General features: G+C 57.6%; 54 protein-coding genes (1 of these 54 running past the window's edge). 19 read left to right on the forward strand and 35 right to left on the reverse strand.

All coding sequences use genetic code 11. The features are described 5' to 3' along the window. Positions 1-240 precede the first annotated feature (240 nt). Positions 241-1461: a CaiB/BaiF CoA transferase family protein gene (locus tag ACP7B0_RS16000; RefSeq protein ID WP_426142392.1), complete on the reverse strand. Its 1221-nt coding sequence runs from the start codon at positions 1459-1461 to the stop codon at positions 241-243. A 14-nt stretch (positions 1462-1475) separates the two neighbouring features. After that, positions 1476-2657 carry an acyl-CoA dehydrogenase gene (locus ACP7B0_RS16005; protein WP_426142393.1) on the reverse strand — a complete coding sequence of 394 codons (1182 nt, stop codon included), beginning with the start codon at positions 2655-2657 and terminating at the stop codon, positions 1476-1478. Positions 2658-2813: 156 nt separating this feature from the next. On the opposite strand from ACP7B0_RS16005, the gene ACP7B0_RS16010 reads away from it, so the two are divergent. The 10 genes from ACP7B0_RS16010 to ACP7B0_RS16055 all read left to right on the forward strand — a co-directional run bounded on the left by ACP7B0_RS16010 (position 2814) and on the right by ACP7B0_RS16055 (position 12665). Continuing rightward, positions 2814-3734 (forward strand): LysR family transcriptional regulator, encoded by a 921-nt coding sequence (locus ACP7B0_RS16010; RefSeq protein ID WP_426142394.1) that lies wholly within the window; start codon positions 2814-2816, stop codon positions 3732-3734. Between the two features lie 418 nt (positions 3735-4152). Next, complete coding sequence (locus tag ACP7B0_RS16015) at positions 4153-5274, forward strand: Re/Si-specific NAD(P)(+) transhydrogenase subunit alpha (protein WP_426142395.1); 1122 nt, start codon at positions 4153-4155, stop codon at positions 5272-5274. A gap of 11 nt (positions 5275-5285) precedes the next feature. After that, the gene (locus tag ACP7B0_RS16020) at positions 5286-5609 is read left to right on the forward strand and encodes an NAD(P) transhydrogenase subunit alpha (RefSeq protein ID WP_003438157.1); all 324 of its coding nucleotides are present in this window, start codon (positions 5286-5288) and stop codon (positions 5607-5609) included. Then, positions 5606-7051: an NAD(P)(+) transhydrogenase (Re/Si-specific) subunit beta gene (locus tag ACP7B0_RS16025; protein ID WP_426142396.1), complete on the forward strand. Its 1446-nt coding sequence runs from the start codon at positions 5606-5608 to the stop codon at positions 7049-7051. The genes ACP7B0_RS16020 and ACP7B0_RS16025 overlap by 4 nt, the downstream gene beginning before the upstream one ends. A 183-nt stretch (positions 7052-7234) precedes the next feature. Then, positions 7235-8728: an acetyl-CoA hydrolase/transferase family protein gene (locus ACP7B0_RS16030; RefSeq protein WP_426142397.1), complete on the forward strand. Its 1494-nt coding sequence runs from the start codon at positions 7235-7237 to the stop codon at positions 8726-8728. Positions 8729-9047: 319 nt separating this feature from the next. Beyond that, a complete protein-coding gene (locus ACP7B0_RS16035; RefSeq protein ID WP_426142398.1) occupies positions 9048-9263 on the forward strand; it encodes a DUF1127 domain-containing protein in 216 nt (71 codons plus the stop codon). A 368-nt stretch (positions 9264-9631) separates the two neighbouring features. Then, positions 9632-9949: a DUF2388 domain-containing protein gene (locus ACP7B0_RS16040; protein WP_426142399.1), complete on the forward strand. Its 318-nt coding sequence runs from the start codon at positions 9632-9634 to the stop codon at positions 9947-9949. Between the two features lie 95 nt (positions 9950-10044). Continuing rightward, entirely contained in the window at positions 10045-10350 is a 306-nt protein-coding gene (locus ACP7B0_RS16045) for a DUF2388 domain-containing protein (protein ID WP_426142400.1), read from the forward strand. Between the two features lie 36 nt (positions 10351-10386). Beyond that, entirely contained in the window at positions 10387-10707 is a 321-nt protein-coding gene (locus ACP7B0_RS16050) for a DUF2388 domain-containing protein (protein WP_426142401.1), read from the forward strand. Next, the gene (locus ACP7B0_RS16055) at positions 10704-12665 is read left to right on the forward strand and encodes a DUF4105 domain-containing protein (protein ID WP_426142402.1); all 1962 of its coding nucleotides are present in this window, start codon (positions 10704-10706) and stop codon (positions 12663-12665) included. The genes ACP7B0_RS16050 and ACP7B0_RS16055 overlap by 4 nt, the downstream gene beginning before the upstream one ends. A 41-nt stretch (positions 12666-12706) precedes the next feature. On the opposite strand, the gene ACP7B0_RS16060 is transcribed toward ACP7B0_RS16055, so the two are convergent. The 17 genes from ACP7B0_RS16060 to tssA form a co-directional block, all read right to left on the reverse strand. Further along, positions 12707-13084, reverse strand: coding sequence for an SCP2 sterol-binding domain-containing protein (locus ACP7B0_RS16060; RefSeq protein WP_426142403.1), 378 nt, complete (start codon positions 13082-13084; stop codon positions 12707-12709). 209 nt (positions 13085-13293) lie between these two features. Beyond that, positions 13294-13749 carry a hypothetical protein gene (locus tag ACP7B0_RS16065; RefSeq protein ID WP_426142404.1) on the reverse strand — a complete coding sequence of 152 codons (456 nt, stop codon included), beginning with the start codon at positions 13747-13749 and terminating at the stop codon, positions 13294-13296. Between the two features lie 231 nt (positions 13750-13980). Continuing rightward, positions 13981-14961 (reverse strand): serine/threonine-protein kinase, encoded by a 981-nt coding sequence (locus ACP7B0_RS16070; protein WP_426142405.1) that lies wholly within the window; start codon positions 14959-14961, stop codon positions 13981-13983. Then, the gene (locus tag ACP7B0_RS16075; protein WP_426142406.1) at positions 14958-15683 is read right to left on the reverse strand and encodes a PP2C family protein-serine/threonine phosphatase; all 726 of its coding nucleotides are present in this window, start codon (positions 15681-15683) and stop codon (positions 14958-14960) included. Before ACP7B0_RS16075 ends, ACP7B0_RS16070 begins: the two co-directional genes overlap by 4 nt. Beyond that, positions 15683-19195, reverse strand: coding sequence for a type VI secretion system membrane subunit TssM (gene tssM / locus ACP7B0_RS16080; RefSeq protein WP_426142407.1), 3513 nt, complete (start codon positions 19193-19195; stop codon positions 15683-15685). The genes ACP7B0_RS16075 and tssM overlap by 1 nt, the downstream gene beginning before the upstream one ends. Further along, positions 19192-20079, reverse strand: a complete 888-nt coding sequence (icmH, locus tag ACP7B0_RS16085; RefSeq protein WP_426142408.1) for a type IVB secretion system protein IcmH/DotU — start codon at positions 20077-20079, stop codon at positions 19192-19194. The genes tssM and icmH overlap by 4 nt, the downstream gene beginning before the upstream one ends. 5 nt (positions 20080-20084) lie before the next feature. Continuing rightward, positions 20085-21416 carry a type VI secretion system baseplate subunit TssK gene (tssK, locus tag ACP7B0_RS16090; RefSeq protein WP_426142409.1) on the reverse strand — a complete coding sequence of 444 codons (1332 nt, stop codon included), beginning with the start codon at positions 21414-21416 and terminating at the stop codon, positions 20085-20087. Further along, positions 21416-21901, reverse strand: a complete 486-nt coding sequence (gene tssJ / locus ACP7B0_RS16095) for a type VI secretion system lipoprotein TssJ (RefSeq protein WP_426142410.1) — start codon at positions 21899-21901, stop codon at positions 21416-21418. The genes tssK and tssJ overlap by 1 nt, the downstream gene beginning before the upstream one ends. A gap of 10 nt (positions 21902-21911) precedes the next feature. Continuing rightward, the gene (tagH, locus tag ACP7B0_RS16100) at positions 21912-23102 is read right to left on the reverse strand and encodes a type VI secretion system-associated FHA domain protein TagH (protein ID WP_426142411.1); all 1191 of its coding nucleotides are present in this window, start codon (positions 23100-23102) and stop codon (positions 21912-21914) included. Between the two features lie 19 nt (positions 23103-23121). Beyond that, the gene (locus ACP7B0_RS16105) at positions 23122-23265 is read right to left on the reverse strand and encodes a type VI secretion protein (RefSeq protein ID WP_426142412.1); all 144 of its coding nucleotides are present in this window, start codon (positions 23263-23265) and stop codon (positions 23122-23124) included. 80 nt (positions 23266-23345) lie between these two features. Beyond that, positions 23346-25958 (reverse strand): type VI secretion system ATPase TssH, encoded by a 2613-nt coding sequence (tssH, locus tag ACP7B0_RS16110; RefSeq protein WP_426142413.1) that lies wholly within the window; start codon positions 25956-25958, stop codon positions 23346-23348. Then, positions 25949-26971, reverse strand: coding sequence for a type VI secretion system baseplate subunit TssG (tssG, locus tag ACP7B0_RS16115; protein ID WP_426142414.1), 1023 nt, complete (start codon positions 26969-26971; stop codon positions 25949-25951). Before tssG ends, tssH begins: the two co-directional genes overlap by 10 nt. After that, entirely contained in the window at positions 26935-28722 is a 1788-nt protein-coding gene (tssF, locus tag ACP7B0_RS16120; RefSeq protein WP_426142415.1) for a type VI secretion system baseplate subunit TssF, read from the reverse strand. Before tssF ends, tssG begins: the two co-directional genes overlap by 37 nt. Positions 28723-28859: 137 nt before the next feature. Beyond that, the gene (gene tssE / locus ACP7B0_RS16125) at positions 28860-29267 is read right to left on the reverse strand and encodes a type VI secretion system baseplate subunit TssE (protein ID WP_426142416.1); all 408 of its coding nucleotides are present in this window, start codon (positions 29265-29267) and stop codon (positions 28860-28862) included. Positions 29268-29280: 13 nt separating this feature from the next. Then, complete coding sequence (tssC, locus tag ACP7B0_RS16130) at positions 29281-30756, reverse strand: type VI secretion system contractile sheath large subunit (protein WP_426142417.1); 1476 nt, start codon at positions 30754-30756, stop codon at positions 29281-29283. A 27-nt stretch (positions 30757-30783) separates the two neighbouring features. Then, positions 30784-31290 (reverse strand): type VI secretion system contractile sheath small subunit, encoded by a 507-nt coding sequence (tssB, locus tag ACP7B0_RS16135; RefSeq protein ID WP_426142418.1) that lies wholly within the window; start codon positions 31288-31290, stop codon positions 30784-30786. Between the two features lie 33 nt (positions 31291-31323). Further along, entirely contained in the window at positions 31324-32874 is a 1551-nt protein-coding gene (gene tssA, locus ACP7B0_RS16140) for a type VI secretion system protein TssA (protein WP_426142419.1), read from the reverse strand. A gap of 434 nt (positions 32875-33308) precedes the next feature. Between tssA and ACP7B0_RS16145 the strand changes: the two genes are divergently transcribed. Together ACP7B0_RS16145 and ACP7B0_RS16150 are read left to right on the forward strand one after the other, a co-directional pair. Beyond that, positions 33309-33827 carry an Hcp family type VI secretion system effector gene (locus ACP7B0_RS16145; protein WP_426142421.1) on the forward strand — a complete coding sequence of 173 codons (519 nt, stop codon included), beginning with the start codon at positions 33309-33311 and terminating at the stop codon, positions 33825-33827. A gap of 422 nt (positions 33828-34249) precedes the next feature. Further along, entirely contained in the window at positions 34250-34495 is a 246-nt protein-coding gene (locus ACP7B0_RS16150) for a hypothetical protein (RefSeq protein WP_426142423.1), read from the forward strand. A 129-nt stretch (positions 34496-34624) separates the two neighbouring features. Here ACP7B0_RS16150 and ACP7B0_RS16155 read toward each other — a convergent pair whose 3' ends face one another. From ACP7B0_RS16155 to ACP7B0_RS16165, 3 genes are all read right to left on the reverse strand, one after another. Continuing rightward, entirely contained in the window at positions 34625-34900 is a 276-nt protein-coding gene (locus tag ACP7B0_RS16155) for an HU family DNA-binding protein (protein WP_003177201.1), read from the reverse strand. Between the two features lie 188 nt (positions 34901-35088). Continuing rightward, positions 35089-36237, reverse strand: a complete 1149-nt coding sequence (locus ACP7B0_RS16160) for an NAD(P)/FAD-dependent oxidoreductase (protein ID WP_426142424.1) — start codon at positions 36235-36237, stop codon at positions 35089-35091. A 37-nt stretch (positions 36238-36274) separates the two neighbouring features. Next, positions 36275-36442 (reverse strand): rubredoxin, encoded by a 168-nt coding sequence (locus ACP7B0_RS16165; RefSeq protein ID WP_426142425.1) that lies wholly within the window; start codon positions 36440-36442, stop codon positions 36275-36277. Between the two features lie 202 nt (positions 36443-36644). Between ACP7B0_RS16165 and ACP7B0_RS16170 the strand changes: the two genes are divergently transcribed. Next, positions 36645-37205: a chorismate--pyruvate lyase family protein gene (locus ACP7B0_RS16170; RefSeq protein WP_426142427.1), complete on the forward strand. Its 561-nt coding sequence runs from the start codon at positions 36645-36647 to the stop codon at positions 37203-37205. Next, positions 37205-38095, forward strand: a complete 891-nt coding sequence (gene ubiA / locus ACP7B0_RS16175; RefSeq protein ID WP_426142428.1) for a 4-hydroxybenzoate octaprenyltransferase — start codon at positions 37205-37207, stop codon at positions 38093-38095. The genes ACP7B0_RS16170 and ubiA overlap by 1 nt, the downstream gene beginning before the upstream one ends. 39 nt (positions 38096-38134) lie before the next feature. On the opposite strand, the gene ACP7B0_RS16180 is transcribed toward ubiA, so the two are convergent. Continuing rightward, positions 38135-38515 carry a COG4315 family predicted lipoprotein gene (locus ACP7B0_RS16180; RefSeq protein WP_426142429.1) on the reverse strand — a complete coding sequence of 127 codons (381 nt, stop codon included), beginning with the start codon at positions 38513-38515 and terminating at the stop codon, positions 38135-38137. Between the two features lie 161 nt (positions 38516-38676). Here ACP7B0_RS16180 and phoB point away from each other — a divergent pair, with 161 nt between their 5' ends. The 3 genes from phoB (at position 38677) to ACP7B0_RS16195 (ending at position 42181) form a co-directional block, all read left to right on the forward strand. Next, positions 38677-39366, forward strand: a complete 690-nt coding sequence (gene phoB / locus ACP7B0_RS16185; RefSeq protein WP_426142431.1) for a phosphate regulon transcriptional regulator PhoB — start codon at positions 38677-38679, stop codon at positions 39364-39366. A 51-nt stretch (positions 39367-39417) separates the two neighbouring features. Next, a complete protein-coding gene (phoR, locus tag ACP7B0_RS16190; protein WP_426142433.1) occupies positions 39418-40731 on the forward strand; it encodes a phosphate regulon sensor histidine kinase PhoR in 1314 nt (437 codons plus the stop codon). 109 nt (positions 40732-40840) lie between these two features. Beyond that, the gene (locus ACP7B0_RS16195; RefSeq protein ID WP_426142435.1) at positions 40841-42181 is read left to right on the forward strand and encodes a hemolysin family protein; all 1341 of its coding nucleotides are present in this window, start codon (positions 40841-40843) and stop codon (positions 42179-42181) included. Between the two features lie 168 nt (positions 42182-42349). Here the strand turns inward: ACP7B0_RS16195 and ACP7B0_RS16200 are convergent, their stop codons facing one another. The 8 genes from ACP7B0_RS16200 to ACP7B0_RS16235 form a co-directional block, all read right to left on the reverse strand. Next, positions 42350-43246, reverse strand: coding sequence for a peptidoglycan DD-metalloendopeptidase family protein (locus ACP7B0_RS16200; RefSeq protein ID WP_426142436.1), 897 nt, complete (start codon positions 43244-43246; stop codon positions 42350-42352). 233 nt (positions 43247-43479) lie between these two features. Further along, entirely contained in the window at positions 43480-44373 is an 894-nt protein-coding gene (locus ACP7B0_RS16205; RefSeq protein ID WP_426142437.1) for a response regulator, read from the reverse strand. 208 nt (positions 44374-44581) lie between these two features. Then, the gene (phoU, locus tag ACP7B0_RS16210) at positions 44582-45343 is read right to left on the reverse strand and encodes a phosphate signaling complex protein PhoU (protein ID WP_426142439.1); all 762 of its coding nucleotides are present in this window, start codon (positions 45341-45343) and stop codon (positions 44582-44584) included. A 74-nt stretch (positions 45344-45417) separates the two neighbouring features. Beyond that, positions 45418-46251, reverse strand: coding sequence for a phosphate ABC transporter ATP-binding protein PstB (gene pstB / locus ACP7B0_RS16215; RefSeq protein ID WP_426142441.1), 834 nt, complete (start codon positions 46249-46251; stop codon positions 45418-45420). Positions 46252-46323: 72 nt separating this feature from the next. Beyond that, complete coding sequence (gene pstA / locus ACP7B0_RS16220) at positions 46324-47940, reverse strand: phosphate ABC transporter permease PstA (RefSeq protein WP_426142610.1); 1617 nt, start codon at positions 47938-47940, stop codon at positions 46324-46326. 69 nt (positions 47941-48009) lie between these two features. After that, on the reverse strand, positions 48010-50295 hold the full coding sequence (locus ACP7B0_RS16225) for an ABC transporter permease subunit (RefSeq protein ID WP_426142442.1): 2286 nt from the start codon (positions 50293-50295) through the stop codon (positions 48010-48012). Positions 50296-50432: 137 nt separating this feature from the next. Next, positions 50433-51428 carry a phosphate ABC transporter substrate-binding protein PstS family protein gene (locus ACP7B0_RS16230; protein WP_426142443.1) on the reverse strand — a complete coding sequence of 332 codons (996 nt, stop codon included), beginning with the start codon at positions 51426-51428 and terminating at the stop codon, positions 50433-50435. A 129-nt stretch (positions 51429-51557) separates the two neighbouring features. Next, a complete protein-coding gene (locus tag ACP7B0_RS16235; protein WP_426142444.1) occupies positions 51558-52856 on the reverse strand; it encodes an MFS transporter in 1299 nt (432 codons plus the stop codon). A gap of 441 nt (positions 52857-53297) precedes the next feature. Between ACP7B0_RS16235 and ACP7B0_RS16240 the strand changes: the two genes are divergently transcribed. After that, entirely contained in the window at positions 53298-53699 is a 402-nt protein-coding gene (locus ACP7B0_RS16240; protein ID WP_037016781.1) for an acyl-CoA thioesterase, read from the forward strand. Positions 53700-53794: 95 nt separating this feature from the next. Continuing rightward, positions 53795-54694, forward strand: coding sequence for a D-hexose-6-phosphate mutarotase (locus tag ACP7B0_RS16245; RefSeq protein ID WP_426142445.1), 900 nt, complete (start codon positions 53795-53797; stop codon positions 54692-54694). Positions 54695-54822: 128 nt separating this feature from the next. Here ACP7B0_RS16245 and ACP7B0_RS16250 read toward each other — a convergent pair whose 3' ends face one another. The 4 genes from ACP7B0_RS16250 to purE form a co-directional block, all read right to left on the reverse strand. Then, a complete protein-coding gene (locus ACP7B0_RS16250) occupies positions 54823-55356 on the reverse strand; it encodes a DUF3299 domain-containing protein (RefSeq protein ID WP_426142446.1) in 534 nt (177 codons plus the stop codon). Between the two features lie 87 nt (positions 55357-55443). Continuing rightward, positions 55444-55689: a GlsB/YeaQ/YmgE family stress response membrane protein gene (locus tag ACP7B0_RS16255; protein ID WP_426142447.1), complete on the reverse strand. Its 246-nt coding sequence runs from the start codon at positions 55687-55689 to the stop codon at positions 55444-55446. Between the two features lie 194 nt (positions 55690-55883). Next, entirely contained in the window at positions 55884-56966 is a 1083-nt protein-coding gene (locus ACP7B0_RS16260; protein ID WP_426142448.1) for a 5-(carboxyamino)imidazole ribonucleotide synthase, read from the reverse strand. A gap of 9 nt (positions 56967-56975) precedes the next feature. Next, positions 56976-57104: the 3' portion of a 5-(carboxyamino)imidazole ribonucleotide mutase gene (purE, locus tag ACP7B0_RS16265; RefSeq protein ID WP_426142449.1), read on the reverse strand. 363 nt of this gene lie beyond the right edge of the window; 129 of the gene's 492 nt are visible here — the last part of the coding sequence; its start codon lies beyond the right edge, outside the window — the gene reads right to left on this strand; it ends in the stop codon at positions 56976-56978.

Below are 57104 nucleotides of genomic sequence, written 5' to 3' on the forward strand. Positions count from 1 at the left end.
GCGAATTCTACAGCGTTACAACCTGCTGTCAACTGCCTTTTTTCACCGCTTTCGATCAACGCATCGAAGCCTCTTCCTCGCCAACCAAACTGGCTAACCACTTGATTAACAAGAGGTTTCCCGTTTCGTCTGCTCCGGAAGAGGTGCGAATTATAGAGAGATTCGGGAGGGCGTCAACCGTTTATTTGAACTTTATGCGAGAAAGCCAAGCAAACCCCCTCCTTCTATATATAGGTAGTACTACACCACCCCCGCCTGGCGAAGGAGGGATACCTCTTCTACCTGCAGCCCCAGCAATGCCTGAAGCACTTCATAGGTATGCTCACCCAACAAAGGCGGCGCGTACCGATACTCAACCGGTGTCTCGGAAAGACGAATAGGACTGGCAACCAGGGGAACGCTCTCCCCTGACGAATGAGGCAGGCTCATCGCGAGCCCTCTTGCCTGAACCTGCGGGTCCGCGAAAACCTCCGCCAGGTTATTGATGGGCCCGCACGGCACGCCCGCCACCTCCAGCTCACTCACCCATTGCGCCGTGGTTTTGAACACGGTCGCCTGGCGAATCATCGGAATAAGCAGCGCCCGATTAGCCACTCGCAGTTTATTGGTCAGGAAGCGCGGGTCATCTGCCCACTGCGGCTGCCCCGCCACCTCGGCAAACTTCCTGAACTGGCTGTCATTCCCCACGGTCAGGATGAAGTCGCCATCTGCTGTAGGAAAGTCCTGGTAAGGAACAATATTGGGATGTGCGTTCCCCAGTCGATGAGGCGCCACCCCGGTGGTCAGGTAGTTCATCGCCTGATTGGCCAGACAAGCCACTTGCACATCCAGCAGCGCCATATCGATATGTTGACCTGACCCACCCTGATCACGACTGGCCAAGGCCGCGAGTATTGCCGTGGTCGAGTAGAGCCCGGTCAGGATATCCGTCAGCGCGACGCCGACTTTCACGGGACCTGCGCCCTCCTCGCCCTCCGGGCGACCGGTCAGGCTCATCAGCCCACCCAGGCCCTGAATCATGAAGTCATAGCCGGCGCGTTTGGCATAAGGCCCGGTTTGCCCGAAGCCGGTGATCGAGCAGTAGATCAGCCTCGGGTTGATCGCCTTCAATGACGCATAGTCCAGACCGTAGGCAGCCAGACCTCCGACCTTGAAGTTCTCGATAAGGATGTCGGACTTGACGGCCAGCTCTCTGACCAGCTTCTGACCCTCGGCGCGGGTGAAGTCGATGGTGACGGATTGCTTGTTCCGATTGGCGGACAGGTAATAGGCCGCCTCGCTTGTGTTCTCCCCGTCGGCATTTTTCAGATACGGGGGCCCCCAGGCGCGAGTGTCATCCCCACTGCCGGGACGCTCGACCTTGATGACCTCTGCACCGAGGTCCGCAAGAATCTGCCCCGCCCACGGCCCGGCCAACACCCGCGACAAATCCAGCACCCTGATATGTGAAAGCGCGCCCATGACCGGCTCCTCTATTAATAGAAAGCCTGAATGCCAGTCTGAGCGCGCCCGAGGATCAGCGCATGGACGTCGTGCGTCCCTTCGTAGGTGTTGACCACTTCAAGGTTGACCAGATGGCGCGCGATGCCGAACTCGTCGGAAATCCCGTTGCCACCGAGCATGTCCCGCGCCATGCGGGCGATGTCCAGAGACTTGCCGCACGAGTTGCGCTTCATGATGGATGTGATCTCGACGGCCGCAGTGCCTTCGTCTTTCATGCGACCCAATCGCAGGCAGCCTTGCAGCGCCAGGGTGATTTCAGTCTGCATGTCCGCGAGCTTTTTCTGAATCAGCTGATTGGCCGCGAGCGGGCGGCCGAACTGATGGCGATCCAGCGTGTATTGACGTGCGGTGTGCCAGCAGAACTCCGCCGCACCCAATGCGCCCCATGAAATCCCGTAGCGAGCCGAGTTCAGGCACGTAAACGGACCTTTAAGGCCGCGCACATCAGGGAAGATGTTCTCTTCAGGCACGAACACGTTATCCATGACGATTTCGCCCGTGATGGACGCACGCAACCCCACCTTGCCATGAATGGCAGGCGCACTCAGCCCGGCCCAGCCTTTCTCCAGGACGAAGCCTCGAATATCACCCTCGTCATCCTTGCCCCAGACGACAAAAACATCAGCGATGGGGCTGTTGGTGATCCACATCTTGCTGCCCGACAAGCGATAGCCGCCGTCGACTTTTTTCGCACGGGTGATCATCGCGCCAGGGTCGGAACCGTGATTGGGTTCGGTCAGACCGAAACAGCCAATCCATTCACCTGATGCCAGCTTGGGCAGATATTTCTGCTTCTGCGCTTCGGTGCCGAATTCATTGATCGGCACCATCACGAGGGAAGACTGCACACTCATCATCGAGCGATAACCGGAGTCGATACGCTCGACTTCCCGGGCGATCAATCCGTAGCACACATAATTGAGGCCGCTGCCGCCGTAGGCCTCGGGAATGGTCGCGCCCAGCAAACCGATTTCACCCATTTCGCGAAAAATCGCCGGATCGGTGTGCTCATGACGAAAAGCTTCAAGAACTCTAGGGGCCAGCTTGTCCTGAGCGAATTGCGCAGCACTGTCGCGAACCATGCGCTCTTCTTCGGTGAGCTGTTGATCCAGCAGCAGTGGATCGATCCAGTTGAAGCTTGCCTTGGCACCCATAAAAATCCTCACTCCGTCATGCAGATGGTCGTGCCAAGATCCTAGACCCGCAGTCGTCACGCCGCAAACGAGGATTTAGCACGCTGTTGTGATATTTTCTCACTCCGAGATCGTCCAGGCACCTATATTCAACGCTGATAAGTGAGGGCTCCGAATATGCGCCGCAAAATACCCAGCACCGCTGCGTTGGTCAGCTTTGAAGCCGCCGCGCGCCATGAAAGCTTTACCAAGGCCGCCGACGAGCTTTCATTGACGCAAAGCGCTATCTGCCGACAGATCGCCAGCCTTGAATCCTTCCTTGGCGTGGAGTTATTCCGACGCTCACGACGGGGAGTTAAGCTGACGGAAGCAGGTTTGTCTTACAGCCGACGCGTGGCGACACAACTGGATGCTGTCGAGCGCGATACGCTGTCAGTCATGGGCCAGCAAGGGACGAACGCCATCGAACTCGCCGTAGTGCCGACTTTCGGCACGCAATGGCTGCTGCCGCGCCTCAAGCACTTTCAAACGCTTCATCCTGAAGTCACGGTCAATCTCACCAACCGGACACGACCGTTCCTTTTCGCGGACACTGACTTCGACGCTGCCATTTACTTTGGCGATGCCGACTGGCCGGGTACCGAGTCCTATCGCTTGATGGACGAAAACCCTATGCCGGTGTGCAGTCCGACTCTGCTGGAGGGAGAAAACAGTCTTACGCCCCAGGCAATCGCCGAACTCCCGCTGCTGCAACAGACCACTCGACCTTACGCGTGGCGCCAGTGGTTTGGCGGGCTCAACCTCAATGTGCCCCGCGACATGACAGGCCCCCGCTACGAACTCTTCTCAATGCTTGCTCAAGCGGCCATGCATGAAATGGGCGTCGCCTTGATACCGCCGTTCCTGATCCAAAGGGAGTTGGCGGAACGGCGGCTGGTGATCGCTAACACTCATTCACTATCAAGTCTGAAGGCGTATCAGTTGATGATTCCCATGCGAAAAGCCGAATCAGCCTCTTTACGGGCGTTTCGAGACTGGCTAATCGAACAGGCGAACGCCTATGAGCTAATGAATATTGAGGTTGAAGCACCTTCCTGACTGTGTAGTTAATTATATTAATGCACTACATACCGAGATTATCACCTCTATACAAAACTGCATTCCCGGCGGGAATAGCAGCTATAAAGTGCCGGAATACAAGGCTTTCAGAGGACTTCTGGTTATTTTCCGTTGTTTCTCACAATAAATTTTGCAACATTCAAAAATTCGACTAATTTGCCTGTAAAGCCCGCTATATAGGGGCTGTAGGCAACTATTGCGACATTAAGTCACAGCATGACTTGTAGTTAATTTATGGTCTTCTTACAGAATGTGTTGAAGGGACCGAACTTCGCCTGCAAAATGCCGCGCCCGCCCTTGATTCGGCTGGGTCGTGCTGATCGGCAACCCCGGAAGCATCACGTTGGCGCTCTGGACTTATTCAGAACTATAAAAAAGATCACGCAGGAGACTTCACGTGCACATTGGCGTTCCTCTCGAGACCCATACGGGTGAAAAACGGGTAGCTGCAACCCCGGAAACCATCAAGAAGTTGATCGCCCAAGGCCACCGCGTCACGGTGCAACGTGGCGCAGGCGTTAACGCGAGTGTCCCAGACAGCGCCTATGAAACTGCCGGAGCGGCTATTGGCTCGGTCGAAGATGCGTTGGGTGCCGAGTTGCTGCTCAAGGTCGCGCCCCCCAACGATAACGAACTGACGCTTATAAAGAGCGGCGCGATCGTGGTCGGGATGCTCAACCCCTTTGATAGCGAGACCATCGGCAAGATGGCCTCCCACGGCATCACCGCGTTTGCCCTTGAGGCAGCACCGCGTACCTCTCGTGCGCAAAGTCTTGATGTGCTGTCTTCGCAAGCCAACATTGCCGGTTACAAAGCCGTGCTGCTCGGCGCGCACCATTACCCGCGCTTCATGCCGATGCTGATGACGGCGGCCGGCACCGTGAAGGCTGCGCGTGTCCTGGTGTTGGGCGCCGGGGTGGCCGGATTGCAGGCCATTGCCACGGCCAAACGGATGGGCGCGGTCATTGAAGCCTCTGATGTGCGCCCGGCAGTGAAGGAGCAGATCGAATCCTTGGGCGCCAAGTTTATTGATGTGCCCTACGAAACTGACGAAGAACGCGAATGCGCGGTCGGGGTTGGCGGTTATGCGCGGCCGATGCCAGCGAGCTGGATGCAGCGCCAGGCCGCTGCGGTCCATGAGCGCGCCAAACAGTCCGACATCGTGATCACCACGGCCCTGATTCCGGGTCGCAAGGCGCCGGTACTGCTGAGCGCAGAGACGGTCGCTCAGATGAAGCCAGGCTCGGTGGTGATTGATCTGGCCGCTGCGCAAGGGGGCAACTGCCCGCTGACGGTCGCCGACCAGGTCATCGTCGCGAATGGCGTGACCATCGTCGGGCACACGAATCTGCCCGCCATGGTCGCCGCAGACGCTTCAGCGCTGTATGCCCGCAACCTGCTGGATTTCATGAAGCTGCTGGTCGACAAGGACGGGCAACTGCACATCAATCTGGAAGACGACATTGTCGTCGCGTGCCTCATGTGCCGCGACGGCCAAGTCATCCGCAAGAACGGCTAAGGATAAAAACAATGGAAGAGCTGATCTCCCCAGGCATCTACAACCTGATCATTTTCGTGCTGGCGATTTACGTCGGCTATCACGTGGTTTGGAACGTCACGCCCGCCCTGCACACGCCGCTCATGGCGGTGACAAACGCGATCTCGGCCATTGTGATCGTCGGCGCCATGCTCGCCGCAGCACTGACCGTTACGCCGCTGGGCAAAACCATGGGCACGCTTGCCGTTGCCCTGGCCGCCGTTAACGTATTCGGTGGCTTTTTGGTTACACGACGCATGCTGGAAATGTTCAAGAAGAAAGCACCCAAAGCCAAGGAAGAGGTGCGCAAGCCATGAGCATGAATCTCGTCACCCTGTTGTATCTCGTCTCTGCGGTCTGCTTTATTCAAGCGCTCAAAGGCTTGTCCCATCCCACCACATCCCGACGGGGCAACCTGTTCGGCATGCTGGGCATGGGCCTGGCGGTGGTCACGACCATCGGCCTGGTCTACAAGCTGGCCGCGCTGTCCGACACCAGCGCTGGCATTGGCTATATCTTCATCGGCTTGCTGGCAGGCGGTACGGCGGGCTCGATCATGGCCAAGCGCGTCGAGATGACCAAGATGCCGGAACTGGTCGCGTTCATGCACAGCATGATCGGTCTGGCAGCCGTGTTCATCGCTATCGCGGCGGTCGTGGAACCCCAATCGCTGAACATCGTGCCGAACCTGGGCGACGCGATCCCTGCAGGTAACCGCCTTGAGTTGTTCCTGGGCGCAGCCATCGGTGCAATCACCTTCTCCGGCTCGGTCATCGCATTCGGCAAGCTTTCGGGCAAGTACAAGTTCCGCTTGTTTCAAGGCGCACCGGTACAGTTCCCGGGCCAGCACAAGCTGAATCTGGTGATCGGACTGGCCACGCTGCTGTTCGGCCTGATTTTCATGTTCACTGGCGATCTGAATGCCTTCGCCGTGATGCTGGCCCTGGCTTTCGTCATCGGCGTGCTGCTGATCATCCCGATTGGCGGCGCGGATATGCCGGTCGTCGTCTCGATGCTCAACAGCTATTCAGGCTGGGCCGCTGCCGGCATTGGCTTCTCGCTGAACAACTCAATGCTGATCATTGCCGGTTCACTGGTGGGATCTTCCGGGGCAATCCTCTCGTACATCATGTGCAAGGCGATGAACCGCTCGTTTTTCAATGTGATCGGCGGCGGCTTCGGCGGTGCTACAGTCGTTGCCGGTCCGGCGGACGCCACGCAAGCGCGCCCGGTCAAATCCGGTTCGGCTGATGATGCGACGTTCCTGCTGACCAACGCCGACACCGTGATCATCGTTCCCGGCTACGGGCTGGCAGTGGCGCGGGCGCAACATGCGCTCAAGGAGCTGACGGAGAAACTCATCCATCATGGCGTCACCGTGAAATACGCCATTCACCCGGTTGCGGGCCGGATGCCCGGGCACATGAACGTACTGCTGGCCGAGGCGGAAGTGCCTTACGATCAGGTGTTCGAAATGGACGACATCAACTCCGAGTTCGGGCAGGCAGACGTTGTGCTGGTACTGGGTGCCAACGACGTGGTCAACCCGGCGGCGAAGAACGATCCCAAGTCACCCATCGCCGGGATGCCGATCCTGGAAGCCTTCAAGGCCAAGACCATCATCGTCAACAAGCGCTCCATGGCCAGCGGTTATGCCGGTCTGGACAACGAACTGTTCTATCTGGATAAAACCATGATGGTGTTCGGCGATGCCAAAAAGGTGATCGAGGACATGGTGAAGGCGGTCGATAACGCGTAGCCTCCCGAAGCCTTTTAATGAAGCCCCAGGCGCTCGTCGGCTGGGGCTTTTTACATTCCACGTAACAGTGTTTTGCGCTGCAGCCCGCTAATTAGAGCCTCCAAATGCGACCTTGGTAGCGGGACGAAAAATGCCCAAATCACTAGACTGGGTCTTCGCTTCCACCCCCGAGATAAGAATCCAATGTACCGTGACCGTATCCGCTTGCCTTCGCTCATGAGCAAGGTAATGAGCGCGGCTGATGCCGCAGCGTTGATTCAGGATGGCATGACCGTCGGCATGAGCGGCTTCACCCGTGCAGGTGAAGCCAAGGCTGTGCCCAAGGCACTGGCCGAGCGCGCCAAAGATTTCCCGCTCAAGATCAGCCTGATGACGGGCGCCAGCCTGGGCAATGACCTGGACAAACAACTGACCGAAGCGGGCGTATTGTCGCGACGTATGCCGTTTCAGGTCGACAGCACGCTGCGCAAAGCCATCAACGATGGCTCTGTGATGTTCATCGACAGTCACTTGTCTGACACCGTCGAGCAACTGCGTAACCGGCAGATCAAGGCTGTGGACCTGGCCGTGATCGAATGCGTGGCAATCACCGAGGAAGGCCATCTGGTGCTGAGCACCTCCGTGGGCAACTCCGCCAGCTTCGCCATCCTGGCCAAAGAGGTGATCGTCGAGATCAACCTGGCCCAGCCGCTGGAGCTGGAAGGTCTGCATGACATCTATATCCCCAGCTACCGCCCGACCCGCCTGCCGATCCCGGTATTGCGCGCCGATACACGAATCGGCAGTCACGCGGTGCAGATCGACCCGGCCAAAATCGTCGGGATCGTCATCAGCAATCAGGCCGACTCGCCTTCCACTGTGCTGCCGCCAGACACGGACACCCAGGCCATTGCCAACCACCTGGTTGAATTTTTCAAGAAAGAAGTGCGCGAGGACCGGCTGACTAACACGCTCATGCCGTTACAGGCCGGGATCGGCACCATTGCCAATGCCATCATGCATGGCCTGGTCGACTCCCCTTTTCACGACATGACCATGTACTCCGAAGTCCTGCAGGATTCGACGTTCGAACTGTTCGACGCCGGCAAGCTGAGCTTCGCCTCCGGCAGCTCCATGACCTTGTCGGCCAGCAAGCATGCGGAAGTCTTCGCTGACTTTGGTCGCTACAAGTCCCGTCTGGTGCTGCGCCCTCAGGAAATATCCAACCACCCGGAAGTCATCCGGCGCCTGGGTATCATTGGCATCAACACCGCACTTGAGTTCGATCTGTACGGCAACGTCAACTCGACTCACGTGTGCGGCACGCGAATGATGAATGGCATTGGCGGGTCCGGGGATTTTTCGCGAAACGCCCACCTGGCGATCTTCGTCACCAAGTCCATCGCCAAAGGCGGCGCTATCTCCAGCGTTGTGCCCATGGTGAGCCATGTGGATCACACCGAACACGACGTGGACATCCTGGTCACCGAACAAGGCCTGGCCGACCTGCGCGGCCTGGCGCCTCGAGAGCGCGCACGGGTGATCATCGACAACTGTGTGCATCCCGCCTACCGCGCAGCGCTCAATGCCTACTTCGACGCCGCGTGCGCCAAAGGTGGACATACCCCGCATGTGTTGCGCGAAGCACTCAGTTGGCACTTCAGACTCGACGAAACAGGCAGCATGCTGCCCGCCTGAAGCAAACAGTTGCGAGCGGGCAATACAATTTATTGCCCGCTCGCGCGCTGTGATGACCAAAAACAGAAAAACTGTACTTCTGTACCGGTCATTTCAACGCCTCCAAAAGCCACTTTCACCTGTTTTGCGCACAAATCGCACTGATAAGGTGCAGACCGGTACAGTTGCCCCATTTCCGAACAAAACAGTGGCTCTAGACAGTTAACTGAACCCTCACAATACAAGTGAACTGTATCTGGAGAGACTGGCCAACTCAGAGGAAGATTGGCACCAATCAAGCCACTGTCTAAACCCGCCACAAGCGGAAGGAAGTCACACCATGGAACGTACAGTCAGTTCCGACATGTTCTACGAAAACACCGCTACAACCGCTAAAGCTGCATGGCCTATGCGCGTTCTCGCCAACCTGATGCTCTGGCAGCGTCGCCTTTCCAGCCGCCACCAATTGGCCCGCCTGGATTCGCGTTTGCTTGCTGACGCCGGTATCAGCGAATCACAACGTTATGAAGAGCTGAGCAAGCCGTTCTGGCGCTAATGTAGCGCACGCTGGTCCCTGACCTTTCAGGTCTCTCACCAGCAACCCGAATTGCTCCATACAAGACCCGTCGCAGGTAACTGCCGACGGGTTTTGTCATTTAAGGGTCGTGCGCTTGTTCCTGGCAGAGGCAGAAGCAAACCAGTACAGTTCTTAATTCATTTTTTTTAGCCTATACAGTTCTGCATCTCTCTGGATGGTGTGTTGACTGCCAGGTCATCTGTTCTTCGTCGCGATAGCAAGCAGACCCACGCTGGGATAGGCTTACGCGCTAGAAGGGCTACGCTTTCTTTAATGGCACACGTGAGCGCGGCGTTGTTCCCCTCGCTTATGAACCCTGCAATTTCATCATCCTATGGAGTTTCAACATGTCCCGCCTACGTTCGCTTAGCGCTGTAGTCCTGCTGGCCGCCGCAACAGGCGCCAGCGCTTCCAGCTTTGTCGTCACGACGGATGCGGTCGTGCGAGCAGTGGATGCATCCACCAACGCCACTTCAAATATTTCGTCGTCGCTCAAAGACGACAAGATTGTTCGTGCCGCCCGCGATGACGCCGCCAGCTTTGTCGCCAGCGCCGGAGAAATCCGTGGCGTGCAACTGGAGGGTGCTTTCCAGCATATCCGTCAGTTGGCTCCGCAATTGAACGCTACCGACGATCAACTGGCTCAAGCCATCCTGGCCATCTGATTATCCGGCTGCGGCAGCCGACAGCTGGCTGCCGGGCTGGCTCTGGACCGGGCATTGCGCTAGCCTTGGGCTTCGTTTAGTCAGTTATCGAGACCATGCGCTTACTGCCTCTTCTGCTGTTTACGCCATTGGCGATTCTGTTCTGGACGGCGCCAGCTCTAGCGCTTGATACGACCACCCAAAGCCTGGTCATTAGCGGTTATGCCACCAGTCAGGTGACGACCGGTCCTTTCGACAAGAAGCTTATCGTTGCTGCTCAGGATGACGCCGCAGCGTTTATCGCCACTGACGGCCAACTGCGAGGGGCACAGCTTGAGTCGGCATTGATGTATCTGCGCCAGACACGGCCAAAACTTGATGCCACCGATCTGGAACTGGCACAGGCAATTCTCGTCCAATAGTCACTTTTCTCTTCTGCATTATTTTGGAGACGTTTCATGCGTACCCCGCTCATTGCTGCGACATTCGGCCTGCTGTTGCTGACCGGTGCAGCCCAGGCTGAAACCGTCGTACAGACCAGTCACATCATCGTTAACGCGTTCGCTCGCACTATCGACTTCACGTCGGACACCACCACCTCGGTACGCGACTCCAAGCTCGTGGCCCAGGCCAAGGATGATGCCGCCAGCTACGTTGCCAGCAATGGCGACATCCGTGGCGCGCAACTCGAAGCGGCCTTCGACACATTGCGCACCCGCGTCCCCGAAGCCCGTAACGCCAGCGACCAAGTGCTCGCCGAAGCCATCCTCGCACTGTGAGGCGGTTCGGTGCCTGGCTGTTGGCATGCTTACTGTCGCTGACCGCTACGAGCGCCGCCGCCAGCCTGAGCCTGTCACTGACACCCGACGGGCTTAGCGCTGCGCAATACAAAGCCACGCAAACGCTTCTGGATGAAGCGCTTGCTGCGCTGCCGCCACGCTTTGTCCAAGACCTTGACCGTCAGGTCGAAGTGCGTTGGTCCACGGACATGCCGGACAACGCCTATGGTCAAGCATCCGGGCCTTACCGGCTGGATCTGAACACGCGTCTGCTGGCCGGTCTCACCGACGGCTCGGCAGCCACCGAAAAAACCAACCGCCCCCACGGCACCGTGCGCAACGAAATGCTGGCGACAGTGCTGCATGAGTTGACCCACATTTATGACCGCGCACGGCTTTGGCACGGACCCGAACGCACGCTGATCCTCAGGTGTTCTCGCCAGAGCAGCAGCCTGGGGAAAGTCGGCCTGCCGGGAAACTGCCGGGGCGAGACTGATCGTCGCTTCACCCTCAGCGACGACCCGCGCCTGCTCGACCTTGCCGGCTGGCCGCAATACGTCGGCCGCCGAGGCGAGCGCGAACAACACAACGGACAGGTGGCGCGCAGCCCGGACATTTACGAAACCACCAGCCCGCTGGAATTCGTCGCGGTCAACATGGAGTATTTTCTGCTCGATCCGGCCTACGCCTGCCGCCGCCCTGCGCTCTATGACTATTACAAACAACACTTCGGCTGGGCGCCCAAGGCCAAAGACAACTGCCCGACGTTCTACCCCTATCTGAACGCCGGCAGCGACTTCGGACGTCAGCCGCTGGGCAAGCTCGAACCCGAACGTGTTTACGAGGTCGATTACCTGCTGGCAGAAGCCAACCAGAACCTGATGAGTCGCTGGGGCCACAGCATGCTGCGCCTGGTAATCTGCAAACCGGGTCGCCCGCGCGGGCCCGACTGCCGACTGGATCTGGACCAGCATCTGGTGTTGTCTTATCGAGCCTTCGTCGGCGATGTCCAACTGTCCAGCTGGGACGGTCTGATGGGCGCCTACCCCTCCCGATTGTTCGTTCTGCCACTGGGTCAGGTGATCGACGAATACACCAAGACCGAACTGCGCAGCCTGGCCTCAGTGCCACTCAAGTTGTCCCGCGAGGAAATCGACGGGCTGGTGCAACATGCCGCTGAAATGCACTGGAGCTACGACGGCAATTACTTCTTCATCTCCAACAACTGCGCCGTTGAAAACCTCAAGCTGCTGCGCAGCGGCACCCACAATCCACAGCTGGCCGACCTGGACAGCATCTTGCCCAACGGCTTGCTGGAAGTGTTGAAAGGGCGCGGCCTGGCCGACACCAGCGTTCTGGATGATCCCAAGGAAGCCCTGCGTCGAGGCTATCGTTTCGACTCTTACCGCGACCGCTACCAAGCGATGTTCGAAATCGTAAGGAAGCGTCTGCCCATCAAACAGACTACGGTTGAAGACTGGCTCTCTTTGCCAGCCGAGGATCGCAAACCCTGGTTCGCCAACGCGGATCTGCAGAGCAGCGCCGCCATGCTGCTGCTGGAGCAAGCCAGTTTGCGACGGCAACTATTGACCGCCCAGGACGAAGTCAAGCGGCGTTATTTGAGTGCGCGGGAACAGAAAGACGGCAGCGTATCCAAGGCGACGCGCACGCTTCAGGAAATTCTCGCCAGCAGCGGCTTTCTCAGCCGCCCCGCCGAACTGCTGGACAGCGGTGGCTATGGCTTACCACAAACGGCGGAATGGAAACGGCTGGAAGAGGAAAGCGGTCAGCGCCAGAAACAGCTTCAGCGCCTGAGCGGTGATCTGGATAAAGAAGTCCGCGCCCTGCTCGAACCCGAACGCGCGGCCGAAATCGCCGCCAATGAAGCGAACCTGAAGCAACTGGGCGAGCACCTAAGGGCTCTGCATAAGGCCGCGGGCGGGCTGGAATTACCCTGAAGCGTTAGCTCTCGCGACCTCGCGGCGCCCGTGAGTGACTGCTAAACCTTCTTCTTTTTCGGCTTCAGGTATTTCATCAAGCCCTGGAACCAGATCACCAGACCCGTATTACCTTTGATCTGAATGTCCTGATCCTGAACACCTTTCATGAAGGCCAACTGTTTGTTCTTCGCCTGCAACGTGGCAAACCCGAAAGGGGCGTCCTTGAAGCAGATCGCGAATGCAGGCTCAGCCACAGTACCGGCATGACTGGTAATGCGTTGATCACTGACGACGAAATGCCGGGCTATCTTGCCGTCGAACGTTTGCAGTTGAAATGTCAGGGCCTTGCCGGCCAACTGTTGTTGAAAGGCAGGATTGTTGCGGCTGGCCCGAGACATCAGCACACCCATCATCCAGAGTAGAAAACGAAATTTCATGACACTGCCTCGGTAGAGAGTTCCGGTCGGAGCAACCGGCGCAGCAGTGTAGCGGTTTGCAAGACGCGCTTCAGCAGTAAAATGCATCCACTTTCAAAGAAGATAGCTACATTTACGTGACCAATTGGTCACTTATCTGTCGTGACAAGCGAAGCGCCATCTTGAGAGGAGACAGCGCTTGCTCGGGGGTTCAACGGATCAAACAGGGATCAGCGGATGCTGCTGATGCTGCCTTTGTTGCCAGTAACCTTGACGTCGACCTTCTTGAAGATGAAGTAGTCTTTGACGCTGACTTCATAGCGAGGCGCAACGATCAGATCAGCGCCCGAGGACTTCACAGCCTTGTAGGCGGCAGCCGCCTTGGTCGTGGAGATCGGGTCAGGAATCGGCAGACCCAGGCCGCCCAGAGCACCACCACCGCCGCCGCCAGCGCCGTAAACAACGCCGTCCGCGAACTGAGTGTCGCCACCGAAGGCGAAGAAGTTGAACAGAATATTGGTCGAAGATTGACCACTGATGGTTTCGCCGACTTTGACGTCTGCCTTCAGATCACTTCTGACCACACCTTCCAGAGGCGCGCTTGGCTGGCTCATGTTGTAGCTGACACAGCCGCTGGTGGTCGCAATCAACGTTGCAATGGCAGCAGACATCCATAACTTTTTCATAACACTTTCCCGGGTGGTTTTTAGGAGTTATCAACAGCGGCGGAACTTTAAGGGAATGAAGAATTTTAAAAAGTCGGAAAAATCCGATGATCACGTAATCCCCAATACTTAGTTGTAGGGAAATTTCAGACACAGTAATACCCAGTCAAAAATGGAAAAATCCTGACTTAAAGTAGGAAATATATTGATTGTTTAGGGCTGATTGAAACGTAAGAAACGCGCAGGCGGTGGTTAGAACTGCATACGCCCGATGGGGACGGTGCTGAAGGCGTCGCGGAGTTCGCGAGCGGTGATGGTTCTGACACCCACATCAAGAGCCAATGCCAGACGCAGGGCGGGCCAGAAGCGAATAGGGAGATTGGCTGGCGGACGCAGCCTGAACCATAACCGGTCGGCTCTGGCCTGAACGGACGATATATTCGGGAAAGGATGTTTACCGCTTGCCAGTTCGTAAAGCACGCAACCCATGGCATACACGTCGGACTGCATAGAGAGCGGCGCACCTTCGAGCAATTCCGGCGCCGCGTAATCGGGCGTCCACGCTTTAAAACGGTCACGGCTTAACCGAGGCAATCCGTCCATGACACCGTCCAATGCCACCCCAAGGCCGAAATCAAACATCCGGGGGCCGTCATCAGTCAGCATCAGATTGCCTGGTTTCAAATCTCCGTGCAGGACGCCCCGCTCGTGAACATACGCCAACGCATCAAGCAACGGCACGGCAATGGCTTGCAGCTGGTCAGCGTAAAGCCCCCCGGGCTGCTCACACAACAGCTTGTCCAGCGTGCTGCCACAGTTCAACTCCTGAGTAATAAAGGCTCTTTGACAACCGGGCTCGACCTCGAAGGCATGAACACGTATGACATTGGGATGGCGCAAATGTCTGGTCAGGGCGAACTCGCTATACAACAACACGTCTGCATCCGGCGCATCAGCGAACTCTTCGTTCAGCAGCTTGACGGCAAGGTAAGGCGCTGGCTCGCCGTATTGCTCATGTACCAGATCCTTGGCGCGATAAACCACCGCCATTCCGCCAGCACCCAGCAGCCCCTGAAGTTGGTAGCGCCCGCAAAGTATTTTCGGTAGTTCGCCTACCGACATTTTGCAAGGCTCGGAAGATGAAGTCTCGACGCCTAAACCTCCTTCCATGGCAAAGCAGGTCAACTGGCCAACCTTAACCTTGGCATCCTCTGAAGACACTGGCTCAATCATGGCCGTATGACTACGGCCGTCAGATTGTCGCTGGCTGGCCCCCGTAACACCCTCTCGAACAAGAGGTCGAGCGTCAGCCCCGATGAGTTCATGCTCAAAGCATCGCCCAACGCATTAGGCTCAAGCGCCTGGTAGAGCCCGTCGGAGCACAGCAAAAAAATATCGTCATGGCGGACGTCGAGTTGGATGACATCAAGGCACAGTAAGTCAGCGGCCCCCACTGCCCGGGTCAAGGCACGAGCCGCCGGATGCTGTGCAGCCTGCTCAGGGGTCAACTGTTTGCTGTCGACTAGATGCTGCAACACGGAATGATCCCGAGAAAGCTGATAGAGCCGCTGCTCACGCCACAAATAGCAACGGCTGTCACCCGCCCAGAGACATGCGGCGCGCTTGCCTTCGACCAATAGAGCAACCACGGTGCTGCCGGTGATTGCGTCCTGGCCGGCTGTAACCGATGTTTCCTGGCCAAGACGTCTATTGACCCATTGCAGGCATTGGCGCACGGCATCCAGACGTTCATCAAGACAATCTCGCCGACCAAGGCCCGCGAGACTGCGCACGACCAGTTGACTGGCGACATCACCGCCTCGATGACCGCCCATGCCATCGGCGACGACCCAGAGGCCGTGCTCCGGACTGTTCAGAAATGCATCCTCATTGCGCGTCCTGACCTTGCCTTGGTCAGTACGCGCCACACTGTGGTGGGCGCGCCTGAAACGCATTAAAGCTGCCCCGGCAACCGGAAACGCCGAACCGAGTCAAGGTCGAAAGGGTTAGGCGAGCGCTGACTGGACAACAAATAGTTGGCCCGCAGGCCACCGACATTGGCCTTCAGGACCATTACGTCACGCCCCCGCAAATATTCGGTCTGCATCAAATCAAACAGCCTGAACAGTGACCACGGACCGGTGTTCTCTTCCAATCCCAAGGCTCGACCGGCGATCTTCTCCAGCACCAGGCTTGCACGGCCATCATCCACATCTGTGGGCCATTTGAAGGATGCCGGGATGATAGGGCCGTGGCGATATTCCATTTGTTGATCTCCCAGACGGAACTCCGCACGGCTTACGCTTGGGTCAAGGGTGTAAGGCTCCAGTTTGAACATGACCTGAGGCTCGTTCGGGTTCTCGGCGAAGAAGCTGCGACGAATCACGTGGGCATGTGACATTTGCTCCAGAAAAACCCGCGACATCGGCAAACTACGCCCGTCAACGCTGCGAAGACGATAGCTGCCGGGGTCGCCGCTGATAAAGGGCCGCATGTAGGTGTCGAAGAATCTGTCGGCGACGCCCTGAGCCTTGAAGAACTCGCGGAAGTCATTGAGCGCCACATCGCTGGTGCTGTGAGCATTGAACGGATAGCGCTTGTCGATGGCCTTGCCATAGAAACCGTACAACTCGTTCTGATAACGCTGGTTGAGGTACTGATAGGCATCGCCCAGCACCATCGACCAAGTGTCATCGGCAACTGCGTTGAACCAGCCATTGACTGGCTGCGGCAGCCGCGTAGATGTGTTGCGCAAAGCGCCGAGCACATCCCGCTGGCCAGCCATTCGCGCCTTGGCTAACTCGTAGGCGCTTTGATCCTGTTGACTGGAGCGAGCCAGGCTCGACAGCTGCAACTGCAGCTCGTTAAGCGTTTGAAAAGCCGGGGCCAGATCGCCAGCCGGCCCATTGCTGTCATCGATCAGGCGGTGCAAGGGCTCGAAACGACGTTGCAAGGACTTCTTGGCCGTGTCAGGCAGATTTCTGGACACGGCATCCTTGGCCTGCTCGGCCGCCGCCGCCGCGACCTTGCCAAGTGCGCCTGCCTTGACAGGCTCGGCCGGTGCAAGCGCCTCGACACTTTCCGGGATGGCCTGAAAACGTGTGTGATCACGCACTTCCATGAGCAACTGCACCAAAGGCGAACTGGCCGCCGTCAGGCTCGCGACCTGATCGGCACCGTCGGCGGCGAAGGTGAAGGACTGCAGGCGCACCCGGGCAACGGCCTCGCTCCAGTGGTTTGAATAATCACGGAAGTAGAACTGCTCCAGCTCGACCATCAAACGACGCAGGTCCATGCCACTGATTTCGGCCCCCTCTCCCAGGACCCAGTTATCCCGAAGAATTCCGGTCACCAGCGTGGGGCCCTTCACCACGAAGTTCTGTTGGTAGCCACGCTGTGTATAAAACCCCGGAATGGCGTAATCAGTACCGGTAAATACCGCGCCTTGCGGCCCAAGATGTTGATTCAGACGGTACTGCGGCAGATCTTGTGCCTGATCACGCAGCGCACGATAAACCACGGCTGCCAGCGACTCGCTACGAAGAACCTGGCGCGCTTGCGTCACGAGTTCAGTGTTCAGCGAATAGCCGAACGGCCGGTCCAGCAAGCGTTGAAAATGCTCATTCAAACTATGTTGTGCCGCTGTGTTTCCGCTATGCCGTACAGACCAATCTGCGGCGACCCACTCCTTGAGCCAGGCCGCATCGCGGCGCTCACTGAGGTTGAGCATCAGGTAAGCACGAAGACTGCCCAGCAACTGCTCGCGGTCTTTGAGGTTCGAGCGAACCTGCGCCTCCAGCAAACGGGCCACGCGCGGTAATAACTGGGTTTCCAGTTCACGCTGGTAGGCGGCGTCCAGAACAAGATTGCTTTGTTCGCCCTGATACAAACCATTTCGCTCATGCAGCGCGATGCGACTCTTGTCAGGGAATACCGTGCTGGCCTGATAGCTCAGGTCCAGAGCCTTGAGCGCCACCAGCTCATCATCCTGCGGACTCAGCGCCGAGTGTTCCTGAGTCAACTGACGGGCGAGGTCACGCAAGGTTTCCAGCCGATCATGGTTCTCCGCAAAGCCGCTGGCCCAGGTCAGCGCGAAAACGCTCAAGGCTGCTACCGAACCGCCGTAAAGGGCACGGTGCCTCCAGTGGATGCGGTGCGCTTCACGCTTGTCGAGTCCTGCCAGTTCGGCCTCGGGGAAAATCACACGGGCCAGCAGGTTGTTGATAAACATCGGGCGACCGCTGCGCAATGTCGGCAATACGCTGCTCGCCATCCCGGAGCTGGCTCCGATGGCTGCCGTATCCTTATCAAGTGGAGCCTCGATATGGGGCGCACTGGTCAGGTAAAAGCCACGCAATTGACTGGAGCGCTGATAGCGACTGCCGGTAAAAGCCATATCGACGAACAGGCATAAACGCTCACCCATCATCCCGAGCCGGTTGGGAAACTCCAGGATCAAACCTCGACGCGTGATATTTCGGTCGAGGTGCATCCGGTTTATCAACTGGCTATTCAGGCGCCGCAATAGAGCATCGAACGCTTCACGTAAAACAATGGCATCCGTTCCGTTCTGATCCTTGCGAAATGTTGCGCCCAACACCTGCTCTGTTTCTTCGCGAGAAAGTTGATCGAAGAAGGTCGTGAAACCGGGTATCTGGTCGGCTTTGCTCAGTACCAGATAAACCGGCACATCGACATGCAGCCGCTGATGGATTTCCTGGAGTCGCGCTCGCACCTGGCGAGCCAGGTTTTCCAGATCGACTTCGGATCCGCTCAGGATTTTGACATCGACCGACACCAACACACCATTGAGCGGTCGATTGCGCCGCCGCGTGCGCAACAAGCCAAGCAGCGTAGACCAAGAGGCCCGGTCGGCTTCTTCATTCTGGAATAAATAGCGGCCAGCCGTGTCGATGAGCACGGCGTTATTGGCGAAATACCAATCGCAATGACGTGTGCCTTGCGTATCCCGCGTCAGCTTGCGCTCTATCTTATTGAGCGGAAAATCCAGCCCGGAAAAATCCAGCAGACTGGTTTTGCCCGCACCTGTTGCTCCCAGCACCAAATACCAGGGCAGCTCATTGCGCCAGCGCTCACTACGCCCGCGGTAAAGACTCGATGTTTTCAGGGTCTGCAGGGCCTCGGAGAACCGCCCGCGCACCTCCTTCTGCTCGTCAGCCACCTTTTGGGCATTGAGCAATCGCTCCTGCCCTATGGCGCTATCCTGCTCGCGCTGTCTGCGGACATTGCTCCGCCAACTGACGAACACCATCAACAACGCCCATAGCAGGAACACCACGCAGATGCTCAGCAGCCGGGTCGCTGAATCCTCCCATAACTTATGATCCGAAACCGCAATCAGTGGGCCGACTGCCCAGATCACCAGTGCAATCAACACCACCAGAAGCAGCGACCATACCCAGGTTTTACTCAGCGCAGCCGCCAGTTTTCTCAAAAAATCTTTCATGACGCGTCTCTGTGTTTCGACTGGGGCTGACTCGACTCAGATTCAATCGAGTGATAAGGCTCAAGAACGGTTTCACGTTGTTCGCCCAAAACCCAGGCGAAGCCGAAATACATCGCAGCCAGGCTGATCAGCGTGAAGATCACCACCAGCCACCAAGGCACAATACGTATCAGGCTGCGACGCCCGTCATTGAGGCCTTCCCACTGTGGCGAAAGCTCGCGAGTAATCTCGCCTCGCTCGTTGAGAATCTGGCGATAGAGACTGTCGCGTATCGCCTCCAGTTCGACAGTGCCTCGGTTCACGACCCGATACTTACCTTCAAAGCCAAGCGCAATGCAGATGTACATCAATTCCAGCAGTGGCAAGTACTTGGAGGGGTTTTGCAGGACACGATCAAGCAGATGAAAGAACTTTTCGCCGCCAGACGTTTCGCCTTGGAATTTGCTCAACAGGCTCATCTTCGACCACTCGCTTCGATCACTCCGGGATGACATGACCACCGCCTCATCGACGACAGTGCACAACACATAACGAGCAGCCTGGATCTGACTGCTTTCAGCACCGTTTTGCGCGGCAGCGGCATCGAACGCCCGCATGCTCTCGCACAGCCGGGTATTGAGCGTTACCAGATCGCCTTCTTGTTTTTCATGTCTGAGATTCAGCACTTCTGACAACAACGGCGCCGCAGCCGCGACCAGGATGTTCAGACTGACGCTGAATGACTCCGGCGCACGGATACGCGCTGCGTACACCAGGCGATCCTCAAGATTCTCAACGCGTGCAGCAGGCTCAAAATCGGTCAGCCGATCCTTGATCGGGCCGTCCTTTTCTGTGCTGAAAAAGACCGTATTTGAGGTCTGGGAAGTGTCAATATCCGTGTTCACTCAGGTCAGCTCCTTATGGCCCAGAAACTCAGATCCAGCCCGTCAAAGTCACCGGACACGTGGAACGCAAAGCCTCCCGAGCGCTCAAGCTGGGCGAGTACCTGCGAATGAAGTTCAAGCAGGAAGTAGGTTTTGTTGGCATGAAACGGTATTTGTCGCGGGGCAACAGGCAGCGGTTTGACCTTGATGCCTGGCAGATGCAGATTCACCAACTGACGAATACTTTCCACAGGCGCGACCTTAAGGTACGCGGGTAAGCGCTTGCGCAATTCTTCGGAGTCACAATGAGCACTGACAGCGAGAACGAAAATAGAGGACCCCAGCAACGAACGATCCTGCAGAGGCGCGACAAGAATCCCGTATTGGCGCTCCTGCAGCGGCAGCGCTACCGCATGCTGTTCAAGAACCATCGAGAGGAGTTGCCGCGCTTCCCCCATCAGCAATCGCAGGCATCCAGCTTGATCTTCGTGGGAGTAAAACGTTTCCAGATTCGGACGCTTGCTATCGCTGGCAAAGGTCGATAACTCCCCCAGCATGCCCAGCAAAACGGTGTACACCTCTTCGGGATGCACCTGATCAAGGTCCAGCATGTTGCGCAATATCAGCTCGGTACGATTGATCAACTGCAGCATCATGAAGTCCCCGACCTCCGCTGCTCCGCCTTTACCATTGGCCTGAATACGCTCAGCGATGGCCTCGCCTCGAAGGGTGAGCAGCGCAATGACCTCATTCAGGCAGGCCAGCACATACGTGCTGTGACGTATATTCAGAAAGGTCGGTGCGAACTCATTATTGAGTGAGATTCCACCGTGGGCGGTAGCGCCCGCCAACTCGCACAATTTGAGCTTCACAAAAGCCTTGTCGGTGGCTTGCTCCCCTACCAGCAAACGAAAATCAGGGCGGCCACAACTGATCTGGCTACGCGAATCACTGTCAGCATTGGAATCGGCTATCTCTTCCATGTAACGGGTATACCGCGCCAAAACGTCTTCCTGACCCGCCTCCCTGGATTCGACACTCCCGCCCGCCAGTAGAGGCAGGGCGAGGTAAACCGAGGCGTTGCCGCTGTCTGGCGGAATATCCAGTGTCAGCAACTGCTTGCTGTGGGCAAGATCAAAGAAAGTCCCATCCGGTAGTACACCCGAGGCTTGGGTAACGACGATCTTGCTCAAGTTGAAGTATTGCTCATCGACTGCCAGTTTCGAGAAGCCCCACGCATTGCGCTTGAGCAGCAATGTGTGGGTCTTGATCTGATTCTCGAAATAACGGTCGTTATGCTGGAAATGCTGGGGGCGAAGCAACATGCCTTCCTGCCAAAGGACTTTATGTTTGTTCATCAGTGGTCCACCTTGGCGAACGCCTCGTTGCCATCATGGATTCCCTTGTGATCGAGATTCAGCGCGACGTAAGTCGTTGCGTCCGGGGTGACACGAATCACATAACGCCATTTGGTCTCAGGAAGATCACGGTAAGCCGCCAATACGCCCACGTAGCGGCTGCCTTCCTTCACGTGCAGCTTAAGTTGCACGCGCTCGCCGGGACGTAGCTCCAACTCTTCGCTGGCGACCAGATCCGGGGCCAGCAGCTCCTTGGTCTGCCCATACAAGCCGAAAAAATCCACCGTCTCGAACAAAACCGGATTTTTTAGCTCCAGCAAGCGCAAGACAATAGGTGACGGACGACCGTTGATATCGGGGTTCAATTGGTCACTGGCGGTAAGTTGAAGCTCCACCCGGGTCTGTGTCGAATAGGGTGAAAGGACCGAGCAGCCGCTCAGCAGTAAAACAAGGCCCACGAAGATCGGGGCGCAAAAACGCAGCATGGGAATATCCTCAGTTTCCAGTGTGCAGGGTGGCAATCAAACGCACCTGATCGGCGTAGACCTGGGCGAAGTCACGCGCCAGGAGTCGCTCACTCCAGTCGTCGTCCTGGAGCAATATCTGGTGGTAGCGCTCATAGGCCCGCCAGCGTTTGCCTGCTGTCGAGAACAGTGTTTTCTGAGTGTCGCGCTCAAAGCGTAAGGTCAATTGCTGGGGTGAGAAGTGCTCAAGAGCCGCACGCAGGGCGGCACGGCTAGCTGCCAGCATCGCCACCTGGTGGGCCTGAATATCGCGAAAGCCTTGGGCAATCGCATGCTCGGCTGGCCACTGCCCTGGTTTTTGGGGCTGCAGCAAAAAGCCGAGCGCCTCACCCGCATTCCCCGAGTACTTGAGCGGGTTGAGGCTGGTGTGCTGCGCAGTGCTTTGAGCCAGACGCAGTTCATTTTTCAGCTCGCTTCGCGTGCGCAGGCTTTGCTGCAACCCACCAATACTTTGCTTGAGCAGGCGGGCAGCACTCATCGCCAGCGCCTCGCGGCTGTTCTGATCCATCGCATTCAGATCGACACCCAGCGCCGAACCGAAGCGCTGCCAGAAATTGTCGCTCTGGCGTTCCGGCTCAACTGGATCGGCGAGCACAGGCGGCTGTGGGACGGCAACCAGCTCGGGCACCAGCAGGTTTTGCGTATCAGCCATTCCATAATCAACCCCCTGTTCAGAGGCTTGCTGAGCCAGGCTTGAGGGTAGGATCTCGTCAAAATCCGAACAGCGTCTGTCTTGTTGAGCGAAATTTGCCAGCAGATCCAGCTCAAGGAATGCTTCGTCCGGAATGAGATTCCCAGTCGTTACGGCCTGTTCCACACACCCGACAAACTCAGCGGGGTCCTTGATCAAGCGCGCACGAATCTCGAATTTGCCCAGACCATAAACAGCATCATGCTCAATCCGCAGGGTTTCGTTTTTACGCAAAGTCTGTCCATTCCCGGCGATCAGCGTGCCGTTTGTGCTGAGGTCCGTCAGATAGAAGTCGCCATCGCGAAAGGTAACCTGTGCGTGTGTACCTGATGTGTAGCGCTCAGAATCCACAATCACCCACTCGCAGTTTTTCCCGCGACCGATCACCCCTCCCGCCTGTTTGAATGTCTTGCGCATCTCTTGCCCGGATGCGACCTGCCCGTTGTCGAGCAACTCGAAAATCAACTCCATTGAGCGTTTCTCCATGTGATCAGGTGCCGCGGTTGACGACGTGCGGCTCACCGAGAGGCCGGTATTCGTGGTCACTGAATTTGTAATGGCCCGCGCAGCCACTCAGGCCAAATACGCAGATCAGGGAAACCATCACGGTTTGCCGGAAGCGAATAGAGATCAAGGGGTTCACCAGAGAGACGGAGTGGGAGCAGCCATGCGTACTGCGAGGCACGGCACAAGAACCGCAGAGGGAAAACTTCATCAATCAAACTCACAGGCAATACTGTTTTCATCGAGCCTGGCGTGCACCTGGGTCAGGGTTTGCCCAGCCGCCATCACCTCCAACAGCCGATCGGCAATCAGTGGCAACACGTGAAGCTCGATCAGGTGATCAATAAGCCGGGCACCGCTCTCACCTTGAATGCAGCGCTCGGTCAAATGATCGACCAGAGACTGGCTGTAACTGAATGTCAGCTTGCGTCGACGCAGACGCTCATCAAGGCGTTGAAGCTTGAGCTCGACCAGCTCGCGCATCACAGGGCCGCCGACCGGGTAGTAAGGAACAACACGCATCCGTGCCAGCAGGGCAGGCTTGAAGTGTTTGCTGAGGACAGGCCGGATGGTGGCCTCAAGTGCGTCTGCTTCGGGGCGAAGCCCATCCCGGCAAATCGCTTCGATCCGGTCGCTGGCCAGATTGGAAGTCATCAGGATCAAGGTGTTACGAAAGTCGATTTCGCGCCCTTCCCCATCGTTAGCGATGCCCTTGTCGAAGATTTGGTAAAACAGGTTCAACACATCCGGATCGGCTTTCTCAACCTCATCAAGCAGCACCACCGAATAAGGTTTCTGACGTACCGCTTCGGTCAACATCCCGCCCTCGCCGTAGCCTACGTAGCCCGGGGGCGCACCGATGAGGCGCGAGACGGTATGTTTTTCCTGGAATTCGGACATGTTGATCGTGGTGACAAAACGTTCGCCGCCATACAACAAGTCGGCCAGCGCCAACGCCGTTTCTGTCTTGCCCACGCCGCTGGGGCCTACCAGCAAGAAAACACCAACAGGCGCATCGGGCTTGTTCAACCCCGCGGCCGTGGCCCGCATCGATCGGTCGAGCGCCTGTACAGCCTGATCCTGGCCGCGAATCCGCTGTCGCAAGTCCGTTGCGAAACTCGCGACCCTGGCATTGTGCTCACGCGCCAGTTGCTCAAGTGGAACCCCCGTCCAGGCACTGACGACTTGTGCAACAAGCCGAGGGCAAACTTCAAAGCTGACCAGTCGCTCGACCGTCTGTATTTCCGCCAGCGCCTCATGGGCTTGCTGCAGTTCGCTTTCAAGGTCAGCCAGGCTTGAGACACCTTCCTGCTGAGCGTCGCCGTCTGTTTCGCTGCTGGCAGCCTGAGCTCGCGCCTTTTGCTGACGCAATTCAAGAAGCCTTTCTGCCAAACGTCGCTGATCGAGCCAGCGTTGCTGCAGGTCCTTTTCTTCGTTGCGCGCCTGATCGAGACGAAGACCCAGCGCATCCAGGGCTTCACGGTCCACAGGCAAACCCGCTTCGGCATCACGGCACAACGCTTGTTGTTCACGGCGGCCCTCGGCCAACTCACTGCGCAGACGCTCCAGACTTTGGGGCGCAGCGGCGAGGCTGATGCGTACTCTGGCGCATGCCGTATCGAGCACATCCACCGCCTTGTCAGGCAGTTGCCGCCCGGTCAGGTAGCGCGCCGAAAGTTCGGCAGCCGCCACCACGGCATCGTCACGCAAGTAAATGCCGTGGCTTTGCTCGTAGACCGAGGCCAGGCCCCGCAATATGGTTACCGCTTCGCTAACCGTAGGCTCATGCAACTGAACCGGCTGAAAACGCCGTGCCAGAGCAGGGTCCTTTTCGAAATATTTTTTGTATTCCGCCCAAGTGGTGGCCGCGATGGTTCTCAACTCACCACGGGCCAGTGCCGGCTTCAGCAGGTTGGCCGCATCCGAGCCTCCGGCCTGGCCTCCTGCGCCAATCAAGGTATGAGCCTCGTCGATAAACAGCACAATCGGTTTTGGCGACGCCTTCACCTCGTCGATCACCCCTTTGAGCCGCCGCTCGAATTCGCCTTTGACACTAGCGCCTGCTTGCAGAAGCCCCATGTCCAGGGACAGCAGCTCAACATCTTTGAGGGCCTGGGGCACTTCACCTTCGGCAATACGCGAGGCCAGCCCTTCCACCACGGCCGTTTTACCTACACCCGCCTCGCCCACGACAATGGGGTTGTTCTTGCGCCGCCGGGCCAGGATATCGATCATCTGGCGTATCGCGTCGTCACGGCACAAGACCGGGTCCAGCTTGCCGTCCCGTGCTTGCTGAGTGAGGTTATGAGTGAAACGGTGCAACAGGGATTCGCTGGACGAGTCGGTGGTTTTCGAGCCGGTTTCAGTTATTTGGGAAAGTGCAAAATCCCGTAGTCGCTCGCTGTTCAATCTGCCCAGCAATGGCTGGTAGCGAGTGCCGGCATAACGAATCGGATTGCGCAACAAGGCGAGAATCAAAGCCGCTTGCTCAACCTGACTCTGGCCCAACTCGAGGTTGGCCACCAGCAGAGCATCCTGCAACCATTGCACCAGTTCAGGGGCGAACACCGGATTGCGAGAAGCGCTCTGCTCGGCATTGGGTTGCAAGGCTGCAGCCAGTTCTCCCGCATCTATTTGTGCATCCAGCAACGCACGAGCCAGCAAGCCCTTTGGTCTTTCAAGTAATGCCAGCAGGAGATCCTCAATCAGGATTTTGCTGCCGCCGCGGGCTACGCAGCGCTCGGCAGAGGCTTCAAGGTCGCGGCGAGTTTCGGCGTCCAGCGCCTGAATCAGCTGTTGCAGGTCCACATTGATCATGGGCATCGGTCCTTATAAATTTTGCTGCCGAGGGTCAGAATCCCGTCGGCCTGTTCACGTCCAAGCCAGGTGGTCCAGCCGAGACGGCAGGCGCTCTGCGCGCACAGGCGCAACTCACGAATCTCTTCGTGACGCAGTGCGAGGCGAATGTCGTAGTCCAGTGGGTCACGCAAACTGAACCGCACCAGCGCACAGAGCGGCTGATACCCGGTGCCGTTGGGCAGGAACTCATGAAACCGTTGCCAGCTCAGTTCCCGAATGTGAATTCGAAACTTGCCATTGCGGTCGCGCACATGCTCTCCAAGCACCAGGTCTTGGTTGAGATGACTGTTTTGGCGGCCCAGGCGGTTTTGTTGATCCTCAAGAATGCCCACGACACGAGGCAGGCATTGCTCGATGTCCAGGTCTGCATGGTTGAAGTAGTAACGCAGGACCGCTTCGATCAACGCTGCGGAGTGGGCGCGCAGGCTCAGCAAACCGAGGTAAGGCAGCAGACGCTTCCAGTTGATTTCTTCGGCCAGCCGAATCCTGTCGCCGCCCAGCCCGACCAGCGCGAACAAGCGTTGTGAAAAAGAATCGACGGCACCCTTCTGAAAACTTGCTCGATAGCGATACTTGCGCCAGATCGGCATCATCAAGCGGTGCAGTCGATGGTTGATCAGATCCAGAAACATCCGCGTCGTATTGGCTGCGTCATCGTCGCCCAACGCCTGTTCGGCATAGAACACGGGCAAGGGTGATCCCGCGCCCGAAAGCCCGAGCAGGTTGAGTCGCATCCGCGCGCGCAACGTCCCGTGCTCATTGAAAAACTGCACGCAATCAACATCGCTGCCCGGAAATCCAAGGCTTGGATTGGCCTGAAACTCGAGTTGATCGTAAAGCTGCTCTTCGCTCAGCCCCGGACAGGCTTTGCCAAGGGTATCCAGGGTCAGCAGCACGGCCTGGTACAGCGAGTACTCGCGAATCGTTCGGGTCAGCCCATTCAGAGCAGAGGTTGCTGCCCCATGCGTGGTGCCCATGAGTACACCTCTCCTTTAATGGTTTTGACGCGAAGTTCGTGAAAAGAGTTGAGGCTGGTATACAGCGCGAAAAACTCGTTGAGCATCGACGCAAAGACGAACACGTCGCCCTCGCAAATGAACTGCTCCGAATCGATCAATAACTCTGTACGCACACCACGAAGAGGCAGCCCCTTGAACAGGCGGTCGGCTGCCTGATGACGGATGGACCTGAGTCCGCCGAGCATTTTTCGGGTGACACTCGCTGCATTCCGGTCGTAGTGCTGTGGAAGGTCATAGGTTTCGAGAATGACCTTCAACGCATCGACGTTCTCCAGAGAGAGGTAGTTCAGCGACATGTTGCTGATCAACTTCCATAGAAAATCCTGGCTCAATGGCGGTGCATAGTGCGGCGTGCAGGCCGTTATATTGCGAAAGCCAGCGTTCTCCGGCATTCCCTCGCCGCTGTGGCGTAGCTCGCCTTCCTTGAGTTGCAGCGGCAGATTCTGGTTAGTGCAGGTCAGATCAATAGACAGTGCTTCCTGCCTGTCGCATTGGCGGATGTCGAAACTCAGATAGGTATCGAGGCCACCGTGCAACAACGATGGGCGATGCCGAACGCTGTAATACGGAGCAGCCTGAGGAACGTCAAAACTGGGGTCATGCCTGAATGATTCGAAAGGCACGTAGTGCCTTTCGCCGCCGCCCGTTTTCTCGCGGCCGATCACACTTTCAATCGAGTAGACGCCGCAATGTTTTTGATCGAATCTGGACGGTAACAACAAGTACTCATCCTGTTTGCCATCAAGGCGAATGGGCAGGGCATCTTCCTTGAACAGATTCACAACCGGCGTGCAGTACAGTCTGATGTTGTCTTTTGTTGGCCGGGACCGCTGGATGGCGTTTCTCTTGATGACGAACCGAAGTTCGAAGCCGACCGCCCGTTTGAGAATCTCTTCTGAAAAGGTCCGAATCTTTTCCAGGCCGACCACGTCGACAAACAGAAACTTGTCTTGAAACGCAAAGTATTCCTGAAGGTATCGATAGCCTCGGAAGGTATTCAATGGATAGGGAATCAGCGCTTCGTTGTCTGCGAACCCCACCGGTTGCACATCGGTGCTTTCAAGTCTTAGTGATGCCGTATTGCTGCCATCGGGCTTGAGTGGCTTGTGATCCGCATCAAGCAAGATGATTTCTATACTTCCGAGATTGCGGAGCATGCTCAAATAGAGCGTCTGGCTGATATACCGCTCACCCGCAAAGTGCAGGCGTACATAATCAAGCGACAATTCGTTCAGGTTGCCACTGCCTTTTAGGGTGAGTTGCAAGCTGAGCAGTGCGCCTTCACCCTGGGCCGAGTAATTCAAGGCACTCAGTTCCAGAGGCTGTACATCAATGGCAAAACAGGTGCGGAAACGACAGACAACACCTTCAACTTCCTCACTGTCAATGCATGCTCCGCGATCAATATGTGTTGCCGGGCCTGCCTGCTCCAGAGGGTTGAATTGCACAATGCTCAACGATGGCAACGGGCGCATATAGTTGGGCCATAACAACTGCATCAGAGAATGCGTAAGCTCGGGCCATTCGTCATCTAGCTTCTGGCGCAGGCGTCCGGTGAGGAAGGCAACGCCTTCCAGCAGGCGCTCGACGTCCGGGTCGCGTCCACTTTGCCCAAGGAAAGGCGCCAATGCGGGATTACGCTCAGAAAAGGTACGTCCTGTCTGCCGTAGCGCAGTCAGTTCGCTTTGATAGTAATCGTTGAAAGACATTGGTCACTCTGTTCCTGGAGATACAAAAAACCGCACTGAGAAATGTCAGTATTTGAATAGTCGAGTGAAGGCTTTGAATGACGTGATGGCGACCTCCTTGAATGGATCAGCCACACAGTCGTCGCAATCCAATACACTCAAGTGACGTTCACTTGCCCGGATCCATCCAGACGAGCAGAAAAGCTGACTTGTCGCTTGATTCCAGCCACTTCAAGTAGCCCTTCGATAGCGAAGGAAAGACGAAAAGATTTACCGCTCTGAGGAAGGGAAGTAACGTGCACCTGTGTCAGTCGCGGCTCGTACAGTTCGATAAAGCTTTCAATGGCCTGACGCGCCTGCATCAGCGAGTCGTGCAAGCTCAAACGCATATCGTTCAGGTCAGGCAAACCATAGGCGGGCAGCGTCTGCACACTGCCCGCTCGGGTGCTGAGCATTTTTGCCAGATGGGCAGCCACCGAGGCCACAGCGCATTCGTCATGCTTCCAACCGATACGCCTGTCAGCTTCACCAGCAAGACGCTCAAAAAGACTGCCGTATCCGGACATCGCTCAGCTCCGATCAGTCTTTATCAAGCTTGCCAACCAGCGACAGGGTGAAGTCGGCCCCCATGTACTTGAAGTGCGGGCGCACATTCAGATTGACGCGATACCAACCTGGCTCACCTTCCACATCGCTGACTGAGATGTTGGCAGCACGCAATGGACGGCGGCCACGGACCTCAGCGCTAGGATTCTCCTGGTCCGCAATGTATTGGCGGATCCACTTGTTCAATTCCTGCTCAAGGTCCGTGCGCTCTTTCCATGAACCCAACTGCTCGCGCTGCAGCACCTTCAGGTAATGAGCCAGTCGATTGATGATCATCAGATAAGGAAGCTGAGTGCCGAGCTTGTAATTGAACTCGGCATTCTTCCCCTCCTCGCTTATCCCGAAGAATTTCGGCTTCTGGGCCGAACTGGCAGAGAAGAACGCGGCGTTGTCGCTACCCTTGCGCATGGTCAGGGCAATGAAACCTTCCTCAGCCAGCTCGTATTCCCGACGGTCTGAAACCAGTACCTCGGTCGGAATTTTGGTTTCAATCTCACCCAAGCTCTGGAAGTGATGCAGGGGCAGATCCTCCACCGCACCACCGCTCTGCGGGCCTATGATATTCGGGCACCAACGGAATTTGGCAAAACTGTCGGTCAGCCTTGTACCAAAGGCATACGCCGTGTTGCCCCACAAGTAATGCTCGTGGCTATTGGCAACGTTTTCCCGGTAAACGAACGTCTTCACCGGGTTTTCTTCAGGGTCGTAGGGGTTGCGCAGCAGGAAGCGTGGCATGGTCAGCCCGAAATAACGCGCGTCTTCCTGCTGACGGAAACTCTGCCATTTGGCGAACTGTGGGCCTTCGAAATGATCCTTGAGATCTTTCATGTCAGGCAGACCGGTGAAGCTTTCCAGGCCAAAAAATTTCGGCCCCGCTGCAGCAATGAAAGGCGCGTGAGCCATGCAGGCAACGCTGGAAACGTACTGCATGGTTTTGACGTCAGGCGAGCTAGGAGAGAAGAAGTAGTTGGCGATGATCGCACCAACGGGTTGCCCACCGAACTGACCGTACTCTGCGGTGTACACATGCTTATACAAACCAGCCTGCATGACTTCAGGAGAGTCCTCGAAGTCATCCTGAAGATCCTGCTTGGAAACGTTCAACACTTCGATCTTGATGTTTTCACGAAAGTTTGTGCGCTCAACCAGTAGTTGCAGGCCGCGCCAGGACGATTCCAATGCCTGAAATTCTGGATGGTGCAGAATTTCGTCCATTTGCCGACTGAGCTTGCTGTCGATTTCGGCAATCATGCGGTCGACCAGGGCTTTCTTGACAGGCTCTTCGCTGTTATGGGGCTTTAGCAGCTCTTCGATGAACGCTGCAACGCCACGCTTGGCGATGTTGTAGGCATCATCAGACGGCGTCAGCTTTGTCTCTGAAATGATCTGATCAAGTATGCCGAACTCGGTGGTTTCGCTGCTTTTCTGCTTTGCTGCACGGGTGCTCATGGTGTGGCTTCCTTATCTATTACAGGCTCAAGCGTCCTTCGGGGCTGCAGCGTCCAGACCGATCTCACTCAGCACACGGCTGCGCGAATCGTCGTCCTCCAGAACGCTTTCAATCGCCTTGCGGAATGCTGGAGCATTGCCAAGAGGTCCCTTAAGGGCCATCAGCGCGTCACGCAGCTCCATCAACTTTTGCATCTCCGGGACTTTTTCAACAAGGCTTGCGGGGTTGAAGTCCTTCATCGAGTTGATGCGCAGGTCCACCGCCAATTCCTGTGTGTCGTCTTCATCCTGCAAACGATTGGGCACACTCAACGTCAAACCGAGCTTCTGATTGGCCAGCACTTCATCAAAGTTGTTTTTGTCGACGTTGATCGGTTTGCGATCTTCTACCTTGCGTTCATCTACCTGTTGGGTGAAGTCACCCAGTACCAGTAATTTCAAAGGCAGTTCGATTTCTTCCTGAGCACCGCCGATAGCAGGCTTGAAAGTAATATTGATGCGTTCCTTTGGGGCTACCGAGCCTTCTTTGGCCACAGTTTTTCTCCTTCACTGTTGAGACCCGAGGGCCTATTCAAGTACCACTTCAAGATCCAGATGGCACAACCTGCGATAAATCTCGTCTCTGCGTTCTCGCACCTCGTGGCCTTGGGGCAACAACCCATAACAGCTGTGTAGAAGGTGCAGAACATCCAGAGCGAGATCCGGCTCCCAGAGATGCAAACCCGATTGCTGCAACTGCTGATCCAGGGTTTCCAACTGCGCTTTTGCCAAGTCGTATTTTTTGGCTTTATGACACAGCCGGGCCAGGCTGAGCTGCCAGAAAAAACGCTCCCGCCCGCCTTGAGCGCTTTGCAGCCCTGGCCTCATCTCCTGCACAGCAGCCTTCAAACCGCCCTTGCGCAATATCGGGATGGCTTTCTCCAGCGCGAGTTGCCAGGGAGGCGAAACCTCACTGTCCCTGACTTTCCGGGGGGTGCTGACTGGCTGTAAGCGCGGAATGACATGCGCAGTGATCCACTCACGGGTCTCGGCATTCGCAAACTCCACGCCATCGTGGAAACGCAATTCGACGATGCCCGGTAGTCGTTGCAGGAATAACGCGAAATGAATCTCCAGCTCCTGCTTGGCACCCTCGGCATCAAGAGCATCCAGACACTCCCAGACCATGCGCTGGCCGTCGAACCAAAACGGCGATCGAGCTGTGCTGGCTTCGAGTTGAACGAGCAGATCCGCGTACTGCCCCTGCTCGAACAGGTTGCGGTAGCTTTTGAGCGTGTCCGCCGGTGGCGCTCGAAGATCGGTAACGCGCGCCGCGTTCTGCTGAGGCACTGAAGTTACCAACAACCAAGTCAGGGTCCGGTTGAGCCGCAACGCACGAGGATCGGTCGCTTTCTGGCGCAGCCACCATGCACACAATGCAAGGCCATTTTCCTGCTGCTCACGCACTGCCTTCTGCGCATCTTTTTCGTTTTCAATCACCGAGTCGCCAGCAAACCACTGCGTGGCGGTCTGCTTGACCTGCGCTATCGCAGCCTCCACCGGACCCGGTTCGGGCCGGTTTTCCGACGCACGCTGGACCATGCTTGCCAGACGTCTACGCAACGGCAATATCAGCGGGGAGTCGGCCTTCAAATGCAGCGTAAGAACTGCATCCAGTTCCTCTAGCAGCTTTACCAACTGGCGGAATAATTCCAGTTGATCCTTAACGGGAACATTGGAATCCAGAACCTTTTCAAGTCGCATGATCAGCCAGCTGATTGCAGCCGAACGCGTTCTCGATTTACCTGGGTGAATCTGCGCCCAGTGGTGCGTGCAGAAATGGCAAAGCATGCCGAAACCGGCAACCAGCCCCGTAAATGACTGGAGCTGGTAAAGCGCCCAACTCAACCAGCAGACAACGCGCAAATCCTTGGAGAGGGTCGTGAGAATTACCTCGCTGTGCTCCTGTACCTTTTGCCAGTCGACCTTACCGTTCTCATGCAACGGCAACGCCTTCGCCAACTCGACCTCAAGCGCCTCATACTCTGGCGAATAGCGAGCATCCAGCCCTGCATAATCGCCTTTGGAAATTGGAGTCTGGGCGATTTTCAGATAGCGAGCAGCGTTAATTGGGGCCATAGCTTTTAGACTTCGCTAAAACAGACATGGAGAAACATCAAGTATGTATGACAACAAGTACGGCGCCATAAACGAACCATGGAAAGTTTTTAGAAATGTTTAAACCCCACAAACCTGACACATGATTTTTCAAGAGCGGACCGGAGTAAGTGCGGCAATACTAGCCAGCAAAAGCCAAGGCGCGCAAGAAAAAAATCAGAGAAAGTAGATAATTAATACATAGAACAACATCTCACCTTCTTCAATGATTTTTCCTACATGCTCTTACAAACATGGACTACATAGTTACCCATCTAAAACTCGTAAAGTGCGCGAGCGTGCTGAAGATCACCCTCACCACGGATGCCTGCTTCTTACAATCGCGGCCAACCGCAAGTCAGTCGCCGTAAAGAAGAGTTACTCAATTATCGTTACAAGCCGTCAGGAGTTCATAGATGCCAACACCAGCGTATCTTTACATCGAAGGAGAGAAACAGGGAAACATCACTGCAGGTACGTTTACTGCAGACTCTGTAGGTAACATCTATCAAGAGGGACATGAGGACCAGATCCTCGTGCAGGCTTTTGACCATCAAGTAATTATCCCGCGCGATCCACAGTCCGGCCAACCGACCGGCCAACGTGTTCACAAACCACTGATGATTACCAAAGTCTTCGATAAGTCTTCACCCCTGATACTCGCCGCACTTACAACCGGCGAACGGCTTTCTAAAGTACTACTAAAATGGTATCGAACATCAGCAGAAGGCACCCAGGAGCACTATTTCTCGACTGAGTTGGAGGACGCAATCATTGTAGATGTGCGTTCATATATGCCGAACTGTCAAGATCCTGGTCAGTCTCACTTCACCCATCTGGAAGACGTCTATTTTACATACCGTAAAATCATCTGGACCCACGAAGTTTCCGGCACTTCCGGCTCTGATGACTGGCGCGTACCTGTAACGAGTTAAAGCCAGCAACTACCCATGATAGAAAGGGCACCCAGCTTAATGCTGAGTGCCCTTTTGTAAGTTCCACATTTCAATATAGCCTCCGCGGACAAGCCGTACTACAACGGGCGCGTTCGCAATCATGCTCTCGCCACAGATTGTTGCACTTCGCCACTTCAAATATTTCGAACAATAGATATAAATACCGCACTTGCGCTCTGCTGGACCTTTAACCTTTGCGTCGTCGTTGGTTAGTCAACGACTGGATTTGACGATCCGGCAGACATTTGCTCAGCAGAGTTTCCGCTATGGCGGCTGTGCGTGAAAGACCTTCGGGTCTACCGGTTTTGCCGTGTCTCCGGTTCGTCAATCCGCGCACAGCTTCCACCCAAATTGCTTGACGACAATCAAGGGGGCTTCACTAGACACCGGAGGTTTGATCAATGCCCCCCCGCTACATCCCTCCGACCCATCCCGGCCTCGAAGGCTCTGTTTTGCTGCTCGACAGCCACGCGCCACTCAAAGACCTGCACGCCTGCGTCGATTTGCGGATGCGTCTGGCCACGGAGTTCCTCGACGCCGTGTCGAGCAAAAAGGCGGGGAGCGCCGACGATTACGATTTGAGCGCCATGGCAGGTGCGGCTGATTTATTGATGCAGGAAGCCTGCGATATGAATCGCGTGATTTAAAAAAAGGCTGTGGGAACGTAGCCCGGCATAGGTGCGTATAAAAAATCGCCCACAAAAAACGGGCACCCAACCTCGTTGGTGTGCCCGTTCTTTCACTGCTCGCCTCCCGCTAAGGCGTACAGCTGGTATCTATGGATTCACGCTGTCTTTGAGGAATTTGCCGGGTTTGAACGCTACCGTATTGCTGGCCTTGATTTTCACGGGCTCGCCCGTTTGGGGGTTTTTGCCGGTGCGGGCGCCGCGGTGGCGTTGCAGGAAGGTGCCAAAGCCGACCAGCGTGACGCTGTCCTTGCGGTGCAGTGCGCCGGTGATTTCTTCGAGGACGGCATTAAGAACACGGTTGGCTTGTTCTTTGGTGAGGTCCGCCTTTTCAGCAATGGCGGCTGCAAGTTCTGGTTTACGCATATGAAGCCTCTTTTACGGATTTTTGTTTTTATGTCCCGTGCTGCTCATCCCGAGCAACCCAAGGCGCCGCAACGGCTCTACGTTGCGGCAGACAAGAATGAGGATGGCATGCCGTTCTGGCCCGCGCCAGTGCGGGCCCTGGATTTATGCGACCAAAAACGTGGCTTATCCGACAGAACGACCCATATTCAGGGCAGCAGCGGCGGGAGCGTCTTGTTAAGGGCGAGTTTTTCCATCACGGCGCTGCCGGTCAGCGCATAGCCCAGCAGGTTGCCGTTGGCGTCGTGGCACAACGCTTTGATGTCTGCGCCTTGCCCTTCGACGCTCCACACGCCTTCGGTCCCACGCGGCGGCGGAGAAACCACTAACGGGCAAACCGGGGTTTTGACGGTGATGGGCATCGGCCCGTACTTGACGGCTGTGGGTGTGCCGGCCAGGGTTTGCGCCAAGGCGCGGGCGCAGCTCATGAGGGGCATGACGTAAAGCAGGTTCAGGCCGTCTACTTCCGCGCAATCGCCCAGGGCGTAGATGTTGGCGTGGGAGGTTTTAAGCTCACGGTCAACGAGGATGCCCCTGTTGGTTTGCAGGCCGGCTGCGGCAGCGAGGTCGATCCGTGGGCGCAGGCCGATGGCGGATACCACCACATCGCAGGCAATCACTTCGCCATCGGACAAATGCGCTTGCAACCCATCGTCGGTGCGCAGCAAGCGTGTAAGCACCGGCCCGAGGTGCAGGCGGGCGCCGAGGCTTTCCAGGCCTGCCCGCACGGCGGCCGCCGCCGCAGGGTGCAGCAGCGTCGGCATGACTTGCTCGCACGGCGCAACCAGATCGACTTCGTAACCGCCGACGATCAAGTCATTGGCGAATTCGCAGCCGATCAGACCGGCACCGAGTATCAACACTCGCCGCTTGCCCACCGTTGCCGCACGAAACCGTGCGTAATCTTCCAGATCGTTGATGGGGAACACGGCATCCGCCCCATCGCCTTCGATAGGCACGCGGATGGTTTCTGCACCCCACGCCAGGATCAGATCACGGTAATAAACGGCTTCTTCACCTATCCACAGGCGTTTGTGGCCGGCATCAATCCCGCTGATGCGCGTGTGCGTGCGTATTTCGGCCTTGAGTTGTTCGGCCATGGCGCCCGCTTCGGCCATGCTCAAGCCATCGGCGTCCTTGTTTTTGCCGAAACCGGTGGAGAGCATCGGCTTGGAATATGAGCGACCGTCATCGGCGGTAATCAGCAGCAGCGGCGTTTCGCCATCGAGCTTGCGAAATTCCCGGGCCAGGTTGTAGCCCGCCAGGCCAGTGCCAATTATCACGACAGGTGCGTTCATGTGTTTTCCAGGAAGTCAGTATCAGTGAGCCGCTGAATCAGCCGATTTCGATCATTTCGAAGTCTATTTTGCCGACGCCGCAATCCGGGCACAGCCAGTCTTCAGGAACGTCTTGCCACAGCGTGCCCGGCGCGATGCCGTCATCGGGCCAGCCATCGGCTTCGTTGTAGATCAGGCCACAGACAATGCATTGCCACTTTTTCATCAGAATTTCTCTCAGGTTTTCGGGGTGTCGCTGGCATGGCGGTCGATGGGTTTCACGCTTGCCACCGTGCTCAGGGCGTTTTGTACTGATCGGGACGCAGACATGCAAGCCCGATTGCTGTCACGAGCCATTGCAGGCCATCGGTTGAGAGGGCCAATCATGCTAAGCTCGCCGCCTTCATGAACGCCCACAACGGCTTATTGTGACCCAGCAAAAACCGGTTTTTCCCACTCTTATCTGGCTTGAGCGTGAGTTTCTCGTTGAGACACCCGCGCCGGTGGTGCTTGAGTGGCTGTTCCACCCGGACTCACTGACCCGCCGTCTGACCGCGCTCTCCAGCGATCACTTTAATGTCACGCCGCTTTTCGAAGGCTGGCAACCGCTTCGCGACGACGAGTGCACAGCGTTGGACTTGCCTGAGCAAAGTGTCGGCTGGGTGCGCGAGGTTTATCTGCGTGGCCGTGGCGAAAAATGGGTCTTTGCCCGTAGCGTCGCCGCCCGCAAGGCGTTGCAGGAGGGCGGTCTGAACATGGGCGAGCTGGGCGCGCGGTCCTTGGGTGAATTATTGTTCTGCGACGAAGCCTTCCTGCGCGGCCCCTTGCAGATCTGCCGCTATCCGGTCGACTGGCTGCCAGCCCCGGACGCCGCAGATCAGTTATGGGGACGCCGTTCGTGTTTCAGTCGCGGGCCTTTGAAAATCCTGGTCGCTGAAGTGTTCCTGCCGACGCTGTGGCGGGCCATTGAAAACGGGGAAAACTGCTGATGTACCTGACGCTGCTCAAATCCTTGAATCGGCTGAATCCCCGCGCCTGGGATTTCATTCAGTTGATGCGCCTGGACAAGCCCATCGGCATTTACCTGTTGCTGTGGCCGACGCTGTGGGCATTGTGGATTGCCGGGGAAGGCGCACCGTCGCTGGCCAATATCATGATTTTTGTGGTCGGCGTGGTGCTGATGCGTGCGGCTGGCTGCGTGATCAATGATTTTGCCGACCGCAAGGTGGACGGCCACGTCAAACGCACGGAACAGCGGCCTCTGGTAAGCGGCAAGATCAGCTCCCGTGAAGCTCTGGTGTTGTTCGCCGTTCTGGTGATCGTAAGTTTCCTGCTGGTGCTGCTGACCAATCCCACAACAATCTGGTTATCGTTCGGCGGTCTGGCGCTGGCCGCGTGCTATCCGTTCATGAAGCGCTACACCTATTACCCGCAAGTGGTGCTGGGCGCGGCGTTTTCGTGGGGCATGCCCATGGCGTTCACGGCACAAACCGGGGACTTACCTGCGGCGGCCTGGCTGCTGTATATCGCCAATCTACTGTGGACGGTCGCGTACGACACTTATTATGCGATGGTCGACCGTGAAGACGACCTGAAGATCGGCGTTAAGTCCACGGCGGTGCTGTTCGGTGACGCGGACCGGGTGATCATCCTGACGCTGCAAGGTCTGGCATTGGGCTGCCTGCTACTGGCGGGCGGGCGCTTCGAGATGGGGGGGTACTTCTATCTGGGGCTGTGGGCAGCGGCGGGTTGTTTTGCCTGGGAGTTCTGGTCAACCCGCAGCCGTGATCGACAAGCGTGCTTCAAGGCGTTTCTGCATAACCATTGGGCTGGGCTGGCGATCTTCATCGGGATCGTCGCAGACTACGCCTTGCGCTGACTGACAGGTTCGTGGCCGGCAGTCAGCGCAGGGACAAGCTCAGGGCTTGATGATGTGCCAGGCGCCGCCTTTTCCGTCGCCGGTCATGTCGCCTGCCTTCTTGTCATCTTTATAGAAGTACACCGGTTTGCCTTCGTAGGCCCACTGCATGGAACCATCGTCGCGCTTGATGATGGTCCACTTCCCGGAAGCTTTGTCTCCCGGCTTGGCAGTCAGGGGTGGCCAGTTGATCGCGCATTTATCGTTACAGGCGGATTTACCGTCTGCGTCTTTATCGAAGGTATAAAGCGTTGCGCCGTGATGATCGGTCAACATGCCATCATTGTCTTTCATTCCCGGCTCGGCAGCGAAGGCCAGGCCGGAGGATGCCAGCGCAGCGGCAGCCAAAAGGCCCATCAACGTTGATGAAAACTTAGCCATCAGGTAATCCTCTTGTTGTTGTAAAAATTGTTAAGGGACAGACTCCCCAGCTTAGACCCGGAGTGACGTGGCATGCTAGCCCTCCCCCGAGGTGTCACACGACTGCAATAATTCCGTTATCTAATGCGCCCCAAGACAGTTAAATGACAAGAGGTTCAAGCATGGCTGGCAGGAGCATTCTGATCGTTGACGACGAAGCGCCTATTCGCGAAATGATCGCCGTTGCATTGGAAATGGCCGGTTATGACTGCATGGAAGCAGAGAACTCTCAGCAAGCCCACGCAATCATTGTCGACCGCAAACCGGATTTGATTCTGCTCGACTGGATGCTGCCCGGCACGTCCGGCATCGAGCTGGCCCGACGCCTCAAGCGCGACGAGCTGACCTGCGACATTCCGATCATCATGCTCACGGCCAAGGGCGAGGAAGACAACAAGATCCAGGGCCTGGAAGTCGGGGCGGATGATTACATCACCAAGCCGTTCTCACCCCGTGAGTTGGTGGCTCGCCTGAAGGCTGTGCTGCGTCGCGCCGGTCCGACGGATGGCGAATCCCCTATCGAAGTGGGCGGTCTGTTGCTTGATCCCATCAGCCATCGGGTCACCATTGACGGCAAACCTGCGGAAATGGGGCCGACCGAGTATCGTTTGTTGCAATTCTTCATGACCCATCAGGAACGCGCCTACACACGCGGTCAACTGCTGGACCAGGTCTGGGGTGGCAATGTCTATGTCGAAGAACGCACTGTTGATGTTCACATCCGTCGCCTGCGCAAAGCCCTCGGCGACGCCTACGAAAATCTGGTACAAACCGTGCGCGGCACGGGCTATCGGTTTTCCACCAAGAACTGAAAGCCGGTTTGCAGGTAGACAGCGCTGCCCGGATATCCGCGCTCGACAAGGATGTGCGTTCAATTGAATCAAAACTGGTATGGCACCCTGATACGCCACATGTTGATGCTGGTCACAGCGGCGTTCGTGGTTGGTTTTATAAGCGATCAATATGGCTGGAGCCTGGCAATCGCACTGGGGCTCTATCTGACCTGGACACTCAAACAGTTGCTGCGCCTGCATGACTGGCTGAGCAAACACAAGGCCGACGAACCGCCGCCGGATGGCTATGGTCTGTGGGGTGAAGTCTTCGACAGCATCTACCATCTGCAGCGCCGCGACCAACGGGTGCGTGGCCGGCTGCAGGCGGTCATTGACCGCGTCCAGGAATCCACTGCTGCCCTCAGAGACGCTGTCATCATGCTCGACAGCGAAGGCAATCTTGAATGGTGGAACCGCGCCGCAGAAACCCTGCTTGGGCTCAAGACCCCGCAGGACAGCGGCCAGCCGGTGACGAATCTGGTGCGCCATCCACGCTTCAAGGAGTATTTCGAGCAAGGCAACTACGCCGAGCCTCTGGAAATCCCCTCACCCACTAACGACCGGTTGCATATTCAGTTGCTGGTTACCCGCTACGGCAATAACGAACACCTGATGCTGGTGCGCGATGTCACGCGTATTCATCAACTGGAACAGATGCGCAAGGACTTCGTCGCCAACGTGTCCCACGAGTTGCGCACGCCGCTGACGGTGATTTTCGGCTATCTGGAAACCCTGCTTGATAACGTCGAGGACGTGAACCCCCGCTGGGTTCGCGCGCTGCAACAGATGCATCAACAGGGTGGCCGCATGCAGACGCTGCTCAATGACCTGCTGCTGCTGGCCAAGCTCGAAGCCACCGATTATCCGTCCGATAACTATCCGATCGAGGTGGGCCAACTGCTCAAAACCATCAAGGGCGATGCGCAGGCGTTATCCGGCAGCAAGAACCAGCAGATCAGCCTGGACGTCGAGAGCGACGTGCAGCTCAAGGGCAGCGAAACCGAACTGCGCAGCGCGTTCTCGAATCTGATCTTCAACGCCGTGAAATACACCCCGGCCGAAGGCACCATTCGTATCCGCTGGTGGAGCGACGGGCAAGGCGCGCACTTGAGCGTGCAGGACTCGGGGATCGGCATCGAGACCAAACACCTTTCCCGCCTCACCGAGCGTTTTTATCGGGTGGATTCAAGCCGTGCGTCGAATACTGGCGGCACCGGGCTTGGGCTGGCAATCGTCAAGCATGTGCTGTTGCGCCATCGCGGCACACTGGAAATCAACAGCGTACCCGGCAAGGGCAGCGTTTTTATCTGCCACTTTCCGGCTATTCAACTGCTCAAACCCTGAGGCGCGACTAGGCAAGCTGGCTGCTAGCCGCTACATTGCCGTTCCTATGCCCACGATTCTGATGCGGCAGCTCTCTTCTCAGTCAATACGGAACCTGTAAACCTCCACCATGGACCCTTCCCCTAGTTTTAACTTCGCTTCGCTTTTCGCCGACTTCGGCATGATTCTCTTCGCAATGGTTCTGGTGCTGCTCAACGGCTTTTTCGTTGCGGCGGAATTCGCCATGGTCAAACTTCGTTCGACCAAGGTCGAGGCCATTGCGGAAAAAAACGGCTGGCGCGGACACATTCTGCGCACCGTGCACAGCCAGCTGGACGCCTACCTGTCGGCCTGCCAACTGGGTATCACCCTGGCTTCCCTGGGCCTGGGCTGGGTCGGTGAACCGGCATTCGCCCACCTGCTGGCGCCGCTCCTGAGTGCTGCGGGCGTGGACTCGCCGGAAGTGATCAGAGGCGTGTCGTTCTTTTCCGCCTTCTTCATCATCTCTTACCTGCACATCGTGGTCGGCGAACTGGCCCCTAAATCCTGGGCGATCCGCAAGCCTGAGCTGTTGTCACTGTGGACCGCCGTGCCGCTGTACTTGTTTTACTGGGCGATGTACCCGGCCATTTACCTGCTCAACGCCAGCGCCAACGGTATTTTGCGCATTGCAGGCCAGGGGGAACCCGGCCCGCATCACGACCACAGTTACAGCCGCGAAGAATTGAAGCTGATTCTGCACTCCAGCCGTGGCCAGGACCCCAGCGACCAAGGCATGCGCGTTCTGGCATCGGCCGTGGAAATGGGCGAACTGGAAGTGGTCGACTGGGCCAACTCCCGTGAAGACCTGGTGACCCTGGATTTCAACGCGCCGCTCAAGGAAATCCTCGCGCTGTTCCGCCGCCACAAGTTCAGCCGCTATCCGGTCTACGATGCAGTGCGTGGCGAGTTCGTCGGCCTGTTGCACATCAAGGACCTGCTGCTGGAACTGGCCGCGCTGGATCACATCCCCGAATCGTTCAACCTGGCCGAACTGACCCGTCCACTTGAGCGCGTCTCCAAGCACATGCCGCTGTCACGCTTGCTTGAGCAGTTCCGTCAGGGCGGCGCGCACTTCGCGCTGGTGGAAGAAGCCGATGGCAAGATCATTGGCTACCTGACCATGGAAGACGTGCTGGAGGTCTTGGTCGGCGACATTCAGGACGAACACCGCAAGGTCGAGCGCGGCATTCTGGCTTATCAGCCAGGCAAGCTGCTGGTGCGTGGTGACACGCCGCTGTTCAAGGTCGAACGCCTGCTGGGCGTGGATCTGGACCACGTGGAAGCCGAAACCCTGGCCGGGCTGATCTACGACAGCCTCAAGCGGGTGCCGGAAGTCGAGGAAGTGATGGAAATCGAAGGGCTGCGCATCATCATCAAGAAGATGAAAGGCCCGAAAATCGTGCTGGCCAAGGTCGTCAAGATCGATTGATGACTGAACCTGTGGGCGCGAGGCGGCGTTGCGGCCCACGAATACGCGGGGTCAGGCAATGATCGGTTGCCTGATGGCTTTGTTCGCGGGCAAGCCTCGCTCCTACGAGTCGTCCGCCACCGTCAATTCCCGCCCCCCTTCAAGCCTCCTACGAGTCGTCCGCCACCATCAATTTCCCCCAATTGCAAAATTGGGCAGGCTTTGCACCGGTTGGGCGAATTCATAGGGGATGGATTCCAGCGCCAGCCCGACGTTGCGCTGAATCACGAAGTGCAGGTGCGGGCCGGTGCTGTTGCCGGTGTTGCCTGAGCGCGCCAGAGCGGTGCCGACGCTGACGTGCTGGCCTTCCTTGACCTTGACCGACCCTTGCATCAAATGCAGGTAGACGCCCATGGTGCCGTCGTCGTGCAGGATGCGCACGAAGTTGCCTGAAGGGTTTGAGCCTTTGCCGGTCTGATCATTCTCGGTCTTGATCACCACCCCGCCACGCGCCGCGATGATGGGCGTGCCTTCGGGCATGGCGATGTCCCGGGCGTAACGGCCCTTGGCACCGAAGTGGCTGTAAGTCCCGTTCGGGCCTTGGCTCAAGCGAAACGGGCCACCCACCCACGGCAGCGGATATCGATAGGCCAGCGTCGAACGCTGTGGATCGCCCACGATGGACCGCAGGTGAGTTTTGTAACTCATGGCCTGGCTGGCAACTTTCGGACTCAACACCACCAACCGCTCAGTACTGCGCGCAGCGAGGGTGCGCCGGATAGACTGGTCAGCAACGCCCAGAACGTTCGTCACCCTGGAAAGTTTGAGCTCGACTTCCACCGGCGCGTACAGATCGTTGCGCACGTACAGGCTGTGCACGCCCTTTTCCTTTAGGGTGCTCAGATGCACCTGACGCTCGATGCGTTCGACCATCCGATCCCTGAACACCACCACGGACGCACCGGCGGTGGGCCGGTCGGTAAACGACACAACGCCATTGGCATCGGTGAATTTGTAGATGGTCACGGCCCCGGCCGATTGCGCGGCCAGCAACAGAGCACACAGGATCAGTAAGCGCTCGATCATGGGATCAGTCTGGGTTGTCGATAAGTTGGGCCAGCCTACCAGTGATCGGGGTCGATGAGGACTTAGCTGTATCAATCGGCAATAGACAAGGCGTCAAGGAAATCGCGCCAGAGGCTTGAGGGATTGCAATTCGTTGGAGCGCGGCTTGCCCGCGAAGGGGTCAGTGCATTCAGCCAAATAGCTGAACCCTGAAAAAGCCTTCGCGGGCAAGCCTCGCTCCAACAGATCGGCTATCAACCACCCGGCACAAAGTGTTTCTGGGCGGTGCCGCGGGCAATCAGGCGGGACACGTAGTCCAGCTTTTGCGCATCCTGATCGGTAAACCGAAAGGTCAACTGCAACCAGTCGCTGTCCGGCTTTTGCTCGAACGCCACAATGGCATGCAGATAGCCATTGAGGCGTGCGACTTCGGCGTTTTCGCCCTGCTCCAGGTCAAGCACCGCCTGTTCGAGGATCTGCGGCAGGTTATCGCTGCGGCGTACCACCAACAGGGCTTCCTTGAGCGTCAGCGCCTTGATCACACATTGCGCAATGCCGCTGGACAGACGCAATTGCCCCTGACCACGCCCCGTCGGCGCTTGCGGGGCCGAAGCAGCGGCCACTGGAGGCGGCTTGGCGATGCCGGCCGGGGCGGATGATGCAGACTTGACGACTTCAGCCCTGCCACCCGTCAGCGCACTGAGCGACTCATTGATGGACGACCCGATGCGGCTGGGGGCACTGGTCATCACGGCATCGAGCTTGCCGACCTTGGCCAGGGCCTTTTTGACCTTGGTCAGCAGTTGTTCATTGGTGAACGGCTTGCCGACAAAATCGGTCACACCGGCCTGAATGGCCTGCACAACGTTCTCCTTGTCACCACGGCTGGTCACCATGATGAAGGGAACGCTCTTCAGATAACCGTCTTGCTGACGGCACCAGGACAGCAGCTCCAGGCCAGACATTTCCGGCATTTCCCAGTCGCACAAAATCAGGTCGAAGGTCTCGCGGGTCAGCATGACCTGCGCCTTGCGACCGTTCACGGCGTCTTCGGTGTGAATCCCGGGGAAATAGTTGCGTAGCCCTTTTTTTACCAGATCGCGAATGAAAGTCGCGTCATCCACAATCAAAACACTGACTTTACTCATCGACGCTCCTGCGGGCGTGTCCGCCGTGGGTGGCGAACTGCGTTGTTGCTGACACGCCCTTTATTTCGGCAAGCATAGCGCTGGCTGATGGCCAGCGGCCAAACTGTTGACGACGCCAGGACATTTAATTCGCGGGCGGCTGAAAATTCGTAACCCATGAATGCAAAACGCCCAGCTGCATGCTGGGCGTTTTTTTTCGCAGGCAGTCTTATTTATCGTCAGCTTCGCCCGGAACATTAGGGCTTTCGGTCGATATACCCTGCACTTCTTCTTTCATGCGTTTGAGGCCCAGGTGGCGCACATCGGTGCCGCGTACCAGGTAGATCACCAGCTCGGAAATGTTGCGCGCATGGTCGCCGATGCGCTCCAGGGAGCGCAGTACCCAGATCACGCTGAGAACACGGGAAATGGAACGTGGGTCTTCCATCATGTAGGTCGCCAGCTCACGCAACGCGGTCTTGTATTCGCGGTCGATGATTTTGTCGTACTGGGCCACCGACAAAGCCAGATCGGCGTCGAAGCGCGCGAACGAGTCCAGCGCATCGCGAACCATGTTGCGCACTTGATCACCAATGTGACGCACTTCGACGTAACCACGCGGCGCTTCACCCTCTTCGCACAGCTGAATGGCGCGACGAGCGATCTTGGTGGCTTCATCACCGATGCGCTCCAGGTCGATCACCGACTTGGAGATGCTGATGATCAGGCGCAGGTCCGAGGCCGCTGGCTGACGACGCGCCAGAATGCGCAGGCATTCTTCGTCGATGTTGCGCTCCATGTGGTTGATGCGGTCATCAACTTCGCGAACGCGCTGGGCCAGCCCTGAATCGGCTTCGATCAAGGCGGTCACCGCATCATTGACCTGCTTCTCGACCAATCCACCCATTTCGAGCAAATGGCTACGCACTTCTTCGAGCTCGGCGTTGAACTGTTGTGAGATGTGATGCGTGAGGCTGTCTTTATGGATCATGCTAGGTGTCCTTGGAACGTCCGATTGAGTGCAAAAACGCAGCGGTGGTTCAGGGCTGACAAAACACGCTTCAACTAGCCATAGCGGCCGGTGATGTAGTCTTCCGTCTGTTTTTGTGCCGGATTGGTGAACAGCGTGTCTGTATCACCGAATTCGATCAGTTTGCCCAGGTACATGAATGCGGTGTAATCCGAGACCCGCGCCGCCTGCTGCATGTTGTGGGTAACGATCACAATGGTGTATTTGGATTTCAGTTCGAAGATCAGCTCTTCAACTTTTAGCGTCGAGATTGGATCGAGCGCCGAACAGGGCTCATCCAGCAACAGCACTTCAGGCTCGACCGCGATCGTGCGGGCGATGACCAGACGTTGCTGCTGACCGCCCGACAAGCCTAACGCAGACTCGTGCAGGCGATCCTTGACTTCGTCCCACAGCGCAGAGGCCTTGAGCGCCCATTCCACGGCCTCATCGAGCACGCGCTTCTTGTTGATGCCTTGAATCCGCAAGCCGTAGACCACGTTCTCATAGATGGTCTTGGGAAACGGGTTCGGCTTCTGGAACACCATGCCGACGCGACGCCGCAGCTCGGCAACGTCCTCGCCCTTGCGATAGATATCATGCCCCCACAGATTGATGGCCCCTTCGACACGACAGCCATCGACCAGATCATTCATGCGGTTGAACGTGCGCAACAATGTTGATTTACCACAACCGGACGGCCCGATGAAAGACGTCACCCGTTGCTTGGGAACATTCAGGGCGATGTCGAACAATGCCTGTTTGTCGTCATAAAACAGGTTCAGCCCTGGCACCTCGATGGCCACGGTCTCGTCAGCCAGATGCAGGTCCTGCCTTTTACGCCCCAGACTCGTCATGTTGACGCTGTGGCTCGGGTTGTCGTTCTGCATGGTGGCTCCCTACGCTACGCATTCTGTTCATCGAACCGCCCGCCTTCTGTGAGGGAGCGGTGCTGTTGCAAATCAGGTGTCCAGCGCCTTGTATTTCTCGCGCAGATGATTACGAATCGTTACTGCAGACAGGTTGAGCAAGGCAATCACCAGGACCAGTAGCAAGGCGGTGGCATACACCAGCGGACGCGCCGCCTCGACGTTCGGGCTCTGGAAGCCGACGTCGTAGATGTGGAAGCCCAGATGCATGATTTTCTGGTCCAGATGCAGGTAAGGATAGTTGCCGTCCAACGGCAGCGACGGGGCCAGTTTGACCACGCCCACCAGCATCAGCGGCGCAACTTCCCCCGCCGCGCGGGCCACGGCGAGAATCAGGCCGGTCATCATGGCCGGGCTGGCCATGGGCAGGACAATCTTCCAGAGGGTTTCAGCCTTGGTGGCGCCCAACGCCAGCGAGCCTTCGCGCAACGTGCGCGGGATACGCGCCAGCCCTTCTTCGGTGGCCACGATCACCACGGGCACAGCCAGCAGCGCCAGCGTCAGCGACGCCCAGAGCAAACCCGGTGTGCCGAAAGTCGGCGCAGGCAAGGCTTCCGGGAAGAACAGCTTATCCAGCGACCCCCCCAGCACGTAGACGAAAAACCCCAGGCCGAACACGCCATAAACAATGGCCGGAACCCCCGCCAGGTTATTCACGGCAATCCGTATCAAGCGTGTCACCGGGCCTTGCCGTGCGTATTCACGCAGGTAAACCGCCGCCAGCACGCCGAACGGCGTCACGATCACGGCCATGATCATCGTCATCATCACGGTGCCGAAAATCGCCGGGAAGATACCGCCTTCCGTGTTGGCTTCTCGTGGATCCTCGCTGAGGAATTCCCACAGCTTCGTGAAGTAGAAGCCGAGCTTGGAAAACACGCCCATGGCGTTGGGCTGATAGGCATGCACGACTTTGCCCAGGCTGATTTCGACTTCCCGGCCGTTGGCATCGCGGGCGGTCAGGCTGTCGCGGTCAAAGGCGGCGTGCAGCGTGCCGAGACGCGTTTCGATCTCTTTGTAGCGGCTGTCCAGCTCGGCGCGCTCGGTGGCCATGTCAGCCTGGGCTTGCGCGTCCAGTCTGCCTTCCAGCTCCAGCTTGCGGGCTTTCAGGCGCAAGCGGTCGATGCCATGGTTGATAGCACCGATGTCTTTCTTTTCCAGCGTATACAGCTCGTGAGCCAGGCCACTGACCCGCTGGATGCGCTCTTGCAGAGTCGGCCAGGCGGCTTGGCCCTCAGCGACGACCTTGCCGTTTTCCTTCACGTTCACCAGATAGCCGTAAAAGTTGCCCCACTCCCGGCGCTCCAGTGTCATCAGTTCCAGCGGGGTGCTCTGCTGCGTCAACCACTCCCCGACGACCCAGGTGAAGTCACTGGGATTGAGGTCGCGATTACCGACCTTGAACAGCTCGCGGGTCATGAATTCCGGGCCTTCGTCGGGCACTGGCAAGCCAGAACCTTTCAGGCGCGCACGCGGGACCTGTTCCTGCTGGACCACTTCACCTATCAGAACGTGTTTTGGCTGATCGGGCACGTCGTACTGTGCGTAGGTCAGGTCAGCCGGCCAGAAATGCCCCAGACCACGCACGGCGATGACAGCCAGCAGGCCGAGGGTCATGGCGACGGCGATGGCTACCGCACCCGCACTCATCCAGACGCCGGGGGCACCGCTTTTGAACCAGCCTTTGAGGGAGTTCTTTTTCACGAACTTCTACCTTCCTTAGAGGGACGAGTATCGCTTGCGCAGCCGCTGACGAATCAGCTCTGCGAAAGTGTTCATCATGAAGGTGAACGTCAGCAGCACCAGGGCTGCGAGGAACAACACTCGGTAATGACTGCCTCCCACTTCCGACTCCGGCATTTCCACCGCCACGTTCGCCGCCAGCGTGCGCATGCCCTCAAACAGGTTCATGTCCATGATCGGTGTATTGCCAGTGGCCATCAGCACAATCATGGTTTCACCCACCGCGCGGCCCATGCCGATCATCAGCGCCGAGAAGATGCCGGGGCTGGCGGTCAGGATGACCACGCGGGTCAGGGTCTGCCACGGTGTGGCGCCCAGCGCCAGCGAACCCAGGGTCAGGCCACGGGGCACGCTGAAGACTGCGTCCTCGGCAATCGAGTAGATCGTGGGGATGACCGCAAAGCCCATGGCGATACCCACCACCAGGGCATTGCGCTGATCGTAGGTGATACCCAGATCATCGGTGATCCACATGCGCATGTCGCCCCCGAAGAACCAGTTCTCCAGATGCGGGCTCATGCCCAGCGATACCCAGGTAATCAGCAGAACCACCGGCAGCAGGAGCGCGCTTTCCCAGCCATCGGGAACCCGCAGACGAATGGATTCAGGCAAACGGCTCCAGATGAAACCAGCCAGCAGGATACCAATGGGCATCAACAGCAACAGGCTGAAGACGCCGGGCAAATGGCCTTCCAGATACGGCGCGAGGAACAGTCCGGCAAAAAACCCGAGGATCACCGTAGGCAAGGCCTCCATCAACTCGATCACCGGCTTTACTTTGCGGCGCATGGCCGGGGCCATGAAGTAGGCGGTGTAGATGGCGGCGGCAATGGCCAGCGGAGCCGCGAGCAGCATGGCGTAGAACGCCGCCTTGAGCGTGCCGAAGGTCAGTGGCGCCAGGCTGAGCTTGGGCTCGAAGTCGCTATTGGCAGCCGTGGACTGCCAGACGTATTTGGGCTCGTCGTAGTTCTCGTACCAGACCTTGCTCCACAACGAACTCCAGGACACTTCCGGGTGCGGGTTGTCCAGAAGCATGGGCAAGAACGCACCGTCCTGTTCGACCACAATACGGTCCGCCCGGGGCGACATCGCGAAGATTCCGGCAGTGGCAGACACTTGGTCAACCAGCAGGGTGCGATGGGATGTGCTGTGGAACACGCCGAGCTTGCCGGAATCGTCCAGGGCGATAAAACCCTTGCGCCGCTGTTCGGCGGTGATTTGCACGATCGGTGTGGTGCCCATCTGAAATTTGCGGATATGCATCAAACGCTGTTCACCGTCGACATCCCGGGCCATGAACCATTGGCTCATGCCGCCTTTGGAGTCGCCGATAATCAGCGAAATGCCGCCGACCAGCTGCGTGCTGGCGGTGATTTCGGCGTTGCCGTTTTCAAGTAACTTGTAACGACCATTGAGCGTGCGATCACGCAGGCTGAACACATCCGCCTGGGCGCGGCCATTGATCACATACAGCCATTGCTGACGAGGATCGATATAAATCGCTTTGACGGCAGCCGACATCTGCGGCAACTCGATGCGGCTCAACTCGCTGCTGATCTCGCCGGTCATTATGTTTTCTTGCTGTTCAAGGGACAGCACATGCAGTTGCGCCCCCGTGGAGCCTGCCACCAACAAGCTTTCGCCATTGGCGTTGAGGCTGACATGCTCCAGCGCACGGCCTTGCTCGTCGAGCACAAGCGGTGCCTGGCCAAAAGGCCAACTGACGGTGGGAGAAATGGTTTTCTTGTTGTCCGGGTAACTGACCGGATAACTGTGCCTGAACACCAGCACCTGTCCGTTGGACAAACCCAGGGCAACCAGCGGCGTACCGGGCTGATCTTCGCCAATGGACGCAACGCTTACGCCGTCAGGCAGAGGCAGGCTGACGCGGCTGAGCTCAGCACCGTCATCAATGTTGAAAAACACCGCTTCGCCCTTGTCGGAAACCCGCATGCCGACCTGATTCTGTTCCTCGAGGGCCAGCATCAGCGGCTTGCCAGCGTCACTTAACCACGCCGGTTTGACCGGGGTTTCCTGAGTCAGGCTTGCGCCCTGAAACAGGGGTGCGACGACATAGGCCAGATAAAAGAAAATCGTGGTGATCGCCGCCAGCACGGCAAGACCGCCGATGGCCACGTACCAGCGAGTCAAATTGTCCGTGATCGCTCGAGTACGCCGCTTGCGCTGCATCTGCGACGTATTGAAATCAATGCGCTTGGCGGGTGGAGTCGGATTCATCGAAGGCTTGGCCTGATTATTCATGCGCACACCCTAGCGGCCCTGTATGACAAAAACATTACAGACAAGTGACGCAAAAAAGCCCGCCACCCACGATCCTGGCAGCGGACTGTACAGTTGATGGAGAGGCTTGACTCAAGCAAACCTCGCCCGCACCGCGATTACTTACCCGCGACAGCACCTTCCTGCAAGCCCAGATCTGCCAATGCCTTGGTCACGACCTTCGCTGGCAGCGGAATGTAGCCGTCTTTCATGACCACTTCCTGCCCCTGCTTTGACAGCACCAGCTTGATGAACTCGGCTTCCAGGGGAGCCAACGGCTTGTTGGGTGCCTTGTTGACGTAGACATAAAGGTAGCGCGACAGCGGATACGTACCGTTGAGGGTGTTGACTTCATTATCCTCGATGAACTCGGTTCCTTCCTTCTTGGCCAGCGGCACGGTGCGCACACTGGACGTTTTGTAACCGATGCCCGAATAACCGATGCCATTCAGCGAACTGCTGATGGAGCTGACCACCGAAGCGGAGCCCGGCTGTTCATTGACGTTGGCCTTGAAGTCACCCTTGCAGAGCGCTTCTTCTTTGAAGTAGCCATAGGTGCCGGAAACCGAATTGCGACCGAACAATTGAATCGGCTTGCCTGCCAGGTCTCCGGTAACGCCGACGTCACCCCAGGTTTTGACATCCGCCTTGGCACCGCACAGACGGGTGGCGGAGAAGATCGCATCCACTTGCTGCATGGTCAGACCCTTGATCGGGTTGTCCTTGTGCACAAAGACCGCCAGGGCATCGACCGCAACGGGGATCGCCGTAGGCTTGTAGCCGTGTTTCTGTTCAAAAGCCGACAGCTCGCCGTCTTTCATCTTGCGGCTCATCGGCCCAAGGTTGGCGGTGCCTTCAGTCAGGGCCGGTGGTGCAGTCGAAGAGCCGGCAGCCTGAATCTGAATGTTGACGCTCGGGTATTCTTTTTTGTAGGCCTCGGCCCACAACGTCATGAGGTTCGCCAGGGTATCGGAACCGACACTGGACAGATTGCCCGACACGCCTGAAGTCTTAACGTAAGGCTTGATCGCAGGATCAACAGCGGCAAAGGAATGTGCAGTCGCCACGCCAGCGGCGACGAACGTCATTGCAGTCATCAAACGTTTGAGTTTCATACATTGCTCCAAGCGAGGTAGTCGAAAAATCCGTTACCGCCAGTATCAGGCGGGTGGCGTGACGACTTTATGAAGCGATTGTGACAGTTGCATGACGATTCTCCTACAGAGCCCGCCTCCCGACACCTGTCAGGCCCTGGCTGCGACGACTTCGGTCTTCAGCAGATAAACACCCATCGCCATCCCCATGGCGCAGAGAATTGCCACATACCATGCGGGCGCCATCGGGCTGGCCTTGAGCATGAAGGTCACGACCATCGGCGTCAGGCCGCCGAAGATGGCGTACGACAGGTTGTAGGAAAACGACAGGCCCGAGAAACGCACGGCGGGTGGAAACGCCTTGACCATGACATAGGGCACGGCGCCAATGGTGCCGACGAACAGACCGGTCACGGCGTACAGCGGGAACAGCCACTCGGGATGAGCGCCGAGGCTGTGATATAGCGTCCAGGAGCTGATCAACAGCCCAAGGCTGCCCAGCAGGAACACCCAGCCCGCACCGAAGCGATCGGCCAGCGCACCGGCCGCCACACAGCCCACGCTCAGGAAGACAATGGCCAGGCTGTTGGCTTTCAGGGCAACGGCAGCCGGGAAGCCGAACGTGGTGCCTTGCAGAATGGTCGGGGTCATGAGAATGACGACGATGATGCCCGCCGAGAGCAACCAGGTCAGCAGCATCGAAACGGCAATCGCGCCCCGATGGTCGCGCAACACCGCCTTGAGCGGCACCTCTTCGGCCAATGCCTTGCGCAGTTGCAGCTCAGCGAAGACAGGGGTTTCGTGCAGCCAGCGACGCAGGTAAACCGAGAACAGACCGAACACGCCGCCCAGCAGAAACGGGATACGCCAGGCGTAATCCGACACTTGCTCGGGGGTATAGACGCTGTTGATCAAGGTGGCGACCAGCGAACCCAGCAAGATGCCAGCCGTCAGGCCGCAGGTCAGGGTGCCGCAGGCGTAGCCAATATGGCGAGCGGGAACATGCTCGGAGACGAAAACCCAGGCACCGGGCACTTCACCACCAATGGCCGCACCCTGAATGACCCGCATCAGCAACAGCAGGAGGGGCGCCCACAGGCCGATCTGCGCATACGTCGGCAGCAAACCCATGATCAGGGTGGGCACCGCCATCATGAAAATGCTCAGTGTGAACATTTTCTTGCGCCCCAACAGGTCACCGAAGTGAGCCATGATGATGCCGCCCAGGGGCCGGGCCAGATAACCGGCCGCAAAAATACCGAAGGTCTGCATCATGCGCAGCCATTCAGGCATGTCCACCGGGAAGAACAACTTGCCGACTACCGTGGCGAAAAACACGAAAATAATGAAGTCGTAGAACTCCAGTGCACCGCCCAGTGCGGACAGCGAAAGGGTCTTGTAGTCGTTACGGGTCAGCGGGCGCGCGGAACTTAATGGCACTGAAGGCATGGCAAGGCTTCTTCTCTGAGGACTTCTCTTTTATAGGGGGTAAGCGATAGCAATGCTGACTGCGGCGCGGTGGCGTGCAGACGCGATTCTCTCAGGCAATCAATGCAAATAGGCACCAAAATTGCGTGATGCAAGCGGTCGTGCCGCCTGATCGGGTCTGGCACGATAGCAAATTGTTCGAAAAAGCACACAGATAGAAGCCGCGAGGGGTCTAAATCGACAGTCAGCGGTCGTCGCCCGCCCCATCGCCCGATATACTCGCAGGCGGTGAGTGGATCCATATTGTGTCGAAACGTATCGGGGTACTGTGCGAAATCAACTGTCCGGCAGCCGCTTTCGCAGAGTTTCCCTTAAAACGCCTTGATCCACTCAATGGGTTGGCAAGGGCGTTTTTCCACCGCGGCAAAGACTTAAGCGTCATGGGTCAGAGGCACCCTATGCATGATCGAGCTCGAACAAGAAGATCCAATCCCGCAAGGCGACCTGGCCTTGCAAATCACAGCATTGCCCCGTGAGACCAATGGGTTCGGCGATATTTTCGGCGGCTGGCTGGTTTCCCAGATGGACCTTGCAGGCACAGCAATGGCCAGCAAAGTCGCGGGCGGACGCGTTGCAACAGTGGCCATCGACCGCATGGCGTTTCTGGTGCCGGTGGCCGTGGGTGCGCAATTGTCCTTTTACACACAGACCCTGGAGATTGGGCGCAGCTCCATCCAGATGATGGTCGAAGTGTGGAGCGATGACCCGCTGTCCAGCGAATGGCGCAAAGTCACTGAAGCAGTGTTCGTGTTTGTCGCCATCGACGGCAGCGGTCGCACGCGCTCGGTCCCGGCGCGGCGATAATTTGCCACCCTGGGCACGCATCGGCCGCTTCGCGGTAAACTCGCCGACTTTTGCACGGTCTACTTCTGTCACCGTCCTTGAGCGAGAACTTACCTATGCCAACGCCCCAGGTTGAAACCGTCACAATCGGTGAGCTGCCATGCTGGCGCATCCGCCATCGCGACGCAGAGTTGCTGGTGGCTCAGCAAGGCGCCCACATCGTCAGTTATCAGGTTGACGGCCAACCGCCGCTGATCTGGCGTAACGAGCAAGCCGTGTTCAAACACGGCAAGGCGATTCGCGGCGGCATGCCGATTTGCTGGCCCTGGTTTGGCAACCTTGAGCGCAACCCGGAAAGCGTCCAGGCCATGCGCCAAAGTGCTGAGCCCGCCAAAGCCCACGGCGAAGTCCGGACCATTGACTGGGAGCTGATGGGGGTCGGCGAAGATGACGACGCCTTGCTGGTGGAATTCATCCAGCCTGCCGCAGAGGGAAATTTGCCAGGTTGGCCTCACAACGTCGGCCTCAAACTGAGCATTCGTCTGGATGAAGCCCTGAACGTCAGCCTGGTCACTTACAACAGCGGCGACGAGCCCGTGAGTTTCAGTCAGGCGTTGCACAGTTATTTCGCCGTCAGTGACGTGCGCCAGATCAGCGTCAAAGGCCTAGAGGGTCTGCGCTACGTCGAAACCCTGGAAAACTGGGAAGAACTCGAGCAAGCCGGCCCCCTGCAATTTGCCAGTGAGACCGACCGTATCTACCTGAACACGCCCGACATGCTGAGCATCGTCGATCCCCAGTGGCAGCGCAAAATCCACATCTGCACCAGCGGTTCGAAGTCCGCCGTGCTGTGGAACCCCTGGACGGAAAAAGCCAAACGCTTGGGCGACATGGCCGCCGATGGCTGGCAAGGCATGGTCTGCGTCGAAACCGCCAATGTGCTCGACGACATCGTGAACCTGGCACCGGAAGAAATGCACGTGATGGCGGTGAGTGTGTGGGCGGAGCCGATTTAACGCTGAAAGCCCCGTTGGAGCGGGGCTTGCCCGCGAATCAGGCGGCGCGGTGGGTCTGATCCACCGCGTGATCGTTCTTCGCGGGCAAGCCTCGCTCCAACAGCTCGCTCCAACAGATTGCAGCCTCGTTAAAGATCCGCTTCTACAACAACCCGAACCTTGGCGGCTTCCATTGCGTACGCCGCATCGGCCAGATCATTGCTGACCTTCTCTATCTTCAACTTCCCGACCACCCAGAGTGGCGTATAGATGTCGTCGATTTTCAGACCTTTCGGGTAGCGCACCAGCACCAGCTGGTTCGGCGGCGGTGGCGGCACGTGGATGCAGGCCCCGGGATAAGGCACCAGGAAAAACAGGGTGCTGCGACCCTTGGCATCGGTTTCCAGTGGAACCGGGTAGCCGCCCAGACGAATCTCCTTGTCGTTCATCGCCGGTACGGTTTTGTTCGAATACATCACCGCCGGCAAGCCTTTGCTCTGCTTCAAGCCACCCTTGCTGTCGAAGGTTCCCTGCGCTTCGGGCGAGTTGTGGTCGATCTCGGGCATGGCCTCAAGGGCCTTCTGATCCGACTTGGGCATCAGTTCGAGCCAGTCGGTTTCAGGGATTTCTGCATGGACCAGGCCGCAGGTCAGCAGCAGGGTAATAAATAGAAGACGTCGCATCAGGAAGCTCGGCAGGAGGAGGTTGAATCAAGCCCGGCATTCTAGCCCTCTGCGCGCCGAGTGCGCAGAGGGCCAGCCGAATAACCGTCAGTTCTTTCTGATCAGACCGTACAGAACCAGCAGCACGACTGCACCCACCAGTGCGCCAAGGAAACCCGCACCCTCGCCTGCCTGATAAATGCCCATGGCCTGTCCACCGTAGGTCGCGGCCAGAGAGCCGCCGATGCCCAGCAGAATGGTCATGATCCAGCCCATGCTGTCATCGCCGGGCTTGAGGAAGCGAGCCAGCAGGCCAACGATCAAGCCAATGAAGATGGTTCCGATGATACCCATGTCGTTTCCCTCTGTAAGAATTGAAAACACCCGCGTACCGATACGACGCCAAGTGTCCTGCTATCTGAGAACCTGCAACCCGGAATGGTTCCACGCTGTAGGTGCTGCGTTGTAATTTACGGGGAAATGGAGGATGGATCGAGCTGAACCAAACGGACCTCCCAGTGCGAGAGGCCCGTATTGCTGACAGAAGATCAGCCTTTGATCAGCGCTTCGACCCGCTTGACCTGACGGTCCAGGGTTGCACGATCAACACTGCGCACCGTAGCGTGCCCCACTTTGCGACCGGCCTTGAAGGCCTTGCCGTAGTGGTGCAGATGGCAGTCATCAATGGCGATGACCTTGTCCACCGCAGGCACTTCACCGATGAAGTTGAGCATGGCGCTCTCGCCCACCTTGGCCGTTGAGCCCAATGGCAAACCCGCAACGGCACGAAGGTGGTTTTCGAACTGGCTGCATTCGGTGCCTTCAGTGGTCCAGTGCCCGGAGTTGTGGACGCGAGGGGCGATTTCGTTGGCTTTCAGGCCGCCGTCGACTTCGAAGAACTCGAAGGCCAGCACCCCCACGTAATCAAGCTGCTTGAGAACGCGACCGGCGTAGTCTTCGGCCAGCGCCTGCAAAGGATGATCGGTGCTGGCGATGGAGATCCGCAGGATGCCGTTGTCGTGGGTGTTGTGCACCAGCGGATAGAAACGTGTTTCGCCATCGCGGCCCCGCACGGCAATCAGCGAGACCTCGCCGGTGAACGGCACGAAGCCTTCCAGCAGGCAGCCGACACTGCCCAGCTCCGCGAAGGTTCCGGCGACGTCGGCTTGAGTGCGCAGCACTTTCTGACCCTTGCCATCGTAACCCAGGGTGCGGGTTTTGAGCACGGCAGGCAGGCCGATGCTGGCAACTGCGGCGTCCAGATCCGCCTGGGACTGGATATCCGCGAACTCCGGCGTCGGGATGCCCAGGTCCTTGAACATGCTTTTCTCAAACCAGCGATCACGGGCAATGCGCAACGCTTCGGCGCTCGGGTACACAGGCACGAACTGCGACAGAAACGCCACGGTTTCGGCCGGCACACTTTCGAACTCGAACGTGACCAGATCCACCTCATCGGCCAACTGCCGCAGGTGATCCTGGTCACCGTAATCGGCACGCAGATGCTCGCCCAGCGCCGCCGCGCAAGCGTCTGGCGCCGGGTCCAGGAATGCGAAGTTCATCCCCAGCGGGGTGCCTGCCAACGCCAACATGCGGCCCAACTGGCCGCCACCGATTACACCGATCTTCATGGAAAAACCTCAGGCGTCGCGCGGGTCTGGATTGTCCAGAACGCTGTCTGTCTGCTCAGCACGGAATTTTTTCAGCACTGCATGGAATTGCGGATGCTTGGCGCCCAGGATGCTGGCCGACAACAACGCAGCGTTGAT

Origin of the sequence: Pseudomonas sp. DWP3-1-2, from assembly GCF_049896285.1 — a bacterium.
In the GTDB taxonomy this organism is placed as follows: Bacteria; Pseudomonadota; Gammaproteobacteria; order Pseudomonadales; family Pseudomonadaceae; genus Aquipseudomonas.

What these genes read in the sequence shown, in the direction of transcription:
- ACP7B0_RS16000 (WP_426142392.1), bottom strand. Translation starts at nt 1,461, where the DNA reads ATGGGCGCGCTTTCACATATCAGGGTGCTGGATTTGTCGCGGGTGTTG.
- ACP7B0_RS16005 (WP_426142393.1), bottom strand. Translation starts at nt 2,657, where the DNA reads ATGGGTGCCAAGGCAAGCTTCAACTGGATCGATCCACTGCTGCTGGAT.
- ACP7B0_RS16010 (WP_426142394.1), top strand. Translation starts at nt 2,814, where the DNA reads ATGCGCCGCAAAATACCCAGCACCGCTGCGTTGGTCAGCTTTGAAGCC.
- ACP7B0_RS16020 (WP_003438157.1), top strand. Translation starts at nt 5,286, where the DNA reads ATGGAAGAGCTGATCTCCCCAGGCATCTACAACCTGATCATTTTCGTG.
- ACP7B0_RS16025 (WP_426142396.1), top strand. Translation starts at nt 5,606, where the DNA reads ATGAGCATGAATCTCGTCACCCTGTTGTATCTCGTCTCTGCGGTCTGC.
- ACP7B0_RS16030 (WP_426142397.1), top strand. Translation starts at nt 7,235, where the DNA reads ATGTACCGTGACCGTATCCGCTTGCCTTCGCTCATGAGCAAGGTAATG.
- ACP7B0_RS16035 (WP_426142398.1), top strand. Translation starts at nt 9,048, where the DNA reads ATGGAACGTACAGTCAGTTCCGACATGTTCTACGAAAACACCGCTACA.
- ACP7B0_RS16040 (WP_426142399.1), top strand. Translation starts at nt 9,632, where the DNA reads ATGTCCCGCCTACGTTCGCTTAGCGCTGTAGTCCTGCTGGCCGCCGCA.
- ACP7B0_RS16045 (WP_426142400.1), top strand. Translation starts at nt 10,045, where the DNA reads ATGCGCTTACTGCCTCTTCTGCTGTTTACGCCATTGGCGATTCTGTTC.
- ACP7B0_RS16050 (WP_426142401.1), top strand. Translation starts at nt 10,387, where the DNA reads ATGCGTACCCCGCTCATTGCTGCGACATTCGGCCTGCTGTTGCTGACC.
- ACP7B0_RS16060 (WP_426142403.1), bottom strand. Translation starts at nt 13,084, where the DNA reads ATGAAATTTCGTTTTCTACTCTGGATGATGGGTGTGCTGATGTCTCGG.
- ACP7B0_RS16065 (WP_426142404.1), bottom strand. Translation starts at nt 13,749, where the DNA reads ATGAAAAAGTTATGGATGTCTGCTGCCATTGCAACGTTGATTGCGACC.
- ACP7B0_RS16070 (WP_426142405.1), bottom strand. Translation starts at nt 14,961, where the DNA reads ATGATTGAGCCAGTGTCTTCAGAGGATGCCAAGGTTAAGGTTGGCCAG.
- ACP7B0_RS16075 (WP_426142406.1), bottom strand. Translation starts at nt 15,683, where the DNA reads ATGCGTTTCAGGCGCGCCCACCACAGTGTGGCGCGTACTGACCAAGGC.
- tssM (WP_426142407.1), bottom strand. Translation starts at nt 19,195, where the DNA reads ATGAAAGATTTTTTGAGAAAACTGGCGGCTGCGCTGAGTAAAACCTGG.
- tssK (WP_426142409.1), bottom strand. Translation starts at nt 21,416, where the DNA reads ATGAACAAACATAAAGTCCTTTGGCAGGAAGGCATGTTGCTTCGCCCC.
- tssJ (WP_426142410.1), bottom strand. Translation starts at nt 21,901, where the DNA reads ATGCTGCGTTTTTGCGCCCCGATCTTCGTGGGCCTTGTTTTACTGCTG.
- tagH (WP_426142411.1), bottom strand. Translation starts at nt 23,102, where the DNA reads ATGGAGTTGATTTTCGAGTTGCTCGACAACGGGCAGGTCGCATCCGGG.
- tssH (WP_426142413.1), bottom strand. Translation starts at nt 25,958, where the DNA reads ATGCCCATGATCAATGTGGACCTGCAACAGCTGATTCAGGCGCTGGAC.
- tssG (WP_426142414.1), bottom strand. Translation starts at nt 26,971, where the DNA reads ATGGGCACCACGCATGGGGCAGCAACCTCTGCTCTGAATGGGCTGACC.
- tssF (WP_426142415.1), bottom strand. Translation starts at nt 28,722, where the DNA reads ATGTCTTTCAACGATTACTATCAAAGCGAACTGACTGCGCTACGGCAG.
- tssE (WP_426142416.1), bottom strand. Translation starts at nt 29,267, where the DNA reads ATGTCCGGATACGGCAGTCTTTTTGAGCGTCTTGCTGGTGAAGCTGAC.
- tssC (WP_426142417.1), bottom strand. Translation starts at nt 30,756, where the DNA reads ATGAGCACCCGTGCAGCAAAGCAGAAAAGCAGCGAAACCACCGAGTTC.
- tssA (WP_426142419.1), bottom strand. Translation starts at nt 32,874, where the DNA reads ATGGCCCCAATTAACGCTGCTCGCTATCTGAAAATCGCCCAGACTCCA.
- ACP7B0_RS16145 (WP_426142421.1), top strand. Translation starts at nt 33,309, where the DNA reads ATGCCAACACCAGCGTATCTTTACATCGAAGGAGAGAAACAGGGAAAC.
- ACP7B0_RS16150 (WP_426142423.1), top strand. Translation starts at nt 34,250, where the DNA reads ATGCCCCCCCGCTACATCCCTCCGACCCATCCCGGCCTCGAAGGCTCT.
- ACP7B0_RS16155 (WP_003177201.1), bottom strand. Translation starts at nt 34,900, where the DNA reads ATGCGTAAACCAGAACTTGCAGCCGCCATTGCTGAAAAGGCGGACCTC.
- ACP7B0_RS16160 (WP_426142424.1), bottom strand. Translation starts at nt 36,237, where the DNA reads ATGAACGCACCTGTCGTGATAATTGGCACTGGCCTGGCGGGCTACAAC.
- ACP7B0_RS16165 (WP_426142425.1), bottom strand. Translation starts at nt 36,442, where the DNA reads ATGAAAAAGTGGCAATGCATTGTCTGTGGCCTGATCTACAACGAAGCC.
- ubiA (WP_426142428.1), top strand. Translation starts at nt 37,205, where the DNA reads ATGTACCTGACGCTGCTCAAATCCTTGAATCGGCTGAATCCCCGCGCC.
- ACP7B0_RS16180 (WP_426142429.1), bottom strand. Translation starts at nt 38,515, where the DNA reads ATGGCTAAGTTTTCATCAACGTTGATGGGCCTTTTGGCTGCCGCTGCG.
- phoB (WP_426142431.1), top strand. Translation starts at nt 38,677, where the DNA reads ATGGCTGGCAGGAGCATTCTGATCGTTGACGACGAAGCGCCTATTCGC.
- phoR (WP_426142433.1), top strand. Translation starts at nt 39,418, where the DNA reads ATGTGCGTTCAATTGAATCAAAACTGGTATGGCACCCTGATACGCCAC.
- ACP7B0_RS16195 (WP_426142435.1), top strand. Translation starts at nt 40,841, where the DNA reads ATGGACCCTTCCCCTAGTTTTAACTTCGCTTCGCTTTTCGCCGACTTC.
- ACP7B0_RS16200 (WP_426142436.1), bottom strand. Translation starts at nt 43,246, where the DNA reads ATGATCGAGCGCTTACTGATCCTGTGTGCTCTGTTGCTGGCCGCGCAA.
- ACP7B0_RS16205 (WP_426142437.1), bottom strand. Translation starts at nt 44,373, where the DNA reads ATGAGTAAAGTCAGTGTTTTGATTGTGGATGACGCGACTTTCATTCGC.
- phoU (WP_426142439.1), bottom strand. Translation starts at nt 45,343, where the DNA reads ATGATCCATAAAGACAGCCTCACGCATCACATCTCACAACAGTTCAAC.
- pstB (WP_426142441.1), bottom strand. Translation starts at nt 46,251, where the DNA reads ATGCAGAACGACAACCCGAGCCACAGCGTCAACATGACGAGTCTGGGG.
- pstA (WP_426142610.1), bottom strand. Translation starts at nt 47,940, where the DNA reads ATGAGTGCGGGTGCGGTAGCCATCGCCGTCGCCATGACCCTCGGCCTG.
- ACP7B0_RS16225 (WP_426142442.1), bottom strand. Translation starts at nt 50,295, where the DNA reads ATGAATAATCAGGCCAAGCCTTCGATGAATCCGACTCCACCCGCCAAG.
- ACP7B0_RS16230 (WP_426142443.1), bottom strand. Translation starts at nt 51,428, where the DNA reads ATGAAACTCAAACGTTTGATGACTGCAATGACGTTCGTCGCCGCTGGC.
- ACP7B0_RS16235 (WP_426142444.1), bottom strand. Translation starts at nt 52,856, where the DNA reads ATGCCTTCAGTGCCATTAAGTTCCGCGCGCCCGCTGACCCGTAACGAC.
- ACP7B0_RS16240 (WP_037016781.1), top strand. Translation starts at nt 53,298, where the DNA reads ATGATCGAGCTCGAACAAGAAGATCCAATCCCGCAAGGCGACCTGGCC.
- ACP7B0_RS16245 (WP_426142445.1), top strand. Translation starts at nt 53,795, where the DNA reads ATGCCAACGCCCCAGGTTGAAACCGTCACAATCGGTGAGCTGCCATGC.
- ACP7B0_RS16250 (WP_426142446.1), bottom strand. Translation starts at nt 55,356, where the DNA reads ATGCGACGTCTTCTATTTATTACCCTGCTGCTGACCTGCGGCCTGGTC.
- ACP7B0_RS16255 (WP_426142447.1), bottom strand. Translation starts at nt 55,689, where the DNA reads ATGGGTATCATCGGAACCATCTTCATTGGCTTGATCGTTGGCCTGCTG.
- ACP7B0_RS16260 (WP_426142448.1), bottom strand. Translation starts at nt 56,966, where the DNA reads ATGAAGATCGGTGTAATCGGTGGCGGCCAGTTGGGCCGCATGTTGGCG.